Origin of the sequence: Streptomyces sp. DH10 (assembly GCF_029813805.1) — a bacterium.
In the GTDB taxonomy this organism is placed as follows: Bacteria; Actinomycetota; Actinomycetes; order Streptomycetales; family Streptomycetaceae; genus Streptomyces; species Streptomyces coeruleofuscus.
The window spans coordinates 56,973-114,031 of the sequence record NZ_JARVKU010000012.1 but is presented as its reverse complement, the minus strand read 5'-3'; the positions used below and the strand labels follow the sequence as shown (position 1 = coordinate 114,031).

Sequence of the window (57,059 nt, the reverse complement as noted above, 5' to 3'; positions counted from 1 at the left end):
GCTGACACAGGAAGAGGTTACGCGGGGCGTGACTTCGGTACGCCCACTGCGCGGACGGGCACGCGAGCACAGGGCGCGCCTCCTCGGATTGATGCGCCAATCGCATGGACAGATCCCGGTTTGATGCTGGACAGGGATCCGGTAGTGCTCCGAAACTCTCGCGTAATGCCTCGGTCTGTCCCCTCCCAGCTTCCCCCCACCGCCGGGGGCCGTCCCCGGGAAAGCGAGCGCCGCATGCCGGCAGCCCTGGGATCATGCCGCGCCATGGCCCCCAACGTGCCTCCTCTTTCGGTGAGTTCGGAGCAGGACGACCGGATCCACACACCACGGCACCCGGTCCGGGTGCCCCGCCGAGCGAGACGAGGACCCATGAGATCGATCTCCAGACGTACGGTGCTCGCCGCCACCGCAGGTTCGGTCGCGGCGCCGACGGTGAGCACGGGGACCGCGGCGGCCGCCGACGCCGCGACAGCCACGTCCGCGGGGCGGCAAGCGGCCTCCGGCCCCAATCCGGTCCTGCGGACGGACCTCCTCACGCGGGTGACGCCGAGGAACAACTGGCTGGTGACAGCGGTCGCCATCCAGTACGCGCATCGCATCGACCTGCGCGGCGGGACGGTCCCGCCCACCGCCTTCCAGGTGCGGGCCACCGTGGGCGGACAGACAGCGGCTCGCACGGTGACCCGGGTCTACTCCAACGCCTCCGCCGAAGTGGACGACCGCTCTCACCCCGGACGGCCGGGGGACCGCCTGATCATCGAGCTCGATCCGAACGACTCCAACGCGCGGGCGTCCGGCACCGATCCCCTTCCGCTGGACCGTGCCTACTCCGTCAGGCAAGTGGCGGACGTGCGCACCCCGGAAGGTGAACCGGTGCTCAAGGTCGGCCCCTTCGCGCACCGGAACGACGACGTCATCACTCCCGTGGTCGACGACTTCGCCGCCCGCTCCTTCACCGACTCCGCGGGCTTCGAACTGGACTTCCGGCTGTACCAGCCTGCCGGATTCACACGGGACCCGCAGACCCGCAGGCGGTACCCGCTCGTCATCACCCTGCACGGCGGTGGCGAAGTCGCGGACAACAACATGACCCAGCTGACGTCCAACCGGATCGCGGTCACGTTCGCCAGACCGGAACGGCAGCGCCGCAACCCCGCGTTCGTCCTCTCTCCGCAGATCCCTCTCCCCCGCCCCATGGACGGACCCGACGGCACGGACTGGACCGACCCGAAGGTCCAGGGCGCGCTGATCGAACTCATCGACACCTTCGTGCGCGAGCACTCGCGCACCGTCGACACCGACCGGCTCTATCTGGTCGGCCTGTCCTCAGGCGGCCGCGGCATCTACAGTCTGCTGGCCAAGCGCCCCGAAGCGTTCGCGGCCGCCCTGCCCACGGCCGGCTGGGGCGACGCGGCCGTCATGGACAGGATCACGCACATCCCGATCTGGGCCGACCACTCGGTCGACGACCCGGTCGTCCCCTACCGGGAGGGCCGGTTCGGCAACCCCGGCACCTGGACCCTGATGAACGCGCTGGAGTCCGCCGGCGAACGGGTCAGCCGTGGGGAGTGGGCCAACGACCTGCCGAAGGCAGAGTTCGAGGCCCGGTCACGGGCTCTCCTGCGGCAGGCCCGGGCCACGCGCAGCCACGTACTGTTCACCAGCTACACGGCCGGAACGACACCGGTGAACCCACACCTTTCATGGGCCCAGACGTACGAGAACGACGTGGTCATCGACTGGCTCTTCGCACAGTCCCGGTAGCCGGCCGCTCGCGCCGGTCACCCGGTCCACCACCGTGGCGGACCGGGCCGGGCCGAGGTCAGCGAATGCGTCAGCCGTCGGGCCCGGGAACCCCCTCTTCCCTCGGCCGAGTGCGGGCCCACATCGTGTCCGGTTGCCGCGCTCTCATCGCTCTCCGGAGGTAAAGCAATGCGTCCATGCAGTCGTTCAACCCACACCACCGCGCCGTTACGGACCCGATCCCGTCCCATGACGGCACTGATCGCACTGGCAACCACCATCGGCCTGGCGCTGACCCTGCTGACGGCCACCGCCGCGCCGGCAGCCGCCGCCGACCTGCTGTCCCAGGGCAAACCCGTGACCTCCTCGTCCAGCGAGAACACGTCCACCCCCGCGTCGGCGGCGGTGGACGGCAGCACCGCGACGCGCTGGTCGAGCAAGTTCGGTGATCCGCAGTGGCTGACGGTGGATCTGGGCGCCACCGCCGCCATCAGGCAGGTGGTACTACGCTGGGAGGCCGCATACGCCCGCTCCTTCCGGGTCCAGACCTCCGACGACGGCACCGCCTGGACCACCATCTACTCGACCACCGCAGGAACCGGCGGCACGCAGACCCTCGACGTGGACGGCAACGGCCGGTACATCCGCCTCTACGGCACCCAGCGCGGCACCGTCTACGGATACTCGCTCTGGGAGTTCCAGGTGTACGGCTCCGGTGAGGGCACCCCTCCGGGCAACGGCGTCCCGGACCCCACCACCGCTGCCCTGGAGGCCGCCAACGGGCCGCTGACCACCGCCACCTACACCGTTCCCCGCCCGAGCGGGTACGGCTCCGGCACGGTCACGTATCCGACCGCCGACGGCTCGTACCCGGGCATCGTGCTGATGCCGGGCTATCAGGGCACACAGCAGAACCTTCAGTGGCTCGCACCCCGCCTCGCTTCCTGGGGCTTCGTCGTCATCAACGTCGGAACGAACACACTGACCGACGATCCCGAGTCGCGCGGCCGCCAGATCACCGCCGCCGGCAGCCAGTTGCTCGCGCTCGGCGACGCCCCCGGCAACCCGCTGTCGGGGAAGCTCAACGGCACCCTGGGCGCGACCGGGCACTCCATGGGCGGCGGTGGCGTCATGGCGGCCCTCCGGGACGACCCGCGGTTCCGGGCGGGCGCGCCGACCGCCCCGTACCACCCGAACGGGAACTTCTCCGGAGTCACCGAGCCCACCTTCTTCATGACCTGCCAGAGCGACTCCGTCGCCCACGGCAACCGTTACGCGGTGCCCTGGTACAACTCCATGTCCCAGGCCGAGAAGCTCTACATCGAAGTTCCGGGTGACCATCTGTGCCCGATGACGGGGTACGGCGACAAGGCCAAGCAGGGCAAGTGGATGGTGTCGTTCTTCAGCCTCTGGCTGCGTGCCGACACCCGCTTCAGCCCGTTCCTGTGCGGTCCCGCTCGTGACGCCGACAAGAACAACACCTCCCTGGTCACCCGCTGGATGGACACCTGCCAGTTCTGACCGGCAGAGGTGCCCTCCTGTCCCAGCGAATCCGCGAGCCGCGACGAGCCCTGCGGCGTAGGAGTCGTACTGTCGAACGGTCACCGAGGAGGACGTCTGATGCGCAGAGTGACCTATTCGATGAGCGTCTCACTGGACGGCTACATCGTCGGGCCGGACGGAGGCTTCGACTGGACGGTGCCCGACAAGGACGTCTTTCGCTTCTGGATCGACGAGATCCGAGAGGTCGGCGTCCACCTGCTGGGACGACGGCTGTACGAGACGATGCTGTACTGGGAGACCGCCGACCAGAATCCGTCGCTCGACGACGCCGAGCTCGAGTGGGCCGCGCTCTGGAATCCGCTCCCCAAGGTGGTGTTCTCCACCACGCTGTCGGAGGTGCAGGGCAATGCCCGCCTGGCCTCCGGCGGCCTGGCGGAAGAGATCGAGCGGTTGCGAGCCGAGCCGGGGGAAGGCGACATCGCGATCGGCGGCGCGACTCTCGCCTCCGAGGCGTCAGCGTCAGGGCTGATCGACGAGTACCGGACCATGGTCTACCCGGTGCTGGTCGGCGGTGGCATTCCGTTCTTTCCCCGGCACGAGCGCCGGGTGGATCTCGAACTCGTCGAGACCCGCACCTTCAACTCGAAGGTCGTCTACCTCCGCTACCGCGTGGCGCGCTGAGACCGGTCTGCCGGTGGCCGCGCTGCCGCACACCGACCCGTTCAACGACCCATGTCAGCGAACCACGGCCTCACTTGCCGTAGTACGCGGTGTGGACCGAGATCGTGCTTCCAGGTCCCGCCGTCGTCGTACGGCACGTACACCGTCAGTGACGTCGGCGGGGCGGAGGACGGCCTCTTCGAGAGGAACGTCCAGGTGGAGTCGACCCGTGTGGAGGTGGCCTGGACCTCGGTGCTCCGCGTGGCCGTGGTGGTGAGCCGGTACGCGGCCTCCCCGGAGGTCGAGGCTGAAGCCCGGACGCCGCGCCAGTGATCCGGGACGGCGTCCGGGGAGGCCGGGAATGCTTGCTCGGACGGGCAGCGCGCACTCTCCGGCCGGTGCTGCGGTGTGGCTAACGCACCCTGCGGCGTCACTGCGCCGTCTCTGCCGTGTCGCAGGTGTGGCACACCACCCTGCGGGCCGGAACACGGCCGTGCGAAGAACCCATACCGATCTGGCGAGTGACGTGTACCTGACGTACGCGGGCGTGGTTCTCGCAGGTGGCCAAGCCGCAGCGCGAGCAGACGCCGATACCGGCGGTGTCGCTGCGCGCCTCCTGGAGGCAGTCGTAGCACCTCATGTCCAACTCCGATTTCAGTTAGGGGTCAGGCATAGCGGCCAACCAGCATGAACAAACCAAACCCACCCAGGCCGCACACACCTACTTAAGGAGCTCGAAAAGTAGACCTCCAGATTAGACTTTGTCAATTCTAGGACCCGGTCAATCATGGACGGTGGACGATCCCGCGAGGCAGCCGGGCGAGACCACCCCTTGCCGGCCGGGGGCCGGCCGCTTCGACGACCCGCCGCGAGGCAGGCGGACAGCCCCTGACCCACGTACGTCTGGAGCGGCTGTCGCGCGAAGCGGACACGATCACCCTGCGGCTTCGCCCGCGCATCAGCGCCGAGCCGCTCCCCGACGGCTCAAGAACGGGTCACGTCGCCGGCGGCCCGCTGCGTCCCCTGGGGCACCTGCCGGTCGTGCTCACTCCGAGGCCCTCTGATCCGGCAGCCGGTGTACGCCGACTCGCCCCGGACCGGCCGGAGTTCGCCCCGGAACACGTGGACGCGCGACCGGGCGAGACCGTCACGCTCGTACCGTTCGCCGGCATCCACAACGCTGACCTGACCGCCGTCATCTCGAGCGCGCCGAGCCCGCGGTGTGGGCGGCGGGGGCCGGAGCCCGGTGCCGGGCGGGCGGCGTCGCAGGGCACCGTGGCGGACAGCGTCCGTCAGTCAGTTCCGCGCTGACGTCCCGAAGGGGTGGGTGTCGCCGGCGCGCAAGTGTTCCCTCAGCCATTGCTCGGTGTTGCTCACGTGGAGCAGCGCGGCGGCCTGGCTGAGGGCGGCGTCACGGGTGGACAGCGCGTTGAAGATCGCCTCGTGCTCGGCGAGGGTGCGGCCCGCGGCCTTGTCGTCGACCAGACCGCGCCAGATGCGGGCCCGCAGGGTGCGGCCGGAGATCCCTTCCAGGAGGCTGAGAAGACTCTCGTTGCCCGTGGCCGAGACGACGGCGCGATGGAAGGCGGCGTCGTGGGCGTTGAGCTGTTCGACGTCGTCGCGGGCCTCGCGCATCGCGTCCAAGTGCCGCTTCACTTCGGTCAGTTGGGCGTCGGAGATCCGGGTGGCGGCCAGCGCCGTGGCCATCGGTTCGAGGAGCCGCCGTACCTCCATTAGGTCTTGCAGGGCGACCGAGTCGCCCTGCAGCAGTTCCACCGCGCCGCCGAGACCCTCCAGCAGCAGACTCGGCTGGAGGCTGGTCACGTAGGTACCGTCGCCCCGCCGGACCTCCAGAACCCGTGCGACGGCCAGCGCCTTGACCGCTTCCCGGGCGAGGTTGCGGGACAGGCCCAGCTGAACGGCCAGGTCCGGCTCCGGTGGGAGCTTCGAGCCCGGCGGCAGGGCACCGGTCCGGATCAGCTCACGGATCTGCTCGATCGCCTTGTCCGTCAGAGACACTGCTCGCCCCTCCCCCCACCGTGCCCCGTGAGCACGTCCGGCCTGATCAGTCCCTGAGTGCGGAGATCGTCCCGGAGGCCGTCCGGGACTTGCCGGTCATGGAGTTCCACGTTTCGTCCGACCTGTTCCGGGGTCCGCATGCCGAGGGTGACGTTGATGATACTGGGGTGCCTGGAGAGGACTCTCCGGCTCGGCTTCGTCCAGCCGCCTATTCAGCACCCTGCACAGACGGAGCAGTGCGAGACATTCTATGTTTGCCTGGTCGAAATACCTGCCAGATGGAGACAGAACAGGCAACTCCACCAGCCGAGTTGACACATTCATCCCTGCACACTGGTTGACATCCCAGGGCGACATGACGGACCTTCATGCGTGGCCCTGCATTCCCCCTGCCCCTTCCGCATCAGGGATGTGTCCATGTCGAGCTCGATCAACAGACGCCAGTTCGTGGCCTTGGCAACTTGCGTGGCCGCGGCGGCCGTTGCCGGGAATGTGTTCAGCGCCGGTGTCGCCGAAGCGGCGCCCCGCACGTACACGCCCGACTGGGACTCGGTCGACCAGCACCCGCCGGCTCCGGAGTGGTTCCAGGACGCGAAGTTCGGGATCTACTTCCACTGGGGCGCCTTCAGCGTCCCCGCCTTCGACAACGAGTGGTACCCACGCAGCATGTACCAGGCCGGGAGCTCGCCCAACAAGCACCACATCGCGACCTACGGCCAGCCATCGACATGGCCGTACCACAACTTCATCAACGGAGCGAAGGACTTGGCCGGCAACACCGCCAAGTTCGCGCCGAAGCTGAAGTCGGCCGGCGGGAAGTTCGACCCCGACGAGTGGGTGCAGCTCTTCGTCGACGCCGGCGCCAGGTTCGCCGGTCCGGTCGCCGAGCACCATGACGGTTTCTCCATGTGGGACAGCCGGGTCAACGAGTGGAACTCGGTGAACAAGGGCCCTGGTCTCGACCTGCTGCGGTTGTTCTCCACGGCCATCCGCGCGAAGGGCCTGAAGCTGCTGGTGGCCATGCACCACGCCTACAACTTCACCGGCTTCTACGAGTTCGCCCCCGGGCAGACGGACAGCAGCCTCAAGAAGCTCTACGGGCAACTGGACCCGACCGCGGCGAACCAACTCTGGTTCGACAAGCTGAAAGAGGTCGTCGACCGTGCCCAGCCCGACATCCTGTGGCAGGACTTCAACCTGGACGCCGTCGACGAGCGACAGCGCCTGAACTTCCTGGCGTACTACTACAACCAGGCCATCAGCTGGGGCCGTGAAGTCGTCGCCACCTACAAGGACGGCATGAACGGCAAGGGCGAGGTCTTCGACTACGAACGCGGCGGCCCGGCCGATCTCACCACTCCGTACTGGCTGACCGACGACAGCATCTCCAGCAGCAGCTGGTGCTACACCCAGGGCATCGGCTACTACACCACCCAGCAGATGCTGCACTCGTTCATCGACCGGGTCAGCAAGAACGGCAACGTGCTGCTGAACATCGCGCCGATGGCCGACGGCACCATCCCCCAGGCGCAGAAGGACATCCTGCTCGGCATCGGCGACCACCTGAAGCGCTTCGGCGAGTCGGTGTACGCGACCCGCGCCTGGACGGCGTACGGCGAAGGCCCGACGAAGATGGGCGGCGGCTCGTTCACCACCCCGCATGCCGGTACGCCCCAGGACATCCGCTTCACCCGCAACAAGGCCGGCAACGTCCTGTATGCCACCGTCCTGGGCTGGCCCGGCAGCTCGCTCACGATCAAGACCCTCGACTCGGAACGGATCAACCTCTCCTCGCTGAGCTCGGTGAAGCTCCTCGGCACCAAAGCCGGCACCTACATCGACCTGCCCACGCCGGCCCAGAACGCCTCCGGCCTCACGGTCACCCTGCCCTCCTCCGCGCCGTACGGCGCCAACGCCTACGTCCTGAAGCTCAGCTTCTCCGGCACGATCCCAGGCTTGCGGCCGCTCGCCGGCGCCGTCGCCTTCACGGACGTCAACTACACCGGCGCCTCGGCCGTCCTCACCGTCGGCGACTACACCGCGGCCGACCTGTCCGCGGCCGGACCGGGCCCGCGCACTCTCTCCTCCCTCCGCCCGGCACCCGGCTACCAAGTGGTCGGCTACTCCGGAGACGGCTTCACCGGCACCTCCTGGACCTTCACCGCCGACAACCCCGACCTCAGGGCCACCGGCAACAACGACCGGATCACCTCACTGAAGGTCCAGTTCAACCCGGCGACGTACTTCCGGATCACCAACGCCACCAACGGCCTCGCCCTGGACAGTGGCGGCAACGTCGCCTCCGGCTCCGACCTCAAGCAGTGGACCTGGAACGGCAGTCCGAACCTCCAGTGGCACGCGGAGGCTGTCGGAGGCGGCTACTACAGGCTGGTCAACCGCACGAACGGCATGGTCGCCGACGGCTGGGGCGCCACCGTCGACGGCTCCGCCGCGAGGCAGGCCGCCTGGAACGGCGGCCCCAGCCAGCAGTGGACCATCACCCACCGGGGCGGCGACCGCTATTCGATCGCCAACCGCACCACCGGCCTGGTTCTCGACGGCGGCGGCAACGTCCCCTCGGGCTCCATCACCAAGCAGTGGACCTACGGCAACAGCACCAACCTGCTGTGGACCTTCACCGCGCTGTAGCCGGCGAAGCCCGCGCGAGAAGGACACGCCGCTCTGCTGGCGGGGCTCCTGACGGGGTTCGGTTCCCCTGGGAAGGTTCAGCATTCGGGCAGGGTGCTGGACGTCCTCAACTTTGAGCAATCACACTCGCAGAAGAGGACGCCTCCATGAGAAAGCCTTGGCTTCTCCCCCTGATCATGCTTGTCGCTGCCGCGTTCGGGGTGACGGCGGCCGGCGTGGCCCCCGCCTCCGCCGCCTCGAACACCCCCTTGCGGGTCATGCCGTTGGGCGACTCGATCACCTGGGGCGTGGGAAGCAGTACGGGCAACGGCTACCGGGGACCGTTGTGGAACAAGCTTGCGGCAGACGGCCATCCGCTGGACTTCGTCGGCACGCTGCGGGGCGGTTCGATGTCCGACCCCGACAACGAAGGACACTCCGGATACAAGATCCACCAGATCGCCGCACTCGCCGACGCCTCGCTGACCCGCTACCGACCCAACGTCGTGACGCTGATGATCGGCACCAACGACCTCAACGAGAGCTACCAGGTCTCCACCGCCACCGCCCGGCTGAGGTCGCTGGTCGCCCAGATCACCGGCGCCGCCCCCGACGCCACCGTCCTCGTGGCCTCCCTGGTCGTGTCCACCAGCGGCTCGGAGGAGCAGTACCGTGCCGCGTACAACCAGGCCATTCCCGGCATCGTGAGGGACGCACAGGCCGCGGGCAGACGCGTCGCTCACGTGGACATGAGCAGCCTGACCACGGCCGACCTGGCCGACACCCTGCATCCCAACGACGCGGGATACCAGAAGATGGCCGACGCCTTCCACCGCGGCATCCAGGCCGCGGACGGTGCCGGGTGGCTGAGGAACCCCGCCCCCGCCGCCGCGCGCGTGCAGTCCGGCTTCGCCGGCAAGTGCCTGGACGTCAACGGCGCCAGCACCGCCGACGGGACCGCCGTCCAGATCTGGAGCTGCGGCGCCGGTGCCAACCAGCTCTGGTCCGCCTACACCGACGGCACCCTGCGCTCCATGGGCAAGTGCCTCGACGCCGCCGGCTGGGGCACCGCCAATGGCACCAAGGTGCAGACCTGGGCCTGCAACGGCGGTTCCAACCAGGTCTGGCAGCCCTACAACGGCGGGTACCGCAACCCCGCCTCCGGCCGCTGCCTCGACGTTCCGGGGGCCTCCACGGGCGACGGTACGCAGCTCCAGTTGTGGGACTGCAACGGCGGCTCCCACCAGAAGTGGACCACTCTGGCCGCCGGCTGATCCACGCCTGTCTCCAGGACCTGCGGTTGACGCGTCGGACAACGCGTCAACCGCTACAGGTCGTTCATCCCGCTCCCGGCCTCACCGACCATGGCCGCCGACAGCGAACACAGCATGCCCCGAGGCAGACTTGTCGTCGAAGCGCTTCGACGAGGCCAGACCCTTGTTGGATACGAAAATTGTCCATTAGCTTTGCGCCTGGCAGTGAAGCGCTTCGACAGTCGCCGCAGGAAGGCCGCCGACATGACCAAAGAACAAGGGACCTTCCACTGGGGACATGAGGCCCTTCACCTCGAGATCCTCTTCGCCGACGACGGCAGCCCCCGCCTCACGCACCTCGGACTGCCCGGCGAAGCGCGGAGAACCCCCGGCGCCTCCCTGCCCCTGGTGGAGGTGACGGCCGCGGGTCACGGCCGCGGCTGGTCGGGCAACCACCTCGTGGGCACCGATCTCGGCGGGCGTCTGCGCCACCGGACCCACCGCGCCACCCGCGACGGCGAGTGGCACACACTGACCGTGCACCTCCACGATCCGGAAACCGGGCTGGTCGCGGAGGTGACCTACCGGTCGCCCGACGGCATCCCCGTGCTCCGCAGCGAGGTGACCCTGCGCAACGAAGGGCAGACTTCGCTGCACCTGGAGTCGGTCAGCTCGCTCGCGGTGGGCTGCCTCACCCCGCAGGACCCGGAGGCCATCGACGCCGCGGACCTGCTGTGGGCGGAGAACGACTGGCTCACCGAATGCCGCTGGCAGCGACAGCCGATGCGCCGGACCACACCGGTTCACAGCGGACGCGTGAGCAACGGCCACGGCAAGTCCGGATTCGCCCTGAACGGACAGGGCACCTGGTCCAGTTGCGGACGCCTCCCCATGGGCGGCCTGACGGACCGGCGCACCGGCCGCACCTGGGTGTGGCAGATCGAGCACAACGGCGGGGGGTGGCGCTGGGAGTGCGGCGAGCGGGACAGGGCGGCCTACGCGGCGCTGTTCGGACCCACCGACACCCACCACGGCTGGCGGCATTCCCTGGAACCCGGCACCGTCTTCCGCACCGTACCCGCCGCCCTGTCCTTCAGCGCCGACGCCGGCCCCGACGCCGCGTTCGCCGCGCTGACCCGCTACCGCCGCGCCCAGCGCCGCCCGCATGCCGACCACCAGCACCTGCCCGTCATCTTCAACGACTACATGAACTGCCTGATGGGCGACCCCACGACAGCGAAGCTGCTGCCACTCATCGACGCGGCGGCCGACGCGGGCGCGGAGTACTTCGTGATCGACGCCGGCTGGTACGACGGCGACAGCGGCGGCTGGTGGGACAGCGTCGGCGCCTGGGAACCCGCCGCCACCCGGTTCCCCGGGGAGCGTGGGATCCACGAGGTGCTGGACCGCATCCGGGAGCGCGGCATGGTCCCCGGCCTGTGGCTGGAGCCGGAGGTGATCGGCGTACGCAGCCCCATGGCCAAGTCCCTGCCCGACGAGGCGTTCTTCCGCCGCGACGGCGCCCGTGTCACGGAGGCCGGCCGGCACCACCTGGACCTGCGCCACCCCGCCGCCCGTGCCCACCTGGACCAGGTCGTGGACCGCCTGGTCGGCGAGTGGGGCGTCGGCTACCTCAAACTCGACCACAACATCGACCCCGGCTCCGGTACCAGCGCCCACCCGGGCGAGACCCCGGGCGCCGGCCTGCTCGGCCACAACCGGGCCCAGCTCGACTGGCTCGACGGCATCCTGGACCGCTACCCGCACCTGGTGGTGGAGAACTGCTCCTCCGGCGGCATGCGCTGGGACCACGCCCTGCTGTCCCGGATGCAGTTGCAGTCCACGAGCGATCAGCAGGACCTCCACCTCTACGCGCCCATCGCGGCGTCCGCGCCCACCGCCGTCACCCCCGAACAGGGTGCCGTCTGGGCGTACCCCCAGCCGGAGGACTCCCTCGACGAGGTGGCCTTCACCATGGTCAATGCGCTCCTGGGCCGGATCCATCTCTCCGGCCGCATTCCCGAACTCGAGCCGCGGGCCCGCGCGCTGGTGCACGAGGCCGTCGCGGCGTACAAGGCCATCCGCACCGATCTGCCGCAAGCCGTGCCGTCCTGGCCCCTGGGCCTTCCTGCCTGGGACGCACCCTGGATCGCCCTGGCCCTGCGCACTCCCGCCACCACCTACCTCACCGCCTGGCGCCGCTCCGGAACCGACGCCACGGCTGCGCTTCACCTGCCCCACCTGCGGGACTCCGCCGCCCGTGTCGACCTGCTCTACCCCTCGGTCAGCCGGGCCGTTTCCACTTGGATGCCCGACACGGCCGAGCTGAGCCTGACCCTGCCCACCGCGCCGTCCGCCGTCCTGCTCCGCATCACCGCCACGGACCCCGGCGCTCCCTGAACCACCCCACGCCCGCATCACCAATCGACGAGAGGACCTCTTCGGGTGCCCCCTCTGCGCCAGCCGGACGGACGCTTCACCAACCCCGTGATCCCCGGCTTCCACCCCGACCCCAGCGTCTGCCGCGTCGGCGACGACTACTACCTGGCGTGCTCCAGCTTCGAGTACTTCCCCGGAGTACCCCTCTTCCACAGCCGTGACCTGGTGCACTGGGCTCAGATCGGCAACGCGCTGGACCGGCCTGAGCAACTGCGTCTGCCCGCCTCCATGCCGTCATCCGGCGGGATCTACGCCCCCACCCTGCGCCACCACGACGGCCGCTTCTGGCTGATCGTCACCAACTGCAGCGAGGGCGGCGGCAACCTGATCGTCACGGCCACCGACCCCGCCGGCCCCTGGTCGGACCCCGTCTGGGCACCGGGTGTACCGGGCATCGATCCCGACCTGGTCTGGGACGAGGACGGCACCTGCTGGTGCACGGTCGCCGGCGTCTCGCAGGTCCGTCTCGACCCGTCCACCGGGCAGACGTACGGAACACCGCACAAGCTCTGGTCCGGCGGGCCCGGCGCCAAGGCCCCGGAGGCGCCGCACCTGTACCGGATCGGCGACTACTGGTACCTGCTCATCGCCGAGGGCGGCACCGAGCGCGGCCACGGTGTCTCGATCGCCCGCGGCCGTACGCCCCAAGGCTCGTTCGAGCCGTGCCCGGACAACCCGATCCTCACCCACCGGGGCACCGACCACCCCGTCCAGAACACCGGGCACGCCGACCTGGTCCAAGGCCCCGACGGCTCCTGGTGGATGGTGCTGCTCGGCGTACGGCCGGGCGGCGGCACCCCGGGCTGGCACGTGCTCGGCCGGGAGACCTTCCTGGCCCCCGTGACCTGGGTGGACGACTGGCCGGTCGTCGGGGAGGTCGCCCTGGACCTGCCCGAGCTCCCGTGGCCGCTCTCCCCCAGCCCTGCCGAGGAGCACCGGGACGACTTCGAGCACGCCGAACTGCGACCGCACTGGATCTCGCTGCGCGACCGGCCCGCCGAACTCTGCACCGTCAAGGAGCGCCCCGGATGGCTGACGCTCCGCGCGCGGGGCGGCTCCCTGGACGAGCCCGACGTGGTCTTCACCGGCCGGCGCCAGCAGCATGCGTCGTGCCGGGCGCGCACTCTGGTCGATGCCGCGGAGGGCAGCGGCGGCCTCGCTGTCCGGCTCGACGAGCGGCACCACTACGCGATCGAGGTGTCCGGCACGCGGGTGCGGGTGGTCGCGCGCGTCGGCGACCTGCGCACGGTCGTGGCCGCGCAGTCCGTGCCCGCCGGGCCGGTCGTCCTCGCCGTCACGATCACGGAACCGCCGTCTCCGCACGGACCGTGCACCGGACCCGACGTCGTCTCCCTCGGCGTCGAGCAACCCGACGGCACGTTCGACGAGCTCGCGACCCTGGACGGCCGCTACCTGTCGACCGAGGTCGCCGGCGGCTTCACGGGCCGGGTCATCGGCATGTACGCCGCGGCGGGCACCGTGCACTTCGACTGGTTCGACTACGAGCCCCTCGACGGCTGAACGAAGGCACTCCCCCGCCCCCCGTACCACTGACCGAAGGGCATGACGCGTGAAGGACATACGGAGACCCTCACACCCCCGCAGCCGCGGCCCCGGACGCCTGCCCGGCCTGCTGATGGCGCTGCTCGTCGTCCTCGGACTGTCCGGCAGCACCGCGATCGCCGCGCCCGACGGCACGGCACAGCAGGCAGCCTCCACGGTCAGAGTCCCGGCCCGTGCCATGGACGCCGTCGCCGCGATGCAGCCCAGCTGGAACCTGGGCAACACCCTGGACGCGATTCCGGAAGAGACGTCCTGGGGCAACCCCAAGGCCACCAGGGAGCTGTTCAAAACCATCCGGGCGGAGGGGTTCCGCAGCGTCCGCATCCCAGTGACCTGGAGCGCATACCAGGCCACCACCGCGCCCTACACCATCGACGCCGCGTACACGAGCCGCGTCAAGCAGGTGGTCGACTGGGCGCTGGCCGAGAATCTCTACGTCGTGCTCAACATCCACCACGACTCGTGGCAGTGGATCGACGACATGCCCGCCGACCACGACGGAGTACTGTCCCGCTTCAACTCCACCTGGACCCAGATCTCCAAGGCGTTCCGCGACGAGCCGCGCTCCCTGATCTTCGAGAGCGTCAACGAGCCGGTCTTCGAGAAGGCCACGGCCGAGCAGAAGACCAAGCTCCTGCGGGAGCTGAACACCTCCTTCCACAAGATCGTCCGCTCCTCGGGCGGGGGGAACACCGACCGCCTACTCATGATGTCCACGGAGGCGGGCACGCCCTCCCAGAACCTCATGGACGACCTGTACGCCACGATCAAGTCGCGGAACGACCGCAATCTGATCGCCACCGTGCACTACTACAGCTGGTACCCGTTCAGCGTGAACATCGCGGGCGGCACCCACTACGACACCACCGCCCAGAACGACCTCGACGACGCCTTCGCCCGCATGCGCGACACCTTCGTCGCCCGGGGCATCCCCGTCTACCTCGGTGAGTACGGTCTGCTCGGCTGGCCGGACCACAACCATCCCTCCCGTGTCGAGCGGGGCGAGGCGCTGAAGTACTACGAGCACCTCGGACACGCGGCGCGCCTCGCGGGAGTCACCACCGCGCTGTGGGACCCCGGAGCTTGGGCCTACCTGAACCGGGAGACCCAGAAGTGGACGGACCCCGCCCTGTTCGCCTGGATCAAGTCCAGCTGGACCACCCGGTCGGGAACCGCCTCCTTCGACAAGGTCTTCGTGACGAAGTCGAGCCCGGTCGCGGCCAAGGGGCTCACCCTGAATCCGAACGGCACCGAGTTCCGCGGTCTGTGGCACGGCAAGACCAAGCTCGTCGAGGGACGGGACTACACCCTCTTCGACAAGAAGCGGCTCACCCTCACCGCCCGCACGCTGACCCGGCTGACCGGCGACCGCGAGTACGGGGTCAACGCGACGCTCCATGCCCGGTTCTCCCGCGGCCTGCCCTGGACGATCGACGTGGTCACCTACGACACTCCGGAGCTGTCGAACGCCACGGGCACGGCCGAGAAGTTCACCATTCCCACGAAATACCAGGGTGACCTGCTGGCGACCATGGAGGCCACGTACGCGGACGGCACCAACGCCGGCCCGACCGACTGGACTCCGTTCCAGGAGTTCAACAAGGCCTTCCGGCCGGACTACCCGAACGGCACGATCATCCTGACCCCCGAAACACTCAAGTCACTGCGTGACGGCGACGCGGCGATGCTGACCTTCCACTTCTACAGTGGCGCCAAAGTGAAGTACAAGGTCACGAAGTCCGGGGACTCGGTCACCGGGACAGCCGTCAAGTAAGCCTGACCGACCGGCGCTCGCCCTGGTTGCCCACCTCCCGGGCAACCAGGGCACCGGCCTCCGACGGGGAGTCGTCGCCTTCGCGGACCCGAACGCACTGAGGGCCGAGGCCGGCCGCACCTCAAGGGCGTGGAGCGGCCTCGGCCCTGATGTCGAGTCAGCCGCCGTTCTTGCCGCCGACTCCGTTTCCGGTCTCCTGCGGCCGCGGGCCGGGCATCAGGCGGGCTTCCCGTACTGCACGCCACGCCCGTTGGTGGCGAGGCAGACCCGGCCGTGGACGCGCGGATCGCCGGTGATGGCGGCGCCGGTACGGCCCCACCGGTGCTGGTCGTCGTTGATCCGTGTCCAGGTCTCGCCCTCGTCGTCGGAGTGAGGTACGGCGCCTCGGAGACGTCGAGGACGGCCTTGTCCTTCAGGGACGTCCAGGTGCGGCGCGATGTCCGCGTCCGGGGTGATCCCCGCGACCACGTCCCCGGCCCGCTCGAACTCGGCGCCCAGTCGGGCGAGTTCGCGGTACACGCGCCCCGGCCGTCCGCTGTGCGGGAGGATGCCGCATCGCGTTGGCTTGCCGGAGCGAGGTGTCACGCGCGGGTCCACTTCTGGTTGGCCTGGCCGTTGCAGGTCCACAGGACCAGCGGGGTGCCGTTGGCGGTGCCGGCCCGGTCGACGTCGAGGCACAGCCCGGCGTGGACGTTGCGGATCGACCCGTCGGAGCCAACGGTCCACTTCTGGTTGTTCTGGCCGTTGCAGGGCCACGTGACGACCCGGGTGCCGTTGGCGGTGCCCTGGTTGCGGGCGTCCAGGCACTTGTCGCCGAAGACGCGGATCTCACCGCCGGCCCATGTGGTCCACAGCTGGTTGGCGGCCGTGTGGCAGTCCCAGATCAATACCGTCGCCCCGGCAGCGGTGGAGGAGTTGTCCACGTCCAGGCAGCGGCCGGAGGCGTTGCCGCGCAGCCGCGAGGTGGTGGCGGCCAGCGGGCTTCCCCCGCTCACCCGGAACACGGCCACGCCGTGCGCGGGGACGCTCGCCGAGATCTGCCCGGAGGTGCTCGACGTACCGCCGGTCCACAGATCCGTGAGGGTGAACGAACCACCGGAGAGACCGACTTGCGCGGCCGTGGTCGTGACCGTCGCCGTGCCTCCTCCCCGGTTGAACAGGCCCACCGCGACCGATCCGTCGGACAGGGCCTTGGCGAACACCTCAGTGTTGCCGTCGTCGCGGACCCTGCGCCCGCCCGCTCCCAGCGGGTCCTGGTTCACCGCCAGCAGACGCGGGTTGCGCAGGATCGCGCTCACGTCGGCGGACATGGTGCGGATGTCGTTGCCGGCCATGAGCGGTGCGCTCAGCAGCGCCCACAGGGCGAAGTGCGAGCGGGACTCGGTCAGGGAAAGTCCGGGACGGCCGACGACCAGCATGTCGGGGTCGTTCCAGTGCCCCGGGCCCGACTGCGCCCCCAGCGGCGCAGTGACGTCCAGGACATTGCCGACGCCCATCGGATAGCTGTTGGTGTTGCCGTTCTGCCAGATGTCGAGCAGGTCCTCGGTCGTCCGCCACAGGTCGGCGACCTCACCCCAGTTGTAGGTGGCGCCGGTGATGGCGTGGAAGCTGTTGGGGTTGATGCTGTAGACGATCGGCCGCCCGGTGGCGCGCAGGGCGTCGCGCATCAGCTTGAAGCGCGCGACCTGTTCGTCACGGGTGCCCTCGGAGGAGCACCAGTCGTACTTGAGGTAGTCGACGCCCCACGAGGCGAACGTGTTGGCGTCCTGGACCTCGTGCCCCTTGCTGCCCGTGGACCCCGGGTAGGTCCCCACGGTCTGCGCGCAGGTGCGTTCGCCCGGCACCTGGTAGATGCCGAACTTCAGGCCCTTACTGTGGATGTAGTCCCCGAGCGCCTTCATCCCGCTGGGGAACTTGGCCGGATTGGCCCGCAGGTTGCCTGCCGCGTCGCGCTGCGGGTCGAACCAGCAGTCGTCGACCACCACGTACCGGTAGCCGGCCTCCCGCATCCCCGAGGACACCATCGCGTCGGCGGCCTGACGGACCTGAGCCTCGGTGATCCCGCAGCCGAAGCTGTTCCAGCTGTTCCAGCCCAGCGGTGGGGTGAGCGCCGGGCTGCCGGGCGCGGCCGAGGCGGTGGAGTGAGCGGAGGCCGTCACGGACGCGGTGAACGTCAGCGCGGCGGCCGCGATGAGACGGAGCAGTCGTCTGACTGATCGTCTGGACACTGTGGGTTCCTTTCAGACAGGGGATGACTGCCGTACCGTCGCCGGTTTATGTCATGGTCATGACACGCCGGATCGTTGAGGGTTTCGAACTGCTTTCGGATCGCTGACGGCACGGATACTAGGGAGCTTCCCACGCTTGTCAACTCCAAGGCCGTTCAAGATTTCCGGCATCGGAACCTGCACGGGACACTGAACGACGAAACATTTCGACGTTATCAACGAATCATGCGAGACATATTGACGGGAGCTCTCAACCATCTACCATCCAGAATGCTCACCAGTCGATTACTGTTCGTAACCCCGAACGCCCTGGGCCCCCCTCCGAAGCGCATCACCCGCAGAGGGAGCGACACATGGACATGTCATGCTCGCGTCAAGCTGTGGGCCGCCGCACGGCGCTGGCCGCCGGCACCGGCCTGGTCGCCGGTGCCTTCCTGCCTCTTGCCGGAGCCTCCCGGACCGCCGCGGCCGCTCCCGCCCGGGAGTCGCCCCTCGCGGCCGCCCCGGCATATACGAACCCGGTCATCTGGCAGGACTTCGCGGACATCGACATCATCCGCGTCGGCGCCACCTACTACGCCTCCGCCTCGACGATGCACTACTCGCCGGGCGCACCCGTCCTGCGCTCGTACGACCTGGTGAACTGGGAGATCGCCGGTCACTCGGTGCCGACCCTCGACTTCGGCGCCAAGTACGACCTGAACGGCGGCCGGGGCTACGTCCGGGGCATCTGGGCCTCGTCGCTGGCCTACCGTCCGAGCAACAGGACCTTCTACTGGCTCGGCCAGATCGACTTCGCCAGGACGTACGTCTACACCGCCACCGCCGCCGAAGGGCCCTGGAACAGGCTCACGACGATCAGCACGCCGTACTACGACGCGGGGCTGCTCGTCGACAGCGACGACACCCTGTACGTGGCGTACGGCAACACCACCATCAGCGTGGCCCAGCTCTCGCGCGACGGCCGCAGCCAGGTCCGCACGCAGCAGGTGTTCACCACGCCGTCCAGCGTCGGCACGCTGGAAGGGGCCCGCTTCTACAAGATCAACGGGCAGTACTACATCTTCCTGACCCGCCCCGCGAACGGGCAGTACATCCTGAAGTCGTCGAGCGGCCCCTTCGGTCCGTACACGATGCGGCAGGTGCTCCTCGACCTGCGTGGGCCGATCCCCGGCGGTGGCGTCCCGCATCAGGGCGGGCTGGTGCAGACGCAGAGCGGCGCCTGGTACTACATGGCCTTCGTCGACGCGTACCCCGGTGGCCGGATGCCCGCCCTGGCACCCGTCACCTGGACCCCGGACGGCTGGCCCGTCGTGCAACTCGTCAACGGCGCGTGGGGCACCTCGTATCCCAGCCCGGCCGTGCCCACTCCACCCCGCCAGGTCACCCCCATGACCGGCGTCGACACCTTCGACGGCACGACCCTCAAACCGAGGTGGGAGTGGAACCACAACCCGGACAACACCAAGTGGTCGGTCGCCAACGGACTGACCCTGCGGACCGCGACCGTCACCAACGACCTGTACTGGGCGCGCAACACGCTCACCCACCGCATCCAGGGTCCCGCGTCCACGGCCACGGTCGATCTCGACTTCTCGGCGATGCGGGACGGTGACCGGGCCGGGCTCGCGCTGCTGCGTGACTCCTCGGCCTGGATCGGCGTCAAGCGCGACGGCGGCGCGACGCGGGTGGTGATGGTCAACGGGCTGACCATGGACGGCAACTGGAACACCACCGGCACCGGCACCGAGGTCGCGAGCGTCCCGGTCTCCGGCGGCCGCATCCGGCTGCGCGCGAGCGCGGACATCCGTCCCGGAGCGCCCCGGCCCGGCACCTTCTCCCACAGCACCGACGGCGCCACCTTCACCCGCCTCGGGCCCGCCTTCTCCATGGGCAACGACTGGCGGTTCTTCATGGGCTACCGATTCGCCCTCTTCAACCACGCCACGCGGGCGCTCGGCGGCGCGGTCCGCGTCACGCGGTTCGAACTGTCCACGCCCTGAACGACGGCATGGATCGCACCACCCGACCCCCCACCCCAAGGAGAACCATGAACCCGCTGAAACGGCTCGGCCGTCGCCGAGCCTCCGTCTTAGGCCTGCTGGCCGCGGCGGCGCTGGTGACGCCCGGGACCGCGACCGGCGCACCCGACGGCGTCCAGGCCAGCACGCTGGGCGCCCAAGCGGCCCAGTCCGGACGGTACTTCGGGACCGCCGTGGCCGCCGGACGGCTGGGCGACGGCACGTACACCCGCATCCTGGACCGCGAGTTCAACTCGGTCACAGCCGAGAACGAGATGAAGTGGGACGCGACCGAGCGGTCCCGCGGACAGTTCACCTTCGGCGCCGCCGACCAGATCGTGAACCGCGCGGCGGCCCGAGGCCAGCGCGTGCGGGGACACACGCTGGTATGGCACTCCCAGCTGCCCGACTGGGTCAAGGCCATCAGGGACGCGAACACGCTGCGGGGCGTGATGAACAACCACATCACCACCGTGGCGAACCGCTACAAGGGCAGGATCCACTCCTGGGACGTGGTCAACGAGGCCTTCGCCGACGGCGGCAGCGGCCAGCTGCGCGGCTCCGTCTTCCGGGACGTGCTGGGCAACGGCTTCATCGAGCAGGCGTTCCGCACGGCTCGGTCGGCCGACCCCGCGGCCAAGCTCTGCTACAACGACTACAACATCGAGAACTGGAGCGACGCCAAGACCCAGGGCGTCTACCGCATGGTGCGCGACTTCAAGGCGCGCGGCGTGCCCATCGACTGCGTCGGCCTCCAGGCCCACTTCGGCGCCGGCGGCCCGCCCGCCAGTTTCCAGACGACACTGTCGAGCTTCGCCGCCCTCGGTGTGGACGTCCAGATCACCGAACTCGACATCGCGCAGGCGCCGCCGAACGCGTACGCCAACACGGTGCGGGCCTGCATGAACGTGGCGCGCTGCACCGGCATCACCGTGTGGGGTATCCGCGACAGCGACTCCTGGCGCAGCGGGGAGAACCCCCTGCTGTTCGACCGCAACGGCAACAAGAAGCCGGCCTACGCGTCAGCGCTCACCGCTATGGGCGGCACTCCCGCGGTACGGAAGGCCGGCAGCGGCACTCCCGCAGCGCAGAAAACCGACAGCGGCACTCCCGCGGCGCAGCAGGCCGGCACCCGTTCGGCCCGGTCGGCCGCCGCGCTGCCGTCCCGGTTCTCCTGGAACTCCAGCGGCCCGCTGATCTCGCCGAAGTCGGACGCCGCCCACAACATCGCCGGGATCAAGGATCCGACGGTCGTCCGGTACAACGGCAAGTACCACGTGTTCGCCAGTACCGCGAGTTCCTCCGGATACAACCTGGTGTACCTGAACTTCAGTGACTGGTCGCAGGCCGGCTCGGCCACGCACCACTACCTGGACCGCAGCGCCATCGGGAAGGGGTACCGGGCCGCGCCGCAGGTCTTCTACTACGCGCCGCAACGCCTGTGGTACCTCGTCTACCAGACGGGCAACGCGTCCTACTCCACCAACCCCGACATCAGCAATCCGAACGGGTGGAGCGCACCGCGCAACTTCTACTCGTCGATGCCGGACATCATCAGGCAGAACATCGGCAACGGCCACTGGGTCGACATGTGGGTGATCTGCGACAGCGCCAACTGCTATCTGTTCTCCTCCGACGACAACGGGCACCTGTACCGCTCCCAGACGACCGTGGGCCAGTTCCCGAACGGCTTCACCAACACTGTCATCGCGGCCCGGGACTCCAAGTTCGCCCTCTTCGAGGCGAGCAACGTGTACAAGGTGCAGGGCTCCAACCAGTACCTGCTCCTGGTGGAGGCCATCGGATCGGACGGACGGCGCTACTTCCGCTCCTGGACGACGAGCAACCTCGCCGGCTCCTGGACGCAACTGGCCGCATCCGAGAGCAACCCCTTCGCCAAATCGAACAACGTCGCCTTCCCCTCGGGAGCCTGGACCAGGGACATCAGTCACGGTGAGATGATCCGTGCCGGTTACGACCAGACACTGACCATCCCCGCCTGCCGGCTCCAATACCTCTACCAAGGCATGAACCCCAGCGCGGGGGGTGACTACAACCTCCTCCCCTGGCGGCTGGGCCTGCTCACCCAGACCAACTCCACCTGCTGACAGTGTGGGCCCCGCCGCTCGTGCGGGGCCCATGCCCACAGGGCCCGTGCCGGTCACTTGGCACTCCTCGCTCGAGACGCCTGACTCACGAAGTGGGAGCGCTCCCACGAGGTCGTAACACCGCTCTTGCTCAGGTCGCACGCTCAGGACCAGAGCGTGCGACGCACCCCTGCCAGGAAATCGAGGTTCTGTCATGCGCCGCAGACTCCGCGCCTTGGCCGCAGCGTTCTTCGCCCTGCCGCTGGCGTTCGCCGCCGCACCGTCCGCCCACGCCGCTGACCCGACCAGCATGACCAGTGGGTTCTACGTGGACCCCGAATCCAGCGCGAAGCGGTGGGTGGCCGCCAACCCCGGCGACGGCCGGGCCGCCGCCATCAACGCCTCCATCGCCAACACCCCGATGGCCCGCTGGTTCGGCTCCTGGAGCGGCACCATCGGCACCGCCACGGGGGCCTACGCGGGAGCGGCGGACCGCGTCGACAAGCTGCCCCTCCTCGTCGCCTACAACATCTACAACCGCGACTACTGCGGCGGGCACTCAGCGGGCGGAGCCGCCTCGCCGTCCGCCTACGCCGACTGGATCGCCCAGTTCGCCGGCGGGATCGCGAACCGTCCTGCCGTCGTCATCCTCGAACCGGACTCCCTCGGGGACTACGGCTGCATGACCCAGGCGCAGATCGACGAACGCGAGGGCATGCTCAGCGGCGCTCTCGCCCAGTTCAGCCGTCAGGCCCCCAACACCTGGGTCTACATGGACGCCGGCAATCCGCGCTGGGCCGACGCGGCGACCATGGCCCGGCGCCTCCACGAAGCCGGCCTCCGACAGGCCCACGGCTTCTCGCTCAACATCTCCAACTACATCCCCACCGCCGAGAACACCGCCTACGGCAACGCCGTCAACCGGGAACTGAGCTCCCGCTACGGCTACACCAAGCCGTTCGTCGTGGACACCAGCCGCAACGGCAACGGCTCCAACGGCCAGTGGTGCAACCCCTCAGGCCGCCGCATCGGCACCCCGACCCAGCTGGGCGGAGGCGCCGAGATGCTCTTGTGGATCAAGGTTCCGGGCGAGTCCGACGGCAACTGCGGCGTCGGAGGCGGTTCCTCGGCCGGGCAGTTCCTCCCCGAGGTCGCCTACAAGATGATCTACGGCTACTGATCCCGGACCGCCGTGGCCTGGTACTCCGCGCCCCACGACCGGGCCACGGCGCCACCCGTCCCCGTTCCGGCCGAGCCCGCCGCTCACCGTCTCGCGCACAGGCAGTCGGCAGTCGGCCGTGGGCGTTCCGGCGTCCGCCATCGCGCCGGAGCAGTCATACGTGACGTATGCACGCGGCCGCCGCTACGGCGCTGCGCGGCTACCACCGTGTCCGCGGCCCTCACCGGGACGCCGACGCAAGCCTCCGGGAGGTCATGAACATGGCCGTGCGTGAGCCTGGCCGCAGGCCGAGCGATCTACCGCAGCTCGCCCGGCCAGGACACGCAGGGTCCGGCCCTCGCCCACCGACGACAGCCGCACGCTCGACGCGCGCCGGTGCGCTGGACGTGTGTGCCAGGAACGCCCCAAGCGCCGATGGCGGCCGCGGGTGGGGCCAGCCGCATGGAAAACAGGCCGGAGCGCCGTGGAGCGGGGGCGGATCTAGGCTGGAAGCAGCCGCTGGAAACCAGCCCTGGCAGGACGGCTGTCCGGACGGAGGCGTGACGCGTGGACATGGCGGGCAAGAAGGACTCCCCCACCGCCGCAGTCGTTGTGGACCCGGACGGCGTGGTGAGCGGCTGGAGCGAGGGAGGGCGGCTGCTGCTGGGGTGGACGGCGGAGGACACCGTCGGGCGTCCCGTGGCCGATCTGCTGGTCGATCCCCCACCCGACGGCTTTCCCGAGGGCTACGGTGCCGGCCCCGATCCCACGGGGTTCATCCCGCTGCGCCACCGGGACGGTTCCACGCTGGACGCCGTGGTGACGGCTCACCCGTTGGCCGGCCCCGACGGGCGGGCACTGGGTCACGTGGTGACGATCCAGCGCTGGGGACGCCGCCCGGTGATCGCCGACCGGGCCTTCGAGCAGTGCCCCTTCGCTCTGGGCGCCTACGACCCTGAGCTGCGCTTCCTGTGGATCAATGCCTCGTCGGGCCGGGTGATAGCGCACTCCGAGGAGCAAGTGCTCGGGAAGAAGTACCGCGAGGTGCTGCCCGAATTCGACCGCGAGCTGTTTCCCGAAAGGGACGACAAGCCCTACACCGACAAGCTCGCCGAAGTGGCGAGGACGGGCGAGCCCGCGCGTCTCATCACCGTCTTCCGTCCGCACGGCAGTAACTACGCCAACGCCTGGGCCACCAGCATATGGCCCGTCCGGGATGCCGAGGGCAGGGTCCGCGCGGTCGCCAACTGGGGATTCGACATGAGCGCCGAGTACTGGGCTCGGCAGCGCCTGCTCATCCTCAACGAGGCCAGCGGCGGCATCGGCCGGACACTCGACGTGATCGGCACCGCCCGGGAACTGGCCATGGCCCCGGTGCCGGGATTCGCCGACCTCGTCCGCGTGGATCTCTTCGACGATGTGCTTCGCGGAGAGGAACCGCCCTCCGCGTCCGCGTTCATCCCCGGCGAGACCATCACGCTCAGCCGTGCCGCCCAGCACAGCGTGAAGGAGGAGACCAACGGGGATCCCGGGCCCACGATGCCGGTCAGCCACCCTCCCGGTTCCGTCGCCGCCCGCTGCATGGCCACCGGGAGGTCCACGGTCGAGCTCGCCGCTGATCCCGGCGAGGGCGGCGAATGGGCCTTCGGGCCCGGGCTCGCCGCCGACCCGGCGCACTGGCCACCGGGCAACCCGTTGATCGACGGGTCCATCGCCGCGGACGGGCTGACCGGCCGGATCACCGTGCCGCTCCGGGCGCGCGGCGCGCTGCTCGGCGTCGTCGCCTTCTCCCGCACCGACCGGCCCGAGGCCTTCACCGCCGACGACCTGATCCTCGCCGAAGAACTGACCGCCAAGGCGGCCGTCGCCATCGACAACGCCCGCCGTTACTCGCGCGAACGCACGACCGCGCTGACCCTGCAACGCAGCCTGCTGCCGCAGGGGCCGCCGAAACAGGAGGCGGTCGAGGTGGCATCCCGCTACCTGCCCGGCGGGTCCGGCGCCGAAGTGGGCGGTGACTGGTTCGACGTCATCCCGCTGTCCGGTGCCCGGGTCGCACTGGTCGTGGGCGATGTCGTCGGCCATGGCCTGCACGCCTCGGCCAGCATGGGCCGGCTGCGCACGGCGGTCCGCACCCTCGCCGACGTCGACCTGCCGCCGGACGAGCTGCTGACCCACCTGGACGACCTGGTCCTCCACCTCGCCAGCGACCTCCAGTCCGCCGACCACTTCCAGCCGGCCGGCGAGACCGGGGCCACCTGCCTGTACACCGTCTACGACCCCGTCTCCCGGCGCTTCACGCTGGCGAGCGCCGGCCATCCCCTGCCTCTGATCATCTCCACGGACGGCACCAGGACACCGGTACCCGCACAGCCTGGACCGCCGCTAGGTATCGGTGGACTGCCTTTCGAGGCCACCGAGCTCGAGCTGCCCGAGGGCAGCCTGCTCGCCCTCTACACCGACGGACTGGTGCGAACCCGCAAGCGCGACGTCGACCAGCGGATCACCGAACTCCAGGGGATCCTGAACCACTCGGCCACCTCGCTGGAGGCCCTGTGCGACACGGTGATGGACGCCATGCTCCCGGAACGCCGCACCGACGACGCCGCCCTGCTGCTCGCCCGCACGCGCGCGCTGGATCCCCACCACATCGCCGACTGGGACATCGAACCCGACCCCTCACAGGTCCCGCACGCCAGGAAGTCCGCCGTCGACCAGGTGGACGCCTGGGGCCTGGAGGAGGCGGCCTTCGTCACCGAACTGGTCGTCAGCGAGCTGGTCACCAACGCCATCCGATACGGTGAGCCGCCGATCAGACTGCGGCTGATTCGCGACAACTCCCTGATCTGCGAGGTCTCCGACGCCAGCAACACCGCCCCGCACCTACGCCGGGCCCGCGCCTTCGACGAGGGCGGCCGGGGACTGTTGCTCGTCGCCCAGCTCACCCAGGGGTGGGGCACCCGGCACACCACCAGCGGCAAGACGATCTGGTGCGCGCAGACCCTCCCCTAGCTTCCTGGTGGTCCGGACCCGACGCCCAGCCACCCGCCACCACATCGGGCGAGTCCGGCCTCAGCGCAGAGGAAACTGTGCGAGGCGCTGGTCCCATTCCTCCGCTGCCCGCATCAGCTTGGCTCGGTCTGTCTCGATCTCGACCACGTGCTGAAAGCGACCCGGGTTCTCCCGCCGCGGAGGCGCGGCCTCGCGCGAGAGGTGGACTCGCACCACTCCCGTGCCGCCGTGCCACCGGACCTGACTGAAGGCGAGGTCCGGTTCGAGGAAGGAAAGGTCCGGGACGAGGTGCCCTTCCGGGTCCTGCTGCGCGTCCTGCCTCCGCCCGTCCGCGACAGCACGCAACCACGCGGACAACTCATGAGCCTCGTCGACCAGTAGACACGAGTCCGTGAAGGACCAGCTGGCCGCCGGAGTGGTGACTTCGGCCCCGATGGTGAGCCAGTTGTCGTCCCAGCGGTCACCACTGGCCACTGGAAACTGGTAACGGAGCGGCTGCAGGACGATGCCGCCTGCCGGATCAACAAGTCGCACTGCCGAAGGATGCCACACCGCCTCCCTCGACATCACGGCCGAGCAACTGCACGCGGCACGCACCGCGCTGTCAGGGGACGTGTTCCCGATGTGGTCGGTCAAGGCAGGAGCTCGACGTACCCGTCGGTTCCGTGCACGCGGATCCGCTGCCCGTCCCGGATCAGCCGGGTCGCCTGCTCCACGCCCACGACGGCCGGCAAGCCGTACTCCCGGGCGATGACGGCGCCATGGGTCATCAGGCCGCCCACCTCCGTCACCAGGCCCGTGATTGCGACGAACAGGGGCGACCAGCTGGAGTCCGTGAACGTCGTGACCAGGATGTCGCCCGGTTCGAGGTCGGCCTCCGCCAGGTCGAGGATGACGCGAGCCCTTCCCTCGATGGTCCCGGCGGAAACCGGCAGACCGACCAGGGCGCCGGCCGGCATGTCGTCACGCCGGTACGCCCCGGTGACGGCCTCACCGTCCGATGTGAGGACCCGGGGCGGGGTGAGCGCGTGGTACGACCGGAACGCGTCCTTGCGCTGCTGGATGAGCCGGTCATCCACCTGTTGCGAGCGCACGACGTCGTGCAGTTCCTGGAACGTGAGGTAGAAGATGTCCTCCTTCTCACGAAGCACGCCTGCCCGCACGAGGCTCTCGGCCTCCGCCAGCAAGGCCTGCTTGTAGACGAAATAGCGGCTGACGATGCCGTACTTCGGGTACTCCCGGTACCCGATGAAGGTTCTGACCCGGTCGATCATCCGCTTGGTCTCGTCGGCTTTCCGGTCCCCGTCCGGCAGGGCCCGCAAGCGTGACAGCACGTCCTGTTCCTTCTCCTGCGCCTTCTGCCGCCCTTGCTCGAAGCGCCGCTCGGCCGCGCCCGGCTCGAAGTTCCTGACGTTGTCGAGGATCACGGGCACCAGCGTGGTGGGGCGCTCGCGCCAGCGAGACCTCGTGATGTCGATCTCGCCGACACAGCGCATGCCGTACCGGTCGAGGTAGGCCTCGATGGCGTCACGCGCCTCGGTCCCGCCCGCGAGCTTCGCCAAGTCGTCCAGGAAACCCTCGTCCTCGACGCCCACGCTCTGCAGGAACGCCACCACCTCCGGATGCGGGCGGATCACGTCCGCGACGTCGAGCAACGCCAGTCCCATCTCCGACGTGATGTTGTCGGGGGCGGACAGCGTGAGCGTGTCAGCCGCGTTCTTCTCCCCCAGCCACTCCCCCAGCTTGTCGTTGAGCCACCATGTGGCCTCCATCCCCGCCATGATCGCCTGCATGCTCAGCGGATCACTGAGGACCCGCTTGTGCTCCTCGAAGGCCTCCAGCAGGAACCCGAACAGCGCCGGTCCGGTCTTCGTCCGGATGTCGCGCTCCAGAGCGGCGATGGACACCTGGCTGCGCTCGATCAGCTCGGCGACGATGGCCGGATCGGTCTCGATCGGAGCGGACGGGCCGCCGGCGCTCGGCGGCCCGCCGGGGGCCGTGTCCGGCAGTACGGGGACGAAATCGCCGCGGTCGAGGACCGTCTCCAGCGCGTCCCTGACCAGCGGGTCGCCTCTTCCCACGACGTCCAGGAGGCCGGCGCGGCTCGCGGGCGAGGCCAGGCGCCGGGTGACGTCGACGAACAGCCTCCCGCCGGCCTCGTGCATCGGCACCATGGCCGTCAGCTGCCACATGGAGAGCCCCAGGGGCCTCATGGGGTCGGTCATCATCTGCTGATGACCGACGGAGACGTAGACGTGATCCTCCTGGTCACCGGTCTCGGGGATGGGGAAGAGCGTCGTGATCGGCCGGCTCTGAACGATCTGGAAGTCATCGTCGACGAGGCACCATTCGATGTCCTGCGGGCCGTCGAAGTGCGCTTCGATCCTGCGCCCGAGCTGCACGAGCCGTACGACCTGCGCGTCCGTCAGCGCCGGCTCCTCCTGCCGCTGCGAGTCGATCGCCACCTCCTGCGTACCGCCGGCCGGCAGGGCACGAACGGCACGCTGTTTGGCGGCGATCGCCTTGGTGACGACTTCGCCTGCTCGCACCTTGAAGACGTCCGGGTTCACCAGGCCGGAGACCAGGGCCTCGCCGAGACCGAATCCGGCGTCCACGGTGGCGACCTTCCGGTTGCCCGTGACGGGGTCGGCCGTGAACAGGATGCCGGCCGCATGCGGGAAGACCATCCGCTGCACGACCACGGCCATGTGGACCGTACGGTGGTCGATGCCGCTGCGCCGGCGGTAGGTCACGGCCCGCTCGGTGAACAGCGAGGCCCAGCACCGGCTGACGTGCCGGAGGACCGCGGTCGGCCCCACGACGTTCAGGTACGTGTCCTGCTGGCCGGCGAAGGAGGCCGTCGGCAGGTCCTCTGCCGTCGCGCTGGACCGGACGGCGTAGGCAGCCTGCTCGCCGCGCTGCGCGAGCGCGCGGGTGATCGCCGCCGCGAGATCATCCGGGATGGCGACTTCTTCAATGGTCCGGCGAATCTCCGCGCTGAGCGTGCGGATCGCCTCCCGGTCGTCCGGCTTCACGCGCGACAGCTGGTCGAGCCGATCGTCGATCGACGGCGCTTCCGCCAGGATCCGCCGGAAGGCGTCCGTCGTCACGCAAAAGCCACCCGGCACGCCGATGCCTTCGATCCGCGACAGCTCGCCCAGGTGCGCGCCCTTGCCGCCGGCGACCGCGACCTGATGCCCGCCAATCTCCTGAAGGTCCAACACGTACTGCTCGATCATCCGCGCTCCCTCTGTGGCCGCCGCGCTCGGCCGCACCGCACCCATCCGGCGACACGCACACGGCACATCCGTCCCCCACGCCCGCAACCCAGGTTGAGGCCTCGACGGAGGATTCTGCGCGACGACCCGGGTCTTGCCGCAAGCCCCCCTGTGCGCTATACGTTGAGAGTGGCAAGGAGAGAGCTCTCCTTGCCTTTTGTCTTTACGCCTGTGCCTTTTGCCGTCGGCCGGAACTGAGAAGCTCCCCGCGAAGCGACGGCGCGCGCCGCGTTCCCACTCAGCGCAGTCAGGCCATCCCGCAGCGTCTGCGGAGGAGCTCCACGCCATCCCCTTCGAGATCGTCGCAGTACGTCGAGCGCCCGGTCATCGCCATCACCAGGGCCAAGGTGGTACCGGAGACGAGCGGCCCGGAACCCGTCGTGAAAGGGCCGTCATCCGCCACGAGCGTCAGGCCGCCGATACGTCCCTTGGCAACGACGACGAGGTCCGAGCCGCGGTAGTACTCAGCCACCAGCGTGACCACCTCGATCGGGTACTCACGACTGATGCCCAGCGGACGCCTGATGTCCTCTCCGTGCACGAGGGTCTCGCCCAGTATGGCAATGGCGGGGAGAGGAGGCTTGATCGTGTTCAGGGCCGCGCGCCGGAATCTCTCCAGCGTCTCGGCCGGAGTGGCGCCCAACTGCTCCGCCAGCCGCATGGCCACCTGTTTGTCGAAGTCGAACCGGCAGCGGAGCACACCCGCCAGCCACCGCAGGGAGTTGAGGCTCGCTGCCGCGGTGAGGTGCGCCAGCACCTCACGAACCGTCAACTCGGTGCACAGCGACGGCGTTGCCCACTGCTCGTCAGTCAGCTCTGCGAGATCAGCGGCCAGCGCCGTTCGCTCAGCGTGTATCTGGGGCCAGACTCCGGCTCCACGGGTGCGGTCTGCTGCCAGTTCCGGATCAATCACGCGGGAGGTCTCCTGTCACGATTGCTGCCGTGCGCAGCAGCTCAGTCGCCGGACCGCTCGGCGAGGGTGTGTGCGACGAGGGCGTTGGCGTGGCCGTGGCCCAGGCCGTGCTCGGCCTTGAGCCAGTTCACGAGCTCCATGTGCTTGGTCAGAGGCGAGGAGCGGATCAGGTCCTTCCACTCGGCGATCGGGCGACCGTACTTCTTCTCGATGGAAGGGAAGTAGCTGGCAGGGCCTTTCACGGTGGCGGTCATGTCGGTCATCCTGTCTGTCCGTTGTGCTGCTTCGGTCTCGTCGCTGGTATGACCGAGGGGCACGAACGGAGTCATCGGTCACTGAAGGTGTGCTGCGTCACACTTGCTGATGGCCGAGGACCGGAGGCACGTGAGGACTGTCCGCCCAAAGCCGTAGGGTTCCGAGCGCAGTGCTATGCGAAGCGCGCCCAGTCCGGGTTCCGCGGATGTGCTGGTCCGTCCCACACCAGGGACTGATCGACGAGACCGGGCACCTTCGTGTCCTGGTGTCCGTCCGCGTACTCCACGCCGCGGTTCTCGTACAGGGCATCGGCGACTTCGATGAGGTAGTCGGCGAACGACGGCCACACACCCAGCTTGGGTATGCCGGCCTCTTCGAAGGTTCCGATCCGCCCGTAGCCGGGTCCTGGGGTGCAGTCCGCGAACAGCCCGTACAGGCCGCTGCGGTCGGTCGCGGCGAAGGCGAGGTACCGCACCACCGGGTCGGCCGCCCGGCCGATCGTGTGGGAACCTTCCTCCCAGTAAGGCAGATGCTGCACCGGAGGGATCGCGTGCTTGCTCGGCAGCAGCCAGGCCGTCCCCTCTCCTTTCGGCGCGAGGCCGGTCTCCGGCTCAGGCGTCCAGCCGAAGTCGGCAGGATGGCCTGTGCCGTTGTGAAGACGGTAACCTTTCGGACCCCAGTGCCCCGCCCAGGACCGCCAGTTGGCAGTTCGAGAGCACCCAGACCGGAGGCCTCAGCGGGCCACAGTGCGACCACCGTCTCCTTCATCGCTGCCGTCGGTGTCGCGCGGCCAGATGGCGATGGCTATCAGCACGGCCGCCCACACGCCCAGCGGCGTGGCCGGCCAGTAGTAGGTCAGCTCTCCCTTCTGCGCACAGCGTGCGCCCCAGATCCCGGACATGATCACCGCCCCACCGAGCCAATAGCGCCATTCGGCCAGCCACTCCCTGAGGTCTATGCGCTCCTGCTCCGAGCGCGTCGGCACCGGAGCGGGTAAGTCGGCTGTCAGCGCTGCGAGTTCAGCGGCCGTACGCGCCCGCAGAGCGCGCTCGGAACGGATCTCGTGCTCGTGCGGATCGAGTCGCCCCTCGGCCAGCGCCGCCGTCAGCACACCGAGCGCCTCGTCGCGGTCGCGGTCCGATACCCGCATAGCGGGCACCGCAGGCTCACGCCGGTCATCCACCACTGTCTCCCTTCGGGTCCGTGCAGCACCTCACCTGACGCAAGGTTAGAATACGACTGTATCTCAAAGATGGGAGCGCGACCCATGCCCAAGACCGTCGACAGGGAGGAACAGCGCCGGCAAATCGGTGCGGCGCTGCTCCAGTTGGTCGCCGAACGCGGCCTCGACGAGGTCAGCGTGCGCACCGTGGCCGCGGCGACGGGCCGTTCCCCCGGCGCCGTTCAGAAGTACTTCCGCACCAAGGACGAGATGCTCACGTTCGCCGCCGAGCTGGCCGGCGAGCGCATCGAGCGCCGGATGGCCGAGGTGAACACCGCACTGCCGCTGCGCCAGGCGCTGCGGGACCTGATCCTGACCACGCTCCCCGTGGACGCCGAGCGACGCGCCGAGGCCACCGCGCAACTCGCCTTCGCCGTCCACGCGGCACATCACCCCCGCCTTGCCGAGATCCGGCGGCAGGTCGACCAGGACATCCGTCAGGCGCTGGCCACCTGGCTGGAGTCGGCCGGGCACGAAACCCACGCGGTGGCCCTCGCCGATGCCGTCATCGCACTGTCCGACGGCCTGGCACTGCGCATGCTGTACACCCCACAGGAGCACGAGCACTTGCTCACCGTCCTGGACCGGACGTTGAACACTCTGATCCCGAACTCTGGAGCGGCGGCCCGGCATCTCCGCGAGTAGGGTCGGCGCGCCCAATCACAGCCGGCATTCCGCTTGCTGCCGGCCCAAGGGTGGAGTGCCGACAGCGACCAGCTCGATCACACCAGGACAGTGCGGTCTAAGATCCCGGGATGAGTGATGAGCTTCTTCGCCTTACGGTCCTCGGGTGCGCGACGCCGTACCCGAGCGTGGACAACCCGTGCTCGGGCTATCTGGTGTCGAGCGGCGACACCCGGATCTGGGTGGACGCGGGGAGCGGCACGCTCGGCCCGCTCCAGCGGCACGTGCGGTTGGAGGAGCTCGACGCCATCTGGATCTCCCACCTGCACGCCGATCACAGTGCGGACCTGCTCACCGCGTACTACGGCGCCCTGTACGCGGACATCCGCCTGACGTCGCCGATCCCCCTCTATGGCCCACCGGGAATCGCCGACCGGCTGGCCGGGTTCCTCACCAACACAGCGGTCCGCAGCCCGATCGAATCCGCCTTCTCCGTCACCGAGTTGGACGATGGGCATCAGGTGACCATCGGCTCGCTGCGGCTCACCAGCCGGGCGGTGGCGCACGGCATCCCGGCGTTCGCCGTGCGCATCGAGACGGACGGCAGGTCGCTGGTGTACTCCGGGGACACCGCGCCGTGCCCGAGCCTCACACAGCTGGCCGAGGGATGTGACGTGCTGCTGTGCGAGGCCGAGAGCGCGCAGGCGCCGACCGAGGGCGATCAGGTGCACCACACGCCCGAGGATGCCGGTAACACCGCCTGCGCGGCCCGGGCAGGGCGGCTGATCGTCACGCATGTCGGCCGCTTCATCACACCGCAGCAGGCGGTGGCACGCGCCTCGGCGCGGTTCGACGGTCCTGTCGACTACGCCACCCCCGGCGCCACGTTCACGATCGGTCAGGCCACGACCGCCTCGGTGCGCTCGACCAGCGGTGCGTTCACGGCCCGCCGTCAGAAGCGGGCACCGCAGTGATGAACACCATGCTGGTGGTCACTGCTTCCCCTCTCCCGCCGTGAACGGGCCGGTTGCGGGGGCTACACACGTGTCGACGACGGTCCTCTCGCCGGCTGCCGAGCCCTCCAAGCAGAGCCGTCCGCCCTTGTCACGCAGGTCGAGGAAGAATCGCGTGGTCGCACCGGACTGCCTGAGGTCGTGGATGCGCTCGTCGACATAGCCGAGGTCGTTCAGGGTCGCCCTGACCTTGGAAGGGGTGGGGTCCACAAGATCCCAGAGCGCTTGGGCGACGCGCTGTTCATGGAGGACGCTCGCGCACCAGTCGCGAGCGTCCAACTCCACTTCCGGGCCCGCAGTGGGGACGATGGGCTCGATCGCGCCCTCCGGCGGTGTCTCCACCGGACCGGTAGGCAGTGTCTCCGCCGGACCGGACGGCAGTGTCTCCGCCGGACCGGTCCGCGGCGCCGCTGGCGGACCCGTCGGCAGGGCCTCTGGCGGGGCGCTCGGGGGACACGACTGCGCGATCTTGTCCAGCATCGCGGTGAAGGCCGCGGCCGGCCGGCCTCCGGCGGCGTCTGCGGGCTCGGTCTGTTTTCCGCCGACGTTCGTCTTCTCGGTACCGCACGCGCCAAGTGTCAGCACAGCAAGGGCGGTTATCGCGAAAAGGAGCCGCGGGCGGCGAGCTGAGCCGGCGAACGTGCTGGTCGGGGCAGGGATTCCTCTCATGCGGACAGTTTCCGGTCGAGCCTCCCCCACCCACGTGAGTACGCGTACTGACGCGGGTGGGGGTTGATGCTCAACTTGGATGCCAGTGGTCTGGGCACGCAGAGGTCGCGACCGACCAGATCCGCCGGCCGCCGAGCCGGTCAGACGGTCTCGGCCGTGCGGCAGTCCGGGTGGCCCCAGCCGCGGTCGTTCTTGGCGATGGACTCACCGGCCGCGTAGGAGCGGCCGCACTGGCAGCGGCCGGGGAACTTCGCCTTGATCGTGCGCGCGGAGCCCTTCGCGGCGGACGCCTTGCCCGTGCGAGTCGCGCCGCCGCGCGACCGGGAGCGCGGGGCCTTGGCCGGGGCGTCCGGGGCGGGCGGCGGCTCGGGAGAACCGAGGCCGCTGCCCGCGGGCTCCTGGACGGTGGCGGCCTGGCTGGCGGCCCGGTCGGCGAAGTCGTTGAGCCGGTCGCCGTCGACCTGGTGGGCGGGCACGTAGCGGAACTCGACGGAGCGGCCGTCCAGGAGTTCGTCGATGCGCACGACGAGGTCCTGGTTGGCGACCGGCTTTCCGCCGGACGTCTTCCAGCCGTTGCGCTTCCAGCCGGGCAGCCAGGTGGTGACGGCCTTCATCGCGTACTGCGAGTCCATCCGGATCTCGAGCGGCACGTCCGGGTCGGTGGCCGTCAGCAGGCGCTCCAGCGCGGTGAGTTCCGCGACGTTGTTGGTGGCCTTGCCGAGCGGCCCCGCCTCCCAGCGCACCGGGCTCTCGGAAGCGTCGGCGACGACCCAGGCCCAGCCCGCGGGCCCGGGATTTCCCTTCGAAGCCCCGTCACACGCGGCCACAACACGTTCACGCATGGCCCCGATCATGCCATGGCCGCGTGCCCCGTCCGGCCTCAGGCCCCTCAGCCCAGGTCGGTCATCTTCGGCATCTCGCCCTCGGTCCTGGTGATGTCGATGATCGAGAAGTTGGCGCCCTGCGGATCACTGAGGGACGCGAATCGGCCGAACGGGGTGTCCATGGGCCCGAACCGCAGGACGCCGCCGAGCTTGGTGGCCTTCGCGACGGCGTCGTCGCAGTTCTCGACGGCGAAGTAGACGTTGATGTAGGGCGGCACCTCGGGCGGGAATTCGTCCGTCATCTTCATCCGGCCCAGCACGCTGCGCTCGCCGAGGTCGTAGATCCGGAAGTCCATCTCCCCGTGCTCCATGTCCTTCTGCGTGTAGGAGAAGACGGCGGGGAAGAACGCGTCGGACTTCTCGGGCTCGCGGGTGAAGACCTCCGCCCACGTGTAGGCACCCGGTTCGGCCATCGTGTCGAAGCCCTCATGGGTGCCCGCCTGCCAGACACCGAAGACGACACCGCCCGGGTCGCGGGCCAGGCACATGGTGCCGAAGTCGCCGACCTGCATCGGCTCCATCAGCACCTCGCCGCCGTGGTCACGGATCCGGGCGGCGGTGGCGGCGGCGTCCCGGGCCGCGATGTACAGGCACCACTGCGACTGGCCCTCCTGGCCGGGCATGGGCGGGACGACGGCGGCCACCGCCTTGCCGTTCGCGTAGGCCTGGGTGTAGTTGCCGAACTCCGTCGACGCCTCGGCGAAGGTCCAGCCGAGGACGTCTCCGTAGAAGCTCTTGGCCCCTTCGAGGTCGCTGAACATCGCGTCGGCCCAGCACGGGCTTCCTTCAGGTTGCACGGCCATGACTGCGGCCCTCTCCTAATGAGCGGATAGTCCGTTTCCTCACGCTAATCACCCCCGGGCGGGCCCGCGCGCCGAACGAGCGGTTCCGTCGCAGCCTGGGCGCGTGCCCTCGACCTGCCCGTGCGCCGGGTGGGCATCACGCCTGGTCACGAGGTCGTCGGTGTGGTGACCGGGTCGGTGTGGCCTGGCTGCGCCGTACCGACGGCGGCGGCGCGTACTGCGCGCGTGGCGCGGAGAACCTGTGTCCCCGCTCCGAGTACACGGGCTGGTGCACCGACGGCGGTTACGCGGAGTACACGACCGTGCCGGCGGCGTTCGCCTACCGGCTGCCGGACGGCGTGCCGGCCGTGGCCCTGGCTCCCCTGCTGTGTGCGGGCATCGCGGTGGTGTCCTGGCCAACGCCGGCATCCACCTCACGGACACACCTCCCCTGCACTACGAGACCGAACTCTTCTGTGAGAAGCAGGTGCGCAGCGCCGCCTCCAGCACGCGCGAGGACGGCCGCGGGTTCCTGACCCTCGCGGCGAGGTACGGCGTACGCGCGACCACCCATACGTATCCGCTGTCGCGGGCCGTGGAGGCCCTCACGGATCTGAAGGCGGGGCGGTTCGACGGGGCGGCGGTGCTGGTGAACGACTTGTCGTGAAGCTCCGCAAGTGCGGCTGACCCACCGTCACGTCATCGGCCGCGGGCCGCGTTCCCTGGCCGACGCGAGTCTTCCCCCGGGGGTCCGGCTGTGCTTGCCTGGGGAGCCGTTTCACCGGCCCGGGGCGGGAGTTGCCGTATGCGCAGACCGTGGTTCGTGGGTGTGCTGGTGGCGGGGTTGCTGCTCGGCGCGTGCGGCGATCCGTCGTCCGGGCCCGAGGCTCCCCCGCCGTCCGCTCCGGAGGTGTCCGCGACCACGCACCAGCGTGCCCCGGCCTCCTCCCCCAGCGTCCGGGCCCCCGCAAAGTCGCCCACCGTGCTGTACCTCGGGGACTCGCTCGCCATGGAGAACCAGAAGGTCCTCGGCCAGGAGCTGCGCCGGGACCTGCGGGCGAAGTACACGAGCGCCCCCTACTCGGGCACCACCCTGTGCGACTACCTGGAGGGCACGGCCGAGCGGTCCCTCGTTCCGGCCCGGGACAAGGCGGCCGCCCTGGTGCGGTCGCTGCGTCCGGACTTCGTGGTGTTGCAGTTCTGGGGCAACGCCTGGGACTTCACCTGGTGCATGGACAGGATCACGTACGACGGTGCGCGGGAGCGGTACTTCAAGCGGTACGAGGCCGACGCGCGCAGGCTCGTCGAGCAGATCGCGACGGCCGGCGGGGCCCACCGGCCTCGGATCGTGTGGGTGCTCCAGGGACCGGATCCCATCACGCCCGACCGGGTGCGCCGGGTGAACGGACTGTACGAGCGGCTGGCCGCCACGACGGGCGGCATCGTCGCCGACGCCGGAAAAGCGGTGAGCCCTGGCGCGGACCGCTACGCCTGGACGCAGTACCTCCCGTGCACCGCCTACGAGCGTGCCCATCCGGACTACTGCACTCAGCCGTCGCGCGACCGGACGGCCCTGCACCGGGACGACGACTACCTGCACTTCTGTCTGGCGCCCACGACGTCCACGCCGAAGCCGTGCCCGGTCCGCTCCCCCGGCATCCTGCGCATCGCCCGGGAGATCACGAAAACCATTCGACAGTCGGCGAGTTGACCGCTCGAATGACGGCATGTGCGCGGTGCGAATGCATGAGGACGAAGTGGACATCGACGTCTCGGTCGTCGGCCGGCTGATCGCGGGACAGTTCCCGCGCTGGGCAGGGCTGCCCCTGCGGCGCCTGGAGTCCTCCGGGACGGAGAACGCCATGTTCCGCCTCGGCGCGGACAAGGTCGTACGGCTCCCGCGGCATCCCCGCGCCGTCGAGGGCATCACGCACGAACTGCGCTGGCTGCCCCGCCTGGCATCCGGGCTGCCCACCGCCGCTCCCGAGCCCCTGGGGCGGGGTGAGCCCGGCGAGGACTTCCCGTGGCCCTGGGCGGTGTACGGCTGGCTGGACGGCCGCAACCCGGTGCCCGGCTCGCTGGAGGCACCCCGGCTGCTCGCCGAGGACCTGGGGGCGTACGTCACCGCCCTGCGCCGGATCGACGCGGCGGAGGGACCCATCGGATACCGGGGTGTGCCCCTGGCGGCCCGGGACCGGTTCATGCGTGAGGCGCTCGCGCAGCTGACGGGGCGGATCGACACCGCGGCGGTGACGGATCTGTGGGAGCAGGCCCTGCGCGTGCCGGAGTACGCCGGGCCGCCGGTCTGGGCGCACGGCGATCTGATGGCCGGGAACCTGCTGGTCAGGGACGGACGGCTGACGGCGGTGATCGATTACGGCACGGTGGGGGTGGGCGATCCCGCCGTCGACCTCATCAGTGCCTGGTGTGTGCTGCCCGCCGAAGTCCGCGACGTCTTCCGCGAGGGCGTGGGCGCGGACGAGGCCGAGTGGGCGCGCGGCCGGGGCTGGGCCCTGTCGATCGCGGTCATCGCGCTGCCGTACTACTGGGACACCAACCCGCCTGTCGCGGAGAACTCGCGGCATGTGATCAAGGAGATCCTGGCCGAGTCCCGGTAGGGCGGAAGCAACCGGTAGGGGCAGAAAGGAAAGCCGTCCTGCCCCTGTCGGGGAGCGTCATTCGCCCGCGTACGCCTTCTCCAGGGCCGCGATGTCGAACTTGCTCATCGCCATGAACGCCTCGGTCACCCGGGCCGCCTTCGCCGGGTCCGGGTCGGTGATCATGTCGTCGAGCCGGTCGGGGACGACCTGCCAGGACACGCCGTACCGGTCCTTGAGCCAGCCGCACGGGCCGGGTTCCCCGCCGTTCTCGGTGAGCCTGGCCCAGTAGTAGTCGATCTCCTCCTGGTTCTCGCAGGTGATCACGAAGGAGACCGCCTCGGTGAACTTGAACTGGGGGCCGCCGTTGAGCCCGAGGAACTTGTGGCCGTTGGCCGTGAACTCGACGGTCATCACGCCGCCGGCGGGCTGGGGCGTCCCCTCGGGGTAGCGGGCGATCTTTCCGACGCTGGAGTTCTTGAAGACCGAGACGTAGAAGTGGGCGGCCTCCTCGGCCTGGCCGTCGAACCAGAGACACGTGGTGAAACCGTCGGATGCCATGAGTACCTCCTGGAGCGGTGGATCGCTGTCATCTGTGTCGACCGGTCCGCGCCGGGAAACTCATCGGCCGGACGGGTGATCATTTCGCGCGCTGCTCGACGGTGGAGGAGAGCCCCACCTGCTGGTCAGTGATGTGCGGGAGTCCTCCCGGGAGTTGGGCGGAGAAGGGCTGGGACCGGCCGTGCGCGGAGCGCTCTGCCGGGAGCGGATCTGCCGAGGGCAGAGAAACGGTCTGCGGGCATCGTCCGAGGTCAAGAGTGGAGTCGACGGCACATCCGCGGTACGTCCGCGGCCCTTCTGCAACGACGAGGAGACCCGATGGCTCCACTGACGACACTCGCCCCGCGGGCGGAGGAGGGCGACACCCCTCCGACCCGGTTCGACGACCATCTGGCCGCCCAGCTGCTCGCGCAGCGCATCGTGCTGCTGGGCACGCAGGTGGACGAGGTCTCCGCGAACCGGGTCTGCGCCCAGTTGCTGATCCTTTCCGCGGAGGACCCGCGCACCGACATCAGCCTGTACATCAACAGCCCCGGCGGCTCGGTGCACGCGGGCCTGGCCATCTACGACACGATGCGGCTGATCCCCAACGACGTCTCCACCCTGGCCATGGGTTTCGCCGCCAGCATGGGCCAGTTCCTGCTCTGCGTCGGCACGCCGGGCAAGCGCTACTCCCTGCCGAACGCGCGCGTCATGATGCACCAGCCGTCGGGGGGCATCGGCGGCACCACCGCCGACATCGAGATCCAGGCGGAGAACCTGGAGTTCACCAAGCGGACCATCGAGCGGATCACCGCCGAGCACACCGGACAGACCCCGGAGACCATCTCCCGGGACGGCGACCGGGACCGCTGGTTCACGGCCGAGGAGGCCAAGGAGTACGGCATGGTGGACCGGGTTCTGGAGTCCCTCGCGGACATCCGCCCGGCGGCCACCCGGCGCAGGATGGGGCTTCAGTGATGGGTACGTACACGATTCCGAACGTCGTCGAGCGCACCCCGCAGGGCGAGCGGTCCTACGACGTGTTCAGCCGGCTGCTGTCCGAGCGGATCATCTTCCTCGGCACCGAGATCGACGACGGCGTCGCCAACGTCGTCATCGCGCAACTGCTCCATCTGGAGTCGTCGTCCCCGGAGAGCGAGATCTCGATCTACCTCAACTCCCCCGGTGGCTCGTTCACTTCGCTCATGGCCATCTACGACACCATGACGTACGTGCAGGCGCCGATCTCGACGTTCTGCGTCGGGCAGGCTGCCTCCACGGCGGCCGTGCTGCTGGCCGGCGGTGACACCGGGCGGCGGTTCGTGCTGGAGCACGCGCGCGTCCTGCTCGGGCAGCCGGCCACGGGCGGAGCGCGCGGCACCGCCTCCGACCTGTCGCTCCAGGCCAAGGAGATGGTGCGGATCCGCTCGCAGGTGGAGGAGGTGCTGTCCCGGCACACCCACCACGACGTGGCGACCCTGCGGGCCGACATGGACCGCGACAAGGTGCTCACCGCCCAGGAGGCGGTGTCCTACGGGCTGGCCGACGAGGTGCTCAGCCGGCGACTCGTGCGGGTCTGAGGCGCCGGCCGGCCCACCGGGCTCAGGCGGCCATGCACAGCCCCTCGGACGACGAGGGGGACATCCCGCGGCGGCTGCTTCCCGAGTACCGCGAGGTGACGCGGATCAGTTCGCCCTGCGCCCTCGACAGCAGGTCGCCGAGGCTCAGTCCGAGGGCGTGGGCGGCGGCCGCGAGGACCTCCGAGGAGGCTTCCTTGCGGCCGCGCTCCACCTCCGAGAGGTACGGCATCGAGATCCGCGCCTCGTCCGCGACGTCCTTCAAGGTCCGCTCCTGCGCCAGACGTTCGCGCCGCAGGACGTCACCGACCAGGTCACGCCACAAAGGTTCCTTCACGGCGGGAGCCGGTGGCCCCTGGCGGGGCGGAGCGGTGGCCGGGCGGGCGGCCTGGGGGCGCGCGCCGGGCGGGCGAAGGGGGATGACGCGGGCTTTGTTCGGCACGTGGTTGCTCACTTCTCCAGCCTAGGAGTCGTGGTCGTCAGGGGAAGGGGCCGGCGTTCCGCCCTGGGTGGAATCGCCGAACGGGACGGCGGGCAGGCGGCGTTGGGACATCCTGGCTCCGCTGCACCAGGTGTGCTCGACGGCCCCGGCCGCCGCACGCCACCGGCTTTTCCGCGGTTCGGCGGATCGCCGGGCATGTGTAGCAGATAACCGGGTACCCGCAACCCGGAGGGACCTAGGCAGATGTCCGACCCGACGTTCATGGGAGAGGTAATGGAGACCGCCGTGATCCGGTCGCAGGCACAGGTCGTCGAAGAGAACGCGGAGGCCGGCACTGGTGACGGAGCACTGCCGGGAGTCGTGGACCCGCGGTCCGTGGCCCCGCGGGACGCCAGGGAGCTGTCCCGCCAGTTCTTCCAGCGCCTGACGGAACTCGAAGAGGGCACGCACGAGTACCAGTACGCGCGCAACACTCTGATCGAGATGAACATGTCGCTCGTGCGGTTCGCGGCCGGCCGGTTCCGTGGCCGCGGCGACGACATGGAGGACATCGTCCAGACCGGCATGATCGGCCTGATCAAGGCCATCGACCGGTTCGAACTGTCACGCGAGGTCGAGTTCACCTCCTTCGCGCTGCCGTACATCGTCGGTGAGATCAAGCGGTTCTTCCGGGACACGACGTGGGCGGTGCACGTGCCGCGGCGGCTCCAGGAACTGCGCGTGGAGCTGGCCAAGGCCCGCGAGGAACTCGCCAGTCGGCTGGACCGCGAGCCCACGGTCACCGAGCTGGCCACGCTGATGAACATCTCCGAGAAGGAGGTCGTCGAGGGCCAGATCGCCGCGAACGGGTACAACTCGTCGTCGCTGGACGCCGCACTCACCGGCGACGGCCCGGAAGGCGGCGAAGCGGTCCTGGCCGACTTCATCGGCGTGGAGGAGGACGGGCTGAGGCTCGTCGAGGACTTCCACTCGCTCGCCCCGCTGATGGCGGAACTCAGCGAGCGCGACCGGCAGATCCTCCACATGCGGTTCGTGGAGGAGGCCACTCAGGCGGAGATCGGGGAGCGGCTGGGCTGCTCGCAGATGCACGTCTCCCGCCTGATCAAGCGGATCATCATGCGACTGCGCGAGGGCATGCTGGGCGAGCTGGGCTGCGCCTGACGCGGCCGCGGACCAGCGGGTGCCGTCCTCCACACGCGGGAGTGGGACGGCGCCCGCCACCGTGTCGCCCCCCACTGTGTCGGCTCCGGGATTCCGGGGCTCCGGGTGGTTCAAGCAGCGTCGGTGAACGGCTCAGTCATCGGCTTCGTCGGTGAGCGGCAGCACGGCGCGTACCCGTTTGCCCACCGGCACCCGCTCCACGCTGACCTGCTCCGCGAGCGCGTGGACGATCTCCAGGCCGTGCCGCCCGACACGCTCGGGGTTGCGGGGGAAGATGCGGGGCAGGGCGGAGCTGCTGTCGTAGACCGACACCGTCACCGCGGTGTCCGTGCCGACGAGTTCCAGGATGTACGGCCCGTTGCTGTGCCGGTCCGCGTTGGTGACGAGCTCGCTCACGACGAGCTGCACCGCGCCGTCGGTCCGGTTGTCGATGCGCGCGCACCACTCGGTCCTGAGCTGCTCGAGGAAGAGCGCGGCGAAGGACCGCGCCTCGGCGATGCAGCCCTGCTCGCCGGTGTAGTGTGCCGCCCGCCTCAGCGGTTCCACGGGCACGTCGAAACCAGTCGGTATCACTGCCCCGTCCAGGTGGTCGATCATACGTTTCTCTCTGGGAAGCCGGACTGGCCGGACGCTCTGCACAGTGCTCGTACCCCGAGTCGGGCTTCGCAGTCCTGACAGGTCTTCGGCCCGTCCGGCGCCCTGGGCATTGTCCCCCGTCCGCGGGGCACCCGGTAGGAACCGGGACCGGCCCGAGGGCGGCCGGTCCGGATCGCCGGAGGTGCGCGGTGGTCTGGTGGATGTGGCTGGTCGTGGCGGTCGGGGCGCTCGCCGCCGTCGCCGTGGTGACGCTCGCCGTGCAGGCCGGCCGGCGCTCGGGGACGGTCATCGCGGTACGGCGCCGGCCCGGCGCGAAGGGCGAGCGATGAACGAGCTGATGGCGGCACGGAGCCTGACGACCCTGCCGGTGGTCACCCTGGGCGGCGAGGCCGTCGCTCAGGTCAAGGACACCGTCTTCGACGCTGCCGCCGGGCGTGTCACCGGCTTCACGCTCAGCGGCCGGGGACTGCTGTCCGGCCCGCTGAAGCTGAGCCTGCCCTGGGCGGCCGTGCACTCGCTGGGCCATGACGCGGTCATGATCGTCGACGCCGGGGCCCTGGCGGACACGCCCGTCGTGGTGGCACGCCGGGAGGCCCAGCAGGGCCGGGTGCTGCATGCCAAAGTGCTGACCGACGAGGGCACCGAGGTCGGTACGGTGCTCGACGTGGTCGTCGAGGGCGGCACGAGCGGCCGGGTCGTGGGCTTCCGGATCGCCGCGGGCAAGGCGCTGATGCAGGGCTCCAGGCGGCGTCGGCACCGGGTGTACGTGCCGCGTGGCGAGACGCTCGCGGTCTCCGGCCGGGCGCTGGTGATCCCGGCGGACGCCACCCGCTACGTGGCCGACGACCTGCCGTCCTTCGCCGCCCGGGTCGGTGCCTTCCACGAGGGGCGGGAGGGGACGCCGCCATGATGCTGTTCTCGCAGGCGCGGGGGCTGCCGGTCCTGACGCTGACCGATGCGGAAGAGATCGGCGTGCTGCAATCCCTGACGGTCGACGCCCCCTCCGGTGTGGTCACCCACGTCAGGGTGCGCGGCAGGCATTCCCGCAAGGAGTCCGTGCTGGCCTGGGGCGCCCTGCACGCCATCGGTCCGGACGCCGTGCTCGTCCGCTCGGCCGCCGCCCCGTCCGGGGTGCCGCCACACCACGAGCTGCCGGGCCTCAGGATCCTCGCCGAGACGGGTGACGAGCTCGGCACGGTCCAGGACGTCGTGTTCGAGCCGGAGACCGGCCGCATCGAGGCGGTCCGCACCGCACACGGCGACCTGCCCGCCGATCGCCTGCTCGGGCTCGGCGACTACGCCCTGGTGGTGCGTGCCCTGGTGGTCCGTGCCGGGTGAACCGGTCCCGGTCAGGAGGCCGGCGGCTGGTCCGTCGTCCCGTTCCCGGTGCCGTTCCCGGTGCCGTTCCCGGTGCCGTTCCCGGTGTCGTTCCCGGGCGGAGGCTGCGGCGGCTCCGACGTCGGCGGCTCGCTCGTCGGCGGCTCCGACGACGTCCCCGGATCCGATGTCGGCGGTTCGCTCGTGGGAGGCTCCGACGAGGTCGGGTCGGACGGTGACGTCGGTGTGGTGACGCTCACCGACGGGGAGGGCTTGTCGGGCTTCTCGGTCTTGCGGTCCTTCGTGCCGGTGTCGCCCTTGTGGCGCTCGAACCACTCGCCGTCGGGCTCGCACATGACGAAGACGTCGACCGGCTTCGGAGCGGGCGTGACCGCGACGACGTTCGACGGCTTGTACCCCGGCCACACGTCGCCGGTCATCTTGGGCGCGCTCTGCTGGGCGACCGGCGCGGCCAGCGGGTTGCCGCACGCGCAGCGCACCCGGGGCACGCCGCGGTCGTCGACGAGGACGGCCGTGCCGGACTGGAGGACGGCCTGGTAGCTGGTCGCACGGCCGTCGCTGTAGCCGTGGTTGGTGACGCGGGTGTCCATGCGCAGCACCACGGGCGTCAGCGAGCGCAGGTAGGCGGGAACGTCGGGCGGGTCGACGCGGGCGACGGAGGCGAACGCCCGCTGCTTGTCCGGCGCCCCCTTGAAGAAGGTGATCTGCTTCTCCACGTCACAGCTGGCCACGTTGCGGGTGCCGCCGTAGAGGCCGGGCGCGCCGCCCTGGACGCCCTGGACGGCGTTCTGCGTGGCCAGCTCGGTGGGCGAGGGCGAGACCGGTGAGGCCGAGCTCTCCTTCGCCGTGGACTCGGTGAACGGGTCCGGGCCGGTGTCGGCCGCGGGCTGGAGGAAGACCTCGCCCTCGGACGTGCTGGTACCGCCGTCGGTCGCGCCCGTGCCGCCGCCGTCGGGCCGGGTGAACACCACGGCCAGGATCACCGCGGCCACGACGGCGGTGGCGATCAGCGCGACGCGGGGTACCGATCCCCACCACGGGCGGCGGGGCTCCGGCGCCTGCCCTCCCTCGCTCGGCGGCTCGGAGGGCGGCCCTCCTCCCGACGGCGGCTGGGAGGGACCCGACAGCGGGCCCGAGGGAGGTCCTGTGGGGTGGCCGGACGACGGCGGTTCGACGCTCACGAGCTCTTCTTCCCGCGTGGGTTCTCTGCGGCCTTCTCACACCTGAGGCGGTTCGTACCGGTGTATGCCGCTTTTTCCACTACGGGTTCATTGTGTGCTCCGGTCCCGTACGGCTCGCAAGCCGACGCGGACGGACCTCCCGACGGGCGTCCGGCGCGAGTGCTGCTTAGCGTGGCACCGTGAGTTCGCGCACCTCCTCCGGCCAGGCACGTACCTCCGGTGAGCGGGCCGTCGCCCGCCACGGCTGGGTGCATGCCCTCCTCACGGTGCTCGGCGGGCTGCTCGCCATGGCGGCTGTGTCCGCTCTGGGGCTGTGGGCGGCCGGGGCGGGGGGGCTCCCCGACGGCGCGTTCGCACCTGTCGTCCTGGCCACCGTGGTCACCGCCGTCGGGGGCGCTGTGAAGCTCTCCGGGAGCGCCGGAGACCTCGCCGAAACGCAGGCGAGCCTGACCGTCATCCCGCTCTCCGTCACGCTCACCGGGGCGCTGGTGATCGCCTGGGGCTTCCTGCGGCCGCTGCGGCACCGCGCGGTCGCCGGTGCCGCGGAGCTGGCCGGCTGGGCCGCCAGGATCGCGATCCTGTGGCTGCTCGCGCTGATCGGCCTGACGCTGGCCGCCCGCCATACGTTCGAGATCTCCCTCGGGAACGACGCACTGGGCGAACTCGGCGATCTGTTCGGCGCCTCACCGGAGATCGGGTTCACCACCGACGTTCCGCTGTCCGTGTTCGTCGGCGTGGTGTGGCTGGCCGGTGTGCTGGTGCTGGCCCTGCTGGTGTCGCGCGGCGCCCCGTTGCCGGCCCGGCTGCTGCGCTTCCAGACGTCGGTGCGGCCGGCCGCGTACGCGATGGTCGCGCTGCTGCTCGCCTACGTCGTCATCGGCGTGGTCGCCGGCCTGGTCGTCGCGGCGACCAAGGGGCACGCGGCGGAGACCTTCGCCGTGATCCTGCTCGGCATGCCCAACCTGGTGTGGCTGGCGCTGACGATCGGCCTCGGCGCCACCTGGAACGGCCGGGTGGAAGGGCCGTTCGGGCTGCCCATGCCGCATGTGCTCGACGAGGTGCTGCGCACCCCGGACATCGCCGAGCTGAACCTGCGGACGCTCTCCGAGCACGACGGCAGGGTGTGGTGGCTGCTGGTCGTCGACGCGGTGCTGCTGATCGCCGCCGCGTTCGTGATGGCGGCCCGGTCGCCTGCCCGGGTCCGGGCCTGGCAGCACGCCGTGCACATGGCGGTCGCGCTCGTGCTCACGGTGTTCATGATCTGCCTGGTCGGGCGTATCTCCGCGCACTTCGGCCTGTCCGTGCTCGGCATCGGCGACCTGGGCGGCGGCCTCGCGGGCGAGTTGTTCCTCAGACCCCGGCTGTGGGGAGCCGTGGGACTGGCCGTCCCGTGGGGGCTGCTGACCGGGTTCACGGGGGCGCTGCTGGCACGACGCGTACGGCGGCGGGGCGAGGTGCGCGCCGAGCGGGCGGGCTGACACCGGCACACCGACTGGCCTGCGGCCGCTCGCTACGTCCGCTGCTCTACGCCCCCTGCGCTACGCCCGCTCGAGGAAGACCGGTTCGGCCCAGCGCGGGGGCGGCTTCGGGCGCTCCTCCCCCGGTTGCCGGCCCGCTCGAGCGGGGGCGGCCCCGGTGACGACCCCGCCACCGGCCGCCGCGGCGCGCAGCGCGGCGACGAAGTCGAGGCAGGACGGATACCTGTCGTCCGGGCGCTTGGCGAGGGCCTCGGCGAACACCGCGTCCACCTGTGGTGGGAGGTCGGGGCGGGTCTCCGTCAACGGCGGCGCGTCGTCGTACTGGTGGGCCCACAGCAGGGCCATGTCGTCGTCCCGGAGGAAGGGCGGGTGGCCGGCGAGGATCTCGTAGACGACGCAGGCGAGGCCGTACACGTCACAGCGGGCGTCGACCGGGCGACCCGAGATCTGCTCCGGGGCGACGTAGTCGAGTGTGCCGACGAACTGGCCGACCGTGGTGAAGCCGGTGAGCGACAACGACTTCTTCGTCAGACCGAAGTCGGTGAGGTAGACGTGTTCGGGATGGTCGCTGTCGGTTCCGCGGGAGACCAGGATGTTGCCGGGCTTGACGTCCCGGTGCACCAGGCCGTGGTCATGGGCCGCGTCGAGCGCGGAGGCGACCTGGGCGGCGACGCGCACGGCGGTGGCGGGCGGCAACGGGCCCTCCCGGTCCAGGAGATGGCGCAGATCGCTGCCTGCGACGAAGCGCATCGCGATGTACAGCACTCCGTCCGTCTCGCCGGCCTCGAAGACCGGCACGATGTGCGGGTGGTCGATCGCTGCGGCGGCCCGGGACTCGTGGGTGAAGCGGCGCCGGAAGGTGTCGTTGCGGGCGAGTTCCGGGGCCAGCAGCTTGAGCGCGACGGTGCGCTCCAGACGCAGGTCCCGGGCCCGGTAGACCACGGCCATGCCGCCGCGCCCGATCTCCTGCTCGATCCGGTACCCGGCGATCTGCTGCCCGACCAGTTCGGAGGGCCGCCCCGAGAACAGACTCGTCTCGCGGTTCACCGGGTGTCACCCTCGGGCGACACGATCCGGGTGGGCTCGGACCCCACGACCCGCGTGGGCGACGCCTCGGCCGGCCGATCCGCTTCCTTGTCCGACGCCTGCGCGCCGTCCCCCTCGGGGGACACGACCCGGGTGGGCGACGCCTCGGGGGACGCGACCCCCGTCGGCTCAGGCGCCTCGGGATGCGCGATCCGAGGGGACTCGGGAGCCTCGGGAGACACGACCCTCGTCGGCTCGGGAGCGCCGGGAGCTGCGGGAGATACCAGCCGGGCGGGCTCGGGGGCCTCGGGAGGCACGGTAGGAGCGGGTTCGGGCGCCTCAGGAGTCGCGACCCGCGTCGGCTCCGCAGTCTCCGGCGACACCACTCGGGTCGGCTGTGCAGCCTCAGAAGGCTCGCCCCGGAGGGGCTCGGGCGCCTCAGGCGACAGCACGCGCGTCGCTTCAGCAGCCTCAGAAAGCTCGACCCGAGGGGGCTCGGACGCCTCGGGCGACACCACGCGCGTCGCCTCCGCAGCGTCAGAAAGCCCGACCCGGAGGGGCTCGGACGCCTCACGGGACACCACCCGCGTCGCCTCCGCAGCCTCAGCAGGCCCAACCCGAGGGGGCTCGGACGCCTCAGGCGACACCACCCGCGTCGCCTCCGCAGCCTCAGAAAGCCTGACCCGGAGGGGCTCGGACGCCTCACGGGACACCACCCGCGTCGCCTCCGCAACCTCCGATGACACCACCCGCGTCGGGTCCGCAGCCTCAGAAGGCTCGACCCGAAGTGGCTCAGACGCCTCAGGCGGCTCCACCCCCGGGGGAGCGGAATCTTCGCGAGGGACGATCCGAGTGGGCTCGGGAGCCTCAGGAGGCTCGACCGGGCTCGGCTGTGCAGCCTCCGGCGGCACCGTCCGCCTCGGCTCGGCAGCCGCGGGCGAAACGACCCGCGTCGGCTCGGGCGCCCCGGGCGGCTCACCTCGCGTCGGCTCGGCAACCCCAGGCCGCACCACCCGCGTCCGCTCGGCAGCCTCGCGAGACACGGATGCCGGAGGCTCAGGCGGTACAACCCGCGTGGGCGGCGCCTCGGTCGGCGGGGCGGGCCGTTCGGCCTGGCCCGGTCGGTCGGCCCGGGGTGTCGTCCCGGCGGCCTCCGCGGGCACGATCCGGGTGGGTGCGCGTACCGGGGCCGGAGGCTCGGACGGGCGGGGCTCCGGGTGCGCACGGGGCGTGTCGTCCGTCGCGTACGTGTTCGCCCGGGTGCCGTCGGCGTACACCCAGTGCCCGTGGGCGGCGTCGTAGAGCCACACGGACTCGCCGTCGACCACGACGCCGATCCGCAGCCCGTGGGTGCGGGCGTGGAAGGACTCCCGGTCCAGACCGCCCGCGAGGTCCTCGACCGCGGACCGGTAGCGCGCCAGGGCTTCCTGCGTACGGGCCAGCAGCGGGCGCGGATCGGCGCTGCGGGTGAGCGGCCCGTCCGCGGCGGGCGGGTCCTGCGGCACGGTGACCAGGCGGCGGCCGTCGACCCAGGCCGACCAGCCGTTGAAGCACAGCACGTGCCCCCAGTCGCCCTGCCTCTCCAGCAGCTGCACCGGCAGCAGGGGGTCCAGGTCCACCGTGGGCCGGGACGGGTCGGGGGCCTCCCAGGCGGGCATCCCGTTCTGCGGAACCACGTGCGTGGGCCGGAATCCAGGAGTCGTCACAGGCGCTCCCTACTTCCGCATCACGGCCGGTTCGTGGCGGCGCAGCAGCCGGGACACCAGGAAGCCGAAGAGGACCGACAGGACGAGCAGCATCCCAACGTCGAGCAGCCAGATACCCGCCGAGTGCTCGAACAGAGGGTCCTTCGTAAGATCGTCGGGCACGATCCTGGCCAGCCCGACCGTGCCGGCCATCGCGGCCAGGGCCCAGCGTGCGGGCACCAGCCAGCCCAGTTGCTCGAGCCCGGGCACACCGTCCAGCTTCAGGAGGGCACCGCAGAAGACGACCTGGACGATGGCGATGAGCACGAGCAGCGGCATCGTCACCTCCTCCTTGCGCACCAGCGCGGAGATGAACAGCCCGAGCATCATGGCCGTGAACGCCAGCAGGGCGACGGCGACCGCGATCTCCACCAGGGGCGACATCAGCACGCCTTCGCCGCCGGGTGCGTTGAGGTCCACGCCGAGCAGGGCGACCAGGGTGAGCACCACCGCCTGGAGCACGGTGATGACACCGAGGACGACGACCTTGGACATCAGGTACGCCGATCTGGACAGGCCCACCGCCCGCTCACGCTGGTAGATCACCCGTTCCTTCACGAGTTCGCGCACGGCGTTGGCGGCCCCGGTGAGCACCGCGCCGACGCACAGGATGAGCAGGGCGTTCATCGCCGTTTCCTGCGTCAGCTTGCCGCCCGCCAGGGCCCGCGCCATCACGCCCATCACGAACGGCAGGGCGATCATGATGATCAGGAAGGTGCGGTCGGCGCCGAGCGCGGCCGCGTACCGGCGCACCAGGGTGCTGAGCTGGGCGGCCCGGTTGCGCGGCCGGGGCGGCGGAGTGATGACGACGGGTTCGGAACGGGGCTGTTGCGGCTGGGCGGAGGCGTCGGCGACGTACCGCCCGTGGAAGGGCGAGGTGCTGTAGTCCCCGGCCCAGTCCCGGTCCACGTCCCGGTCGAAGGCCTCGAAGGCCTCCGGCCACTGTTCGAAACCGAAGTACGCCAGGGCGTCCTCGGGCGGCCCGTAGTAGGCGATCTTCCCGCCGGGCGCGAGCACGAGGAGCCGGTCGCACACGTCCAGGCTGAGCACGCTGTGGGTGACCACGATGACCGTCCGGCCGTCGTCGGCGAGGCCGCGCAGCATGTGCATCACCGAGCGGTCCATGCCGGGGTCGAGTCCGGAGGTCGGCTCGTCGAGGAACAGCAGGGACGGCTTCGTCAGCAGCTCCAGGGCCACGCTGACGCGCTTGCGCTGACCGCCGGACAGGCTGTGCACATGCTGGTCGGCGCGCTGTTCCAGGCCCAGTTCGCGGATCACCTCGTCGACCCGGGCGCGCCGTTCGGCCTTGGCGGTGTCCTGCGGGAAGCGCAGCTCGGCGGCGTAGGAGAGAGCTTTGCGGACGGTCAGCTGGGCGTGCAGGATGTCGTCCTGCGGGACGAGACCGATGCGCTGGCGCAGCTCGGCGTAGTCGCGGTAGAGGTCGCGGCCGTCGTAGAGGACGGTGCCGTGGTCGGCGGGGCGCTGGCCGGTGAGGGCGTTGAGGAGCGTGGACTTCCCGGCGCCGCTCGGGCCGACGACGGCGAGCAGGCATTTCTCCCCCACCGGGAACGACACGTGGTCGAGCAGCGTCTTGCGGCCCCGGTCGACGGTCACCGCGAGGTCCTGCACGTCGAGGGAGACCTCACCGGTGTCGACGTACTCCTGGAGCTGGTCGCCCACGAGGCAGAACGCCGAGTGGCCGATGCCGACGATGTCGCCCTGTCCGACCGGGGCGCTGGTGACGCGGCTGCCGTTGAGGTACGTGCCGTTGTGGCTGCCGAGGTCGGTGATCTCGTAGGTCCCGTCGGGCAGGGCGCGCAGTTCGGCGTGCCGGCGGGAGACCACCAGGTCGTCGATGACCAGGTCGTTGTCGGTGGCGCGGCCGATGCGGACGGTGCGGGCGGGCAGCGGCCGTACGGTCGTGGGCTGCCGGTAGGTGCCCGTCACGGCCGGCATGGAGACGGCGGAGGGACGTTCCGGGGCCGGTGCGGTGCGGCCCGTCAGGACCACGCGCGGTCCGTCGGCCGGGTTGCCGAGGCGGATGACGCTGCCGGGGCCGACGTCCGACTCGTGGATGCGGCGGCCGTCGGTGTAGGTGCCGTTGGTGCTGTTCTCGTCCTCGATGGTCCAGTGCCCGTGGTCGGGTCTCAGTACCGCGTGGTGCCAGGAGACCCGGTCGTCGTCGATGACGATGTCGCTCATCGGGTCGCGTCCCACGTGGTAATCGCGGCCCGGGATCATCACGGTGGAGCCCGTCTCGGTCTCCAAAACGAGTTCTGGTGTTACCGATGACTGCGCCATGACCAAGATTCTACCGATTTGCCTGATGTATGACTCGGTGAGCCGCTCAGGCCACGGGTACGCCCAGCAGGCGAGCGGTCCGCTGCATCCGCAGGGCGTCCACGGACTCGGCGAGCAGTTCGTACTCGGTGGTGTCGTCGCTGGTGGCGATGCGCACCAGCCGTCCGGCCGCCAACTCCTCGGCGACCCGCTCCTGCTGACCGGGATCGGCGCACCAGGCGCGCAGCAGGGTGGGCACGTCGGGCACGGTCTCGGCGACCGGCACGAGCGCGCCCGGCGGTAAGTGCTCGGCGTCGGGCTGGGGGTCGAGGCGCTGGGCGATCCAGGAGGCGCGGTCGCGCAGCCACCACAGGGCGAGGGCGAGAGTGGGCGCCCGGTAGGTACCCAGGGGGACCCCGATACGGCGACCGTCGCATACTCCGTACGCCGTGACATGGCACAGAAACTCGTCGTGCACGTGCCCCTCCCCCGCTGCCCTGCCCGCCTGCCCGGTTTTCCTGTCCTGCGGCTCGCGTGCTGTGCGTGAGGGCGCTGTCGCTCGATGTGAAGCGCTCTCGCTGGCCAGTATGTTCACTACTGAAACACTGTCACCATGTCTTTCCGGCCACTCTCCTGGCATATTCACACCTCGAGTTGGCCGAAACGCTGCGGGCGGTCGCCAGGGGGCATGACCCGGGAGGTAATCGACGGTCCCGCCGGGTCCGGGCAGGGTGGTCCGTGCCGGTTCGCCGCGAGCGGTGATCCGGGCCCTCACCAGCAGAGACGACCCTTCGGAGGTTGATCGTCCATGTCCGCACCCGCCCACCGCTACGAGGACGCCGTCGCCCGCTACTTCGAGGCATGGAACGCCGAGGACCCGGTGGCACGGGCGAAGGCGGTCGCCGCCGCCTGGACCGAGGACGGCGGCTATACCGACCCTCTGGCCGACGTCCGCGGTCATGAGCAGATCGCCGCGTTGATCGCGGCGGCCCGAGAGCAGTTCCCGGGGTTGGTGTTCCGGCTCGCCGGCGCCGTCGACGGGCACCACCACATCGCGCGTTTCTCGTGGGAGCTGGTGAGCGAGACCGACGGCTCGGCGCCCGTGGCCGGGTCCGACGTGATCATCCTGGACGAGCAGGGCCGGATCAGGGCCGTGCTCGGCTTTCTGGACCGGGTGCCCGCCGGGGCGGCCTGAGACCGGCGATGAGTTTCCCGGTGTCCGGCGGTCTGGTGAGTGAGAGGCGACCGAACACCGGAGGACACCATGGCCACGACCGGAAAACTGGACGCGGAGTTCACCGCGGCCCTGCGCATGAGCCCCGCCGAGGGCGGCTGGACGTATCTGGTCTGGCCCCGGTCCGTCGAGTTCTTCGGCACCCGCGGTCTGGTCAAGGTCCGCGGGACGATCGACGGGCACCCGTTCCGAAGCTCGTTCATGGCGCTGGGCGACGGCACGCACAAGCTGCCCGTGAAGGCCGACGTCCGCAAGGCCATCGGCAAGGAGGAGGGCGACACGGTGACGGTGCGCCTGGAGGAGCGGATCGGTTCCTAGAACTCCTGGAGCCTGTCCCGGGGGCGGTCGCCGCCCCCGGGAGGGCGGGGCACGGCTACTGCTTGACGATCGCGTCGATACGGGCCAGCTCGTCCGCGTCGAAGTCCAGGTTACCGATGGCCCCGACGCTGTCCTCCAGCTGCTGCGGGCTGCTCGCGCCGACCAGCGCGGAGGTGACCCGGCCGCCGCGCAGCACCCAGGCCAGCGCCATCTGGGCGAGGGTCTGGCCGCGCGACTTGGCGATGTCGTTCAGGTCGCGCAGCCGCCCCACCAGCTCCTCCGTGACCGCGTCGGAGTTCAGGAAGGGGCTGTCGCTCGCGGCCCGGGAGCCCTCCGGGATGCCGTCGAGGTAGCGGGCGGAGAGCAGGCCCTGCTCCAGCGGGGAGAACACGATGGAACCGACCTGGAGCTCGTCGAGGGCGTCCAGCAGCCCCTCGTCTTCGGGGCGGCGGTCCAGCATCGAGTAGCGCGGCTGGTGGATGAGGAGCGGGGTGCCCAGCTCGCCCAGGATGCGGGCGGCCTCGCGGGTCTGCTCCGCGGAGTAGTTGGAGATGCCGACGTACAACGCCTTGCCCTGCTGCACCGCCGAGTGCAGGGCGCCCATCGTCTCCTCCAGCGGAGTCTCCGGGTCGGGGCGGTGCGAGTAGAAGATGTCGACGTAGTCCAGGCCCATCCGCTTCAGGCTCTGGTCCAGCGAGGACAGCACGTACTTGCGCGAGCCCCACTCGCCGTACGGTCCTGGCCACATCAGGTATCCGGCCTTGGTGGAGATGACCAGCTCGTCGCGGTAGGCCGCGAAGTCCGACTTCAGGAACTCGCCCAGCGCGGACTCGGCGGCGCCGGGCGGCGGGCCGTAGTTGTTGGCCAGGTCGAAGTGGGTGACGCCGAGGTCGAAGGCACGGCGCAGGATGGCGCGCTGCGTCTCGACCGGCCGGTCCGGGCCGAAGTTGTGCCACAGGCCGAGCGAGAGCGCGGGGAGCTTCAGGCCGCTGCGTCCGGTGCGCCGGTAGGGCATGTCCGCGTAGCGGTCGGGATGTGCGGTGTACAACGCGACTCCAGAGGGGTTGGCTCGGTCGAACGGAAGGCGGTGACCACTCTGGCGTGACCTGCGTCCATGCGTCCAACAGAAGAATCCGATGGAATTCAGCGGCTACGCTTCTCAGTCATGGAACTGCGCCACTTGCAGCACTTCGTCGCGGTCGCCGAGGACCAGCACTTCACCCGGGCGGCGGAACGACTCCTGGTGTCCCAGTCCGGCCTGTCGGCCTCGATCCGTGCGCTGGAGCGGGAGCTCCAGACGCCGCTGTTCGTGCGCACGACCCGCCGGGTCACGCTCACCCCGGCCGGGCGGGCGCTCCTCGGAGAGGCCGAGCGGATCCTGGCGCAGGTGCGGGCCGCCCACGAGGCGGTGGCGGCCGTGCAGGGCGTCCTGCGCGGCATGCTCGCACTCGGCAGCGAGCAGTGCATCGCCGGGGTGCATGTCGCGGGGCTGCTCGCCACCTTCCGGCACCGGCATCCGGACGTGGAGATCTGTCTGCGGCAGGCAGGGTCGGGCGCGCTCGCGGAGGAGGTCGCGGCGGGGCGGCTCGACCTGGCGTTCGCCGTGCGGACGCAGGCGGACAGCGACCAGCTGCGGTCGGTGCCGCTGACCAGCGAGCCCATGACACTGCTGTGCCACGCCAGTCACCGGCTCGCCGCGGCCGGTGCGGCCGTCACGCCGGAGGAACTGGGCGGGGAGGTGTTCGTCGACTTCCACCCGGACTGGGGTCCGCGCCGCACCACCGACACGGTGTTCGCCGCCGCGGGCGTACGACGGACCGTGGCCCTGGAGGTGAACGACGTGCACACCCTGCTCGACCTGGTCGACGAGAACCTCGGCGTCGCCGTCGTGCCGCGGCACTTCGCGCACAAGCGGGCCTCCCTGACCGCGCTGCCGGTGAAGGGCACCGGCGAGGCGGTCTACGAGACGGTGGCCCTGCTGCCGCCCCGGCAGGCCACCAGCCCGGCGGCCCGGGCGCTGATGGCGCTGCTGGAGGCCTCGGGCGCGTCGCCGGGAACCACAGGCATGTCACCGGGGGTCACGGGCGTGTCGCCGGGGACCACGCGCACGTCACCGGGGACCACGGGCGCGTCGCCGGGGGCCGCAGGCGCGCAGGCGGAGACCAGCGGCGTGTGAACCGGGACGCACGAGACGCGGTGATGCGCGATGGTGGAGCCATGCATGCGAAGGACATCCTCATCGACGGCTACAACCGCATCCGGGAAGAAGTCCACGCCACCGTCGAGGGCCTCGGGCCCGACGAGCTGAGCGCCCGCCCCTCCCCCGACACCAACTCCATCGCCTGGCTGGTCTGGCACCTCACCCGCGTCCAGGACGACCACGTCGCCGACGCCTTCGATCTCGACCAGGTGTGGCTGTCCCAGGACTGGGAGAAACGCTTCGGCCTCGGTCTGCCCCGCCACGACACGGGCTACGGCCACAGCCCCGCCAAGGTCGCCAAGGTCCGGGTCGACTCCGGCGACCTGCTGACCGGCTACCACGACGCGGTGCACGCGCAGACCCTCGACGCCCTGCGCGGCCTGGCGGCCAAGGATCTGGAGCGCGTCGTCGACGAGCGCTGGGACCCGCCCGTCACCCTGGGCGTACGGCTGGTCAGCGTCCTGTCCGACGATCTCCAGCACATCGGACAGGCCGCCTACCTGCGCGGAATCCTTCAGAGCGCGGCCTGGTAGCCGGGCAGGACCACGTCCCGGATCAGCGCGTTCCGCTCGTCGAACGGGAGGAACGCGCTCTTCAGGGCGTTCACCGTGACCGTGCGCAGGTCCTCGACGGTCCAGCCCGCCTGCTCGACCAGCAGGGACATCTCACGGGTCATCGTGATGCCCGACACGAGCCGGTTGTCGGTGTTCAGGGTGACGCGGAAACCGAGGTCCTTCAGCGCGGTGATCGGGTGCTCGGCGATGGAGGTCGCGGCGCCGGTCTGGAGGTTGGACGTCGGGCACATCTCCAGGGCGACACGCCGGTCGCGCACCCAGCCCGCGAGACGGCCGAGCTTGCCGGCGGTGAGGTCGGGGATGTCGTCGGTGATGCGCACCCCGTGCCCGATGCGCTGGGCGCCGCACACCTGGAGGGCCTGGTGGATGCTGGGCAGGCCGTGGGCCTCCCCGGCGTGGATGGTGAACGGCACGTTCTCGCGGCGCAGGTGCTCGAAGGCCGCGAGGTGGTCGGCGGGCGGGAAGCCGTCCTCGGCTCCGGCGATGTCGAAGCCGACGACACCGGCGTCCCGGAACGCCACGACCAGGTCGGCGATCTCCCGGCTGCGGTCGAACATCCGCATCCCGCACAGCAGCGTCCCGACACGCACGGGCGTGCCCGCGGCCGCCGCCTTGGCCATACCGGCCGCGAGCCCCTCCTGCACGGTCTCGACGACCTCGGGCAGGGCCAGCCCGCCCTTCAGCATCAGCTCCGGGGCGTAGCGCACCTCGCCGTAGACGACACCGTCCGCCGCGAGGTCGAGCACGTACTCCTCGGCGGTGCGCAGCAGGCCCTCGCGGGTCTGCATCACGGCGAGGGTGTGCTCGAAGGTGGCTATGTAGCGCACCAGGTCGCCGGAGTTCGCGGCCTCGTAGTACCAGGCGGCGAGTTCGGCGGGGTCGGTGGTGGGCAGGGTGTGGCCGACCGCGTCCGCGAGCTCCACCACGGTGGCGGGGCGCAGTCCGCCGTCGAGGTGGTCGTGCAGCACGGCCTTGGGCAGCCGGCGGAGGGTGTCGGTGTCGATGCGGGGCGCGGTCATGTGCGTGTTCCTCGGCAGT

52 protein-coding genes and 2 pseudogenes (1 of these 54 only partly in view) are annotated in these 57,059 nt (G+C 70.2%); 30 read left to right on the top strand and 24 right to left on the bottom strand.

The genetic code is table 11. From position 1 onward, the window contains the following. A protein-coding gene (locus tag QC385_RS24565; RefSeq protein ID WP_279543516.1) for a GlxA family transcriptional regulator crosses the window boundary here: on the bottom strand, positions 1-8 show its 5' end (the start). The gene continues 949 nt to the left of window position 1, outside the view; only the first 8 of its 957 coding nucleotides appear in the window; its start codon is at positions 6-8; its stop codon lies beyond the left edge, outside the window. 361 nt (positions 9-369) lie between these two features. Between QC385_RS24565 and QC385_RS24560 the strand changes: the two genes are divergently transcribed. The 3 genes from QC385_RS24560 (at position 370) to QC385_RS24550 (ending at position 3,927) form a co-directional block, all read left to right on the top strand. Next, complete coding sequence (locus tag QC385_RS24560) at positions 370-1,764, top strand: prolyl oligopeptidase family serine peptidase (protein ID WP_279543515.1); 1,395 nt, start codon at positions 370-372, stop codon at positions 1,762-1,764. Between the two features lie 228 nt (positions 1,765-1,992). After that, positions 1,993-3,264, top strand: a complete 1,272-nt coding sequence (locus tag QC385_RS44100; protein WP_336621323.1) for a poly(ethylene terephthalate) hydrolase family protein — start codon at positions 1,993-1,995, stop codon at positions 3,262-3,264. Positions 3,265-3,363: 99 nt separating this feature from the next. Then, a complete protein-coding gene (locus QC385_RS24550) occupies positions 3,364-3,927 on the top strand; it encodes a dihydrofolate reductase family protein (protein ID WP_279543514.1) in 564 nt (187 codons plus the stop codon). A gap of 409 nt (positions 3,928-4,336) precedes the next feature. Here QC385_RS24550 and QC385_RS44305 read toward each other — a convergent pair whose 3' ends face one another. After that, positions 4,337-4,546, bottom strand: coding sequence for a DUF2180 family protein (locus QC385_RS44305; protein ID WP_184992851.1), 210 nt, complete (start codon positions 4,544-4,546; stop codon positions 4,337-4,339). Between the two features lie 161 nt (positions 4,547-4,707). Here QC385_RS44305 and QC385_RS44300 point away from each other — a divergent pair, with 161 nt between their 5' ends. Next, positions 4,708-5,217, top strand: a complete 510-nt coding sequence (locus tag QC385_RS44300; RefSeq protein WP_443032991.1) for a DUF4986 domain-containing protein — start codon at positions 4,708-4,710, stop codon at positions 5,215-5,217. Here the strand turns inward: QC385_RS44300 and QC385_RS24545 are convergent. Together QC385_RS24545 and QC385_RS24540 are read right to left on the bottom strand one after the other, a co-directional pair. Continuing rightward, positions 5,203-5,925, bottom strand: coding sequence for a FadR/GntR family transcriptional regulator (locus QC385_RS24545; protein WP_279543513.1), 723 nt, complete (start codon positions 5,923-5,925; stop codon positions 5,203-5,205). The genes QC385_RS44300 and QC385_RS24545 overlap by 15 nt on opposite strands. Next, positions 5,916-6,095, bottom strand: a pseudogene (locus QC385_RS24540) (aldo/keto reductase); the annotation flags it as partial. The pseudogene QC385_RS24540 and the gene QC385_RS24545, both read right to left, overlap by 10 nt. A 247-nt stretch (positions 6,096-6,342) precedes the next feature. Here QC385_RS24540 and QC385_RS24535 point away from each other — a divergent pair. From QC385_RS24535 to QC385_RS24515, 5 genes are all read left to right on the top strand, one after another. Beyond that, the gene (locus QC385_RS24535) at positions 6,343-8,574 is read left to right on the top strand and encodes an alpha-L-fucosidase (protein WP_279543512.1); all 2,232 of its coding nucleotides are present in this window, start codon (positions 6,343-6,345) and stop codon (positions 8,572-8,574) included. 146 nt (positions 8,575-8,720) lie between these two features. Further along, a complete protein-coding gene (locus tag QC385_RS24530; protein WP_279543511.1) occupies positions 8,721-9,827 on the top strand; it encodes an SGNH/GDSL hydrolase family protein in 1,107 nt (368 codons plus the stop codon). A gap of 243 nt (positions 9,828-10,070) precedes the next feature. Beyond that, on the top strand, positions 10,071-12,206 hold the full coding sequence (locus tag QC385_RS24525; protein ID WP_279543510.1) for an alpha-galactosidase: 2,136 nt from the start codon (positions 10,071-10,073) through the stop codon (positions 12,204-12,206). Positions 12,207-12,251: 45 nt separating this feature from the next. Beyond that, positions 12,252-13,766, top strand: coding sequence for a glycoside hydrolase family 43 protein (locus QC385_RS24520; RefSeq protein WP_279543509.1), 1,515 nt, complete (start codon positions 12,252-12,254; stop codon positions 13,764-13,766). Positions 13,767-13,815: 49 nt separating this feature from the next. Beyond that, entirely contained in the window at positions 13,816-15,582 is a 1,767-nt protein-coding gene (locus QC385_RS24515) for a cellulase family glycosylhydrolase (RefSeq protein ID WP_279543508.1), read from the top strand. A 216-nt stretch (positions 15,583-15,798) separates the two neighbouring features. Here the strand turns inward: QC385_RS24515 and QC385_RS24510 are convergent, their stop codons facing one another. Both QC385_RS24510 and QC385_RS24505 read right to left on the bottom strand, forming a co-directional pair. Then, on the bottom strand, positions 15,799-16,167 hold the full coding sequence (locus QC385_RS24510) for a hypothetical protein (RefSeq protein WP_279543663.1): 369 nt from the start codon (positions 16,165-16,167) through the stop codon (positions 15,799-15,801). Next, positions 16,164-17,810 (bottom strand): glycoside hydrolase family 27 protein, encoded by a 1,647-nt coding sequence (locus tag QC385_RS24505; RefSeq protein WP_279543507.1) that lies wholly within the window; start codon positions 17,808-17,810, stop codon positions 16,164-16,166. Before QC385_RS24505 ends, QC385_RS24510 begins: the two co-directional genes overlap by 4 nt. Before the next feature lie 359 nt (positions 17,811-18,169). Here QC385_RS24505 and QC385_RS24500 point away from each other — a divergent pair, with 359 nt between their 5' ends. The 4 genes from QC385_RS24500 (at position 18,170) to QC385_RS24485 (ending at position 26,089) form a co-directional block, all read left to right on the top strand. After that, positions 18,170-19,813: a glycoside hydrolase family 43 protein gene (locus QC385_RS24500; protein ID WP_443032990.1), complete on the top strand. Its 1,644-nt coding sequence runs from the start codon at positions 18,170-18,172 to the stop codon at positions 19,811-19,813. 47 nt (positions 19,814-19,860) lie between these two features. Beyond that, on the top strand, positions 19,861-21,939 hold the full coding sequence (locus QC385_RS24495; protein ID WP_279543505.1) for a non-reducing end alpha-L-arabinofuranosidase family hydrolase: 2,079 nt from the start codon (positions 19,861-19,863) through the stop codon (positions 21,937-21,939). Between the two features lie 193 nt (positions 21,940-22,132). Next, positions 22,133-23,098 carry a glycoside hydrolase family 6 protein gene (locus QC385_RS24490; protein WP_279543504.1) on the top strand — a complete coding sequence of 322 codons (966 nt, stop codon included), beginning with the start codon at positions 22,133-22,135 and terminating at the stop codon, positions 23,096-23,098. Between the two features lie 552 nt (positions 23,099-23,650). Next, the gene (locus tag QC385_RS24485; protein WP_279543652.1) at positions 23,651-26,089 is read left to right on the top strand and encodes a SpoIIE family protein phosphatase; all 2,439 of its coding nucleotides are present in this window, start codon (positions 23,651-23,653) and stop codon (positions 26,087-26,089) included. 60 nt (positions 26,090-26,149) lie between these two features. Here the strand turns inward: QC385_RS24485 and QC385_RS24480 are convergent, their stop codons facing one another. From QC385_RS24480 to QC385_RS24455, 6 genes are all read right to left on the bottom strand, one after another. Further along, the gene (locus QC385_RS24480) at positions 26,150-26,725 is read right to left on the bottom strand and encodes a WapI family immunity protein (protein ID WP_279543503.1); all 576 of its coding nucleotides are present in this window, start codon (positions 26,723-26,725) and stop codon (positions 26,150-26,152) included. Next, complete coding sequence (rph, locus tag QC385_RS24475) at positions 26,722-29,328, bottom strand: rifamycin-inactivating phosphotransferase (RefSeq protein ID WP_279543502.1); 2,607 nt, start codon at positions 29,326-29,328, stop codon at positions 26,722-26,724. The genes QC385_RS24480 and rph overlap by 4 nt, the downstream gene beginning before the upstream one ends. Before the next feature lie 286 nt (positions 29,329-29,614). Beyond that, positions 29,615-30,280 (bottom strand): maleylpyruvate isomerase family mycothiol-dependent enzyme, encoded by a 666-nt coding sequence (locus tag QC385_RS24470; RefSeq protein ID WP_279543501.1) that lies wholly within the window; start codon positions 30,278-30,280, stop codon positions 29,615-29,617. A 41-nt stretch (positions 30,281-30,321) separates the two neighbouring features. Then, positions 30,322-30,534, bottom strand: coding sequence for a DUF4287 domain-containing protein (locus tag QC385_RS24465; protein WP_279543500.1), 213 nt, complete (start codon positions 30,532-30,534; stop codon positions 30,322-30,324). A 173-nt stretch (positions 30,535-30,707) separates the two neighbouring features. Beyond that, the gene (locus QC385_RS24460) at positions 30,708-31,073 is read right to left on the bottom strand and encodes a hypothetical protein (RefSeq protein ID WP_279543499.1); all 366 of its coding nucleotides are present in this window, start codon (positions 31,071-31,073) and stop codon (positions 30,708-30,710) included. A 195-nt stretch (positions 31,074-31,268) separates the two neighbouring features. Continuing rightward, a complete protein-coding gene (locus QC385_RS24455; RefSeq protein ID WP_279543498.1) occupies positions 31,269-31,718 on the bottom strand; it encodes a DUF1707 SHOCT-like domain-containing protein in 450 nt (149 codons plus the stop codon). A gap of 84 nt (positions 31,719-31,802) precedes the next feature. On the opposite strand from QC385_RS24455, the gene QC385_RS24450 reads away from it, so the two are divergent. Further along, a complete protein-coding gene (locus QC385_RS24450; RefSeq protein ID WP_279543497.1) occupies positions 31,803-32,402 on the top strand; it encodes a TetR/AcrR family transcriptional regulator in 600 nt (199 codons plus the stop codon). A 110-nt stretch (positions 32,403-32,512) separates the two neighbouring features. Next, a complete protein-coding gene (locus QC385_RS24445) occupies positions 32,513-33,355 on the top strand; it encodes an MBL fold metallo-hydrolase (RefSeq protein ID WP_279543496.1) in 843 nt (280 codons plus the stop codon). 18 nt (positions 33,356-33,373) lie between these two features. Here the strand turns inward: QC385_RS24445 and QC385_RS24440 are convergent, their stop codons facing one another. The 3 genes from QC385_RS24440 to QC385_RS24430 all read right to left on the bottom strand — a co-directional run bounded on the left by QC385_RS24440 (position 33,374) and on the right by QC385_RS24430 (position 35,750). Next, the gene (locus QC385_RS24440) at positions 33,374-33,736 is read right to left on the bottom strand and encodes a hypothetical protein (protein ID WP_279543495.1); all 363 of its coding nucleotides are present in this window, start codon (positions 33,734-33,736) and stop codon (positions 33,374-33,376) included. Between the two features lie 467 nt (positions 33,737-34,203). After that, on the bottom strand, positions 34,204-34,917 hold the full coding sequence (locus QC385_RS24435) for a ribonuclease H family protein (RefSeq protein WP_279543494.1): 714 nt from the start codon (positions 34,915-34,917) through the stop codon (positions 34,204-34,206). Between the two features lie 35 nt (positions 34,918-34,952). After that, a complete protein-coding gene (locus tag QC385_RS24430) occupies positions 34,953-35,750 on the bottom strand; it encodes a VOC family protein (protein ID WP_279543493.1) in 798 nt (265 codons plus the stop codon). Between the two features lie 179 nt (positions 35,751-35,929). Between QC385_RS24430 and QC385_RS24425 the strand changes: the two are divergent. The 4 genes and pseudogenes from QC385_RS24425 to QC385_RS24410 all read left to right on the top strand — a co-directional run. Continuing rightward, positions 35,930-36,025: pseudogene (locus tag QC385_RS24425) on the top strand (hypothetical protein); the annotation flags it as partial. Between the two features lie 92 nt (positions 36,026-36,117). Then, positions 36,118-36,396 carry a hypothetical protein gene (locus tag QC385_RS24420; protein WP_279543662.1) on the top strand — a complete coding sequence of 93 codons (279 nt, stop codon included), beginning with the start codon at positions 36,118-36,120 and terminating at the stop codon, positions 36,394-36,396. Between the two features lie 138 nt (positions 36,397-36,534). Next, on the top strand, positions 36,535-37,440 hold the full coding sequence (locus tag QC385_RS24415) for an SGNH/GDSL hydrolase family protein (RefSeq protein ID WP_279543492.1): 906 nt from the start codon (positions 36,535-36,537) through the stop codon (positions 37,438-37,440). Positions 37,441-37,471: 31 nt separating this feature from the next. Then, on the top strand, positions 37,472-38,347 hold the full coding sequence (locus QC385_RS24410) for an aminoglycoside phosphotransferase family protein (protein ID WP_279543491.1): 876 nt from the start codon (positions 37,472-37,474) through the stop codon (positions 38,345-38,347). 57 nt (positions 38,348-38,404) lie between these two features. On the opposite strand, the gene QC385_RS24405 is transcribed toward QC385_RS24410, so the two are convergent. Continuing rightward, positions 38,405-38,887 (bottom strand): VOC family protein, encoded by a 483-nt coding sequence (locus QC385_RS24405; protein WP_279543490.1) that lies wholly within the window; start codon positions 38,885-38,887, stop codon positions 38,405-38,407. Between the two features lie 318 nt (positions 38,888-39,205). On the opposite strand from QC385_RS24405, the gene QC385_RS24400 reads away from it, so the two are divergent. Together QC385_RS24400 and QC385_RS24395 are read left to right on the top strand one after the other, a co-directional pair. Then, the gene (locus QC385_RS24400; RefSeq protein ID WP_279543489.1) at positions 39,206-39,847 is read left to right on the top strand and encodes an ATP-dependent Clp protease proteolytic subunit; all 642 of its coding nucleotides are present in this window, start codon (positions 39,206-39,208) and stop codon (positions 39,845-39,847) included. Next, positions 39,847-40,449: a ClpP family protease gene (locus QC385_RS24395; RefSeq protein ID WP_279543488.1), complete on the top strand. Its 603-nt coding sequence runs from the start codon at positions 39,847-39,849 to the stop codon at positions 40,447-40,449. The genes QC385_RS24400 and QC385_RS24395 overlap by 1 nt, the downstream gene beginning before the upstream one ends. Positions 40,450-40,471: 22 nt before the next feature. On the opposite strand, the gene QC385_RS24390 is transcribed toward QC385_RS24395, so the two are convergent. Continuing rightward, positions 40,472-40,900 carry a helix-turn-helix domain-containing protein gene (locus QC385_RS24390; protein WP_279543487.1) on the bottom strand — a complete coding sequence of 143 codons (429 nt, stop codon included), beginning with the start codon at positions 40,898-40,900 and terminating at the stop codon, positions 40,472-40,474. 261 nt (positions 40,901-41,161) lie between these two features. Here QC385_RS24390 and QC385_RS24385 point away from each other — a divergent pair, with 261 nt between their 5' ends. Continuing rightward, the gene (locus QC385_RS24385) at positions 41,162-42,049 is read left to right on the top strand and encodes an RNA polymerase sigma factor SigF (RefSeq protein WP_279543651.1); all 888 of its coding nucleotides are present in this window, start codon (positions 41,162-41,164) and stop codon (positions 42,047-42,049) included. Positions 42,050-42,181: 132 nt separating this feature from the next. Here the strand turns inward: QC385_RS24385 and QC385_RS24380 are convergent, their stop codons facing one another. After that, positions 42,182-42,646, bottom strand: coding sequence for an ATP-binding protein (locus tag QC385_RS24380; protein ID WP_279543486.1), 465 nt, complete (start codon positions 42,644-42,646; stop codon positions 42,182-42,184). A gap of 188 nt (positions 42,647-42,834) precedes the next feature. Here QC385_RS24380 and QC385_RS24375 point away from each other — a divergent pair, with 188 nt between their 5' ends. The 3 genes from QC385_RS24375 to QC385_RS24365 are packed head-to-tail and all read left to right on the top strand — an operon-like array spanning position 42,835 to position 43,984. Next, entirely contained in the window at positions 42,835-42,975 is a 141-nt protein-coding gene (locus tag QC385_RS24375) for a hypothetical protein (protein ID WP_279543485.1), read from the top strand. After that, positions 42,972-43,556, top strand: a complete 585-nt coding sequence (locus tag QC385_RS24370) for a PRC-barrel domain-containing protein (RefSeq protein WP_279543484.1) — start codon at positions 42,972-42,974, stop codon at positions 43,554-43,556. Before QC385_RS24375 ends, QC385_RS24370 begins: the two co-directional genes overlap by 4 nt. Further along, positions 43,553-43,984 (top strand): PRC-barrel domain-containing protein, encoded by a 432-nt coding sequence (locus tag QC385_RS24365; RefSeq protein WP_279543483.1) that lies wholly within the window; start codon positions 43,553-43,555, stop codon positions 43,982-43,984. The genes QC385_RS24370 and QC385_RS24365 overlap by 4 nt, the downstream gene beginning before the upstream one ends. An 11-nt stretch (positions 43,985-43,995) precedes the next feature. Here QC385_RS24365 and QC385_RS24360 read toward each other — a convergent pair whose 3' ends face one another. Further along, positions 43,996-45,165, bottom strand: coding sequence for a DUF6777 domain-containing protein (locus tag QC385_RS24360; RefSeq protein ID WP_279543482.1), 1,170 nt, complete (start codon positions 45,163-45,165; stop codon positions 43,996-43,998). Positions 45,166-45,344: 179 nt separating this feature from the next. Between QC385_RS24360 and QC385_RS24355 the strand changes: the two genes are divergently transcribed. Next, positions 45,345-46,643, top strand: a complete 1,299-nt coding sequence (locus QC385_RS24355; protein WP_279543481.1) for a streptophobe family protein — start codon at positions 45,345-45,347, stop codon at positions 46,641-46,643. A 60-nt stretch (positions 46,644-46,703) separates the two neighbouring features. On the opposite strand, the gene QC385_RS24350 is transcribed toward QC385_RS24355, so the two are convergent. The 3 genes from QC385_RS24350 to QC385_RS24335 form a co-directional block, all read right to left on the bottom strand. Beyond that, a complete protein-coding gene (locus QC385_RS24350) occupies positions 46,704-47,690 on the bottom strand; it encodes a serine/threonine-protein kinase (protein WP_279543480.1) in 987 nt (328 codons plus the stop codon). Positions 47,691-49,384: 1,694 nt separating this feature from the next. Then, a complete protein-coding gene (locus QC385_RS24340; protein WP_279543479.1) occupies positions 49,385-51,715 on the bottom strand; it encodes an FHA domain-containing protein in 2,331 nt (776 codons plus the stop codon). Positions 51,716-51,761: 46 nt separating this feature from the next. Beyond that, positions 51,762-52,172: a hypothetical protein gene (locus QC385_RS24335; RefSeq protein ID WP_279543478.1), complete on the bottom strand. Its 411-nt coding sequence runs from the start codon at positions 52,170-52,172 to the stop codon at positions 51,762-51,764. A 330-nt stretch (positions 52,173-52,502) separates the two neighbouring features. Here QC385_RS24335 and QC385_RS24330 point away from each other — a divergent pair, with 330 nt between their 5' ends. Together QC385_RS24330 and QC385_RS24325 are read left to right on the top strand one after the other, a co-directional pair. Beyond that, on the top strand, positions 52,503-52,889 hold the full coding sequence (locus QC385_RS24330; protein WP_279543477.1) for a nuclear transport factor 2 family protein: 387 nt from the start codon (positions 52,503-52,505) through the stop codon (positions 52,887-52,889). Between the two features lie 69 nt (positions 52,890-52,958). Continuing rightward, positions 52,959-53,246 carry a DUF1905 domain-containing protein gene (locus QC385_RS24325; RefSeq protein ID WP_279543476.1) on the top strand — a complete coding sequence of 96 codons (288 nt, stop codon included), beginning with the start codon at positions 52,959-52,961 and terminating at the stop codon, positions 53,244-53,246. Positions 53,247-53,301: 55 nt separating this feature from the next. Here QC385_RS24325 and mgrA read toward each other — a convergent pair whose 3' ends face one another. Then, positions 53,302-54,294: an L-glyceraldehyde 3-phosphate reductase gene (mgrA, locus tag QC385_RS24320; RefSeq protein ID WP_279543475.1), complete on the bottom strand. Its 993-nt coding sequence runs from the start codon at positions 54,292-54,294 to the stop codon at positions 53,302-53,304. 117 nt (positions 54,295-54,411) lie between these two features. Here mgrA and QC385_RS24315 point away from each other — a divergent pair, with 117 nt between their 5' ends. After that, entirely contained in the window at positions 54,412-55,422 is a 1,011-nt protein-coding gene (locus tag QC385_RS24315) for a LysR family transcriptional regulator (protein WP_279543474.1), read from the top strand. A gap of 41 nt (positions 55,423-55,463) precedes the next feature. Further along, the gene (locus tag QC385_RS24310) at positions 55,464-55,979 is read left to right on the top strand and encodes a mycothiol transferase (protein WP_279543473.1); all 516 of its coding nucleotides are present in this window, start codon (positions 55,464-55,466) and stop codon (positions 55,977-55,979) included. Here the strand turns inward: QC385_RS24310 and QC385_RS24305 are convergent. Beyond that, positions 55,961-57,040: an adenosine deaminase gene (locus QC385_RS24305; protein ID WP_279543472.1), complete on the bottom strand. Its 1,080-nt coding sequence runs from the start codon at positions 57,038-57,040 to the stop codon at positions 55,961-55,963. The two genes, QC385_RS24310 and QC385_RS24305, sit on opposite strands and share 19 nt — an antisense overlap. Positions 57,041-57,059: the final 19 nt, after the last annotated feature.

Coding starts and splice junctions, on each gene's coding strand:
- QC385_RS24560 (WP_279543515.1), top strand. CDS start 370: ATGAGATCGATCTCCAGACGTACGGTGCTCGCCGCCACCGCAGGTTCG.
- QC385_RS44100 (WP_336621323.1), top strand. CDS start 1,993: ATGACGGCACTGATCGCACTGGCAACCACCATCGGCCTGGCGCTGACC.
- QC385_RS24550 (WP_279543514.1), top strand. CDS start 3,364: ATGCGCAGAGTGACCTATTCGATGAGCGTCTCACTGGACGGCTACATC.
- QC385_RS44305 (WP_184992851.1), bottom strand. CDS start 4,546: ATGAGGTGCTACGACTGCCTCCAGGAGGCGCGCAGCGACACCGCCGGT.
- QC385_RS24535 (WP_279543512.1), top strand. CDS start 6,343: ATGTCGAGCTCGATCAACAGACGCCAGTTCGTGGCCTTGGCAACTTGC.
- QC385_RS24530 (WP_279543511.1), top strand. CDS start 8,721: ATGAGAAAGCCTTGGCTTCTCCCCCTGATCATGCTTGTCGCTGCCGCG.
- QC385_RS24525 (WP_279543510.1), top strand. CDS start 10,071: ATGACCAAAGAACAAGGGACCTTCCACTGGGGACATGAGGCCCTTCAC.
- QC385_RS24500 (WP_443032990.1), top strand. CDS start 18,170: ATGTCATGCTCGCGTCAAGCTGTGGGCCGCCGCACGGCGCTGGCCGCC.
- QC385_RS24495 (WP_279543505.1), top strand. CDS start 19,861: ATGAACCCGCTGAAACGGCTCGGCCGTCGCCGAGCCTCCGTCTTAGGC.
- QC385_RS24490 (WP_279543504.1), top strand. CDS start 22,133: ATGCGCCGCAGACTCCGCGCCTTGGCCGCAGCGTTCTTCGCCCTGCCG.
- QC385_RS24485 (WP_279543652.1), top strand. CDS start 23,651: ATGGCGGGCAAGAAGGACTCCCCCACCGCCGCAGTCGTTGTGGACCCG.
- rph (WP_279543502.1), bottom strand. CDS start 29,328: ATGATCGAGCAGTACGTGTTGGACCTTCAGGAGATTGGCGGGCATCAG.
- QC385_RS24465 (WP_279543500.1), bottom strand. CDS start 30,534: ATGACCGCCACCGTGAAAGGCCCTGCCAGCTACTTCCCTTCCATCGAG.
- QC385_RS24450 (WP_279543497.1), top strand. CDS start 31,803: ATGCCCAAGACCGTCGACAGGGAGGAACAGCGCCGGCAAATCGGTGCG.
- QC385_RS24445 (WP_279543496.1), top strand. CDS start 32,513: ATGAGTGATGAGCTTCTTCGCCTTACGGTCCTCGGGTGCGCGACGCCG.
- QC385_RS24435 (WP_279543494.1), bottom strand. CDS start 34,917: ATGATCGGGGCCATGCGTGAACGTGTTGTGGCCGCGTGTGACGGGGCT.
- QC385_RS24430 (WP_279543493.1), bottom strand. CDS start 35,750: ATGGCCGTGCAACCTGAAGGAAGCCCGTGCTGGGCCGACGCGATGTTC.
- QC385_RS24415 (WP_279543492.1), top strand. CDS start 36,535: ATGCGCAGACCGTGGTTCGTGGGTGTGCTGGTGGCGGGGTTGCTGCTC.
- QC385_RS24410 (WP_279543491.1), top strand. CDS start 37,472: ATGCATGAGGACGAAGTGGACATCGACGTCTCGGTCGTCGGCCGGCTG.
- QC385_RS24405 (WP_279543490.1), bottom strand. CDS start 38,887: ATGGCATCCGACGGTTTCACCACGTGTCTCTGGTTCGACGGCCAGGCC.
- QC385_RS24400 (WP_279543489.1), top strand. CDS start 39,206: ATGGCTCCACTGACGACACTCGCCCCGCGGGCGGAGGAGGGCGACACC.
- QC385_RS24395 (WP_279543488.1), top strand. CDS start 39,847: ATGGGTACGTACACGATTCCGAACGTCGTCGAGCGCACCCCGCAGGGC.
- QC385_RS24385 (WP_279543651.1), top strand. CDS start 41,162: ATGGAGACCGCCGTGATCCGGTCGCAGGCACAGGTCGTCGAAGAGAAC.
- QC385_RS24380 (WP_279543486.1), bottom strand. CDS start 42,646: ATGATCGACCACCTGGACGGGGCAGTGATACCGACTGGTTTCGACGTG.
- QC385_RS24370 (WP_279543484.1), top strand. CDS start 42,972: ATGAACGAGCTGATGGCGGCACGGAGCCTGACGACCCTGCCGGTGGTC.
- QC385_RS24365 (WP_279543483.1), top strand. CDS start 43,553: ATGATGCTGTTCTCGCAGGCGCGGGGGCTGCCGGTCCTGACGCTGACC.
- QC385_RS24340 (WP_279543479.1), bottom strand. CDS start 51,715: ATGGCGCAGTCATCGGTAACACCAGAACTCGTTTTGGAGACCGAGACG.
- QC385_RS24330 (WP_279543477.1), top strand. CDS start 52,503: ATGTCCGCACCCGCCCACCGCTACGAGGACGCCGTCGCCCGCTACTTC.
- QC385_RS24325 (WP_279543476.1), top strand. CDS start 52,959: ATGGCCACGACCGGAAAACTGGACGCGGAGTTCACCGCGGCCCTGCGC.
- QC385_RS24315 (WP_279543474.1), top strand. CDS start 54,412: ATGGAACTGCGCCACTTGCAGCACTTCGTCGCGGTCGCCGAGGACCAG.
- QC385_RS24310 (WP_279543473.1), top strand. CDS start 55,464: ATGCATGCGAAGGACATCCTCATCGACGGCTACAACCGCATCCGGGAA.
- QC385_RS24305 (WP_279543472.1), bottom strand. CDS start 57,040: ATGACCGCGCCCCGCATCGACACCGACACCCTCCGCCGGCTGCCCAAG.